Origin of the sequence: Microbispora sp. CSR-4, from assembly GCF_008033685.1 — a bacterium.
Lineage (GTDB): Bacteria > Actinomycetota > Actinomycetes > Streptosporangiales > Streptosporangiaceae > Microbispora.
Genome location: NZ_VJVX01000014.1, coordinates 57,672 through 112,906, shown reverse-complemented (window position 1 = coordinate 112,906; position 55,235 = coordinate 57,672). Strand labels below are relative to the sequence as shown.

At 72.0% G+C, this 55,235-nt stretch carries 54 protein-coding genes (2 of these 54 cut by a window edge); 29 read left to right on the top strand and 25 right to left on the bottom strand.

Annotated elements, in window-relative coordinates:
• The 3 genes from FLV34_RS13575 to FLV34_RS13565 form a co-directional block, all read left to right on the top strand.
• Positions 1-625, top strand: the 3' portion of a protein-coding gene (locus FLV34_RS13575) for an FAD-dependent monooxygenase (protein ID WP_142645662.1). 602 nt of this gene lie to the left of the window's left edge; 625 of the gene's 1,227 nt are visible here — the last part of the coding sequence; its start codon lies off the left edge, out of view; its stop codon occupies positions 623-625.
• Positions 626-1,029: 404 nt separating this feature from the next.
• Positions 1,030-2,253, top strand: a complete 1,224-nt coding sequence (locus FLV34_RS13570; RefSeq protein ID WP_261985768.1) for a hypothetical protein — start codon at positions 1,030-1,032, stop codon at positions 2,251-2,253.
• Positions 2,254-2,275: 22 nt separating this feature from the next.
• Complete coding sequence (locus FLV34_RS13565) at positions 2,276-2,674, top strand: hypothetical protein (RefSeq protein ID WP_142645661.1); 399 nt, start codon at positions 2,276-2,278, stop codon at positions 2,672-2,674.
• Between the two features lie 9 nt (positions 2,675-2,683).
• Here the strand turns inward: FLV34_RS13565 and FLV34_RS13560 are convergent, their stop codons facing one another.
• Entirely contained in the window at positions 2,684-3,103 is a 420-nt protein-coding gene (locus FLV34_RS13560) for a hypothetical protein (protein ID WP_147943247.1), read from the bottom strand.
• A 143-nt stretch (positions 3,104-3,246) separates the two neighbouring features.
• On the opposite strand from FLV34_RS13560, the gene FLV34_RS13555 reads away from it, so the two are divergent.
• Genes FLV34_RS13555 through FLV34_RS13545 form a run of 3 tightly spaced genes read left to right on the top strand, consistent with a single transcriptional unit; the run spans position 3,247 to position 6,591 of the window.
• Positions 3,247-5,274 carry a GAF domain-containing sensor histidine kinase gene (locus FLV34_RS13555; RefSeq protein WP_142645659.1) on the top strand — a complete coding sequence of 676 codons (2,028 nt, stop codon included), beginning with the start codon at positions 3,247-3,249 and terminating at the stop codon, positions 5,272-5,274.
• Positions 5,271-5,909, top strand: a complete 639-nt coding sequence (locus FLV34_RS13550) for a response regulator transcription factor (protein ID WP_142645658.1) — start codon at positions 5,271-5,273, stop codon at positions 5,907-5,909. Before FLV34_RS13555 ends, FLV34_RS13550 begins: the two co-directional genes overlap by 4 nt.
• Positions 5,910-5,964: 55 nt before the next feature.
• A complete protein-coding gene (locus FLV34_RS13545) occupies positions 5,965-6,591 on the top strand; it encodes an FMN-binding negative transcriptional regulator (protein WP_142645657.1) in 627 nt (208 codons plus the stop codon).
• Positions 6,592-6,635: 44 nt separating this feature from the next.
• Here FLV34_RS13545 and FLV34_RS13540 read toward each other — a convergent pair whose 3' ends face one another.
• Positions 6,636-6,860: a hypothetical protein gene (locus FLV34_RS13540; protein WP_142645656.1), complete on the bottom strand. Its 225-nt coding sequence runs from the start codon at positions 6,858-6,860 to the stop codon at positions 6,636-6,638.
• 438 nt (positions 6,861-7,298) lie between these two features.
• Here FLV34_RS13540 and FLV34_RS13535 point away from each other — a divergent pair, with 438 nt between their 5' ends.
• Complete coding sequence (locus FLV34_RS13535; RefSeq protein ID WP_147943246.1) at positions 7,299-8,393, top strand: winged helix DNA-binding domain-containing protein; 1,095 nt, start codon at positions 7,299-7,301, stop codon at positions 8,391-8,393.
• Positions 8,394-8,499: 106 nt separating this feature from the next.
• Here FLV34_RS13535 and FLV34_RS13530 read toward each other — a convergent pair whose 3' ends face one another.
• Complete coding sequence (locus FLV34_RS13530) at positions 8,500-8,913, bottom strand: hypothetical protein (protein WP_147943245.1); 414 nt, start codon at positions 8,911-8,913, stop codon at positions 8,500-8,502.
• A gap of 26 nt (positions 8,914-8,939) precedes the next feature.
• Between FLV34_RS13530 and FLV34_RS13525 the strand changes: the two genes are divergently transcribed.
• Complete coding sequence (locus tag FLV34_RS13525; RefSeq protein WP_315985188.1) at positions 8,940-9,575, top strand: response regulator transcription factor; 636 nt, start codon at positions 8,940-8,942, stop codon at positions 9,573-9,575.
• 281 nt (positions 9,576-9,856) lie between these two features.
• On the opposite strand, the gene FLV34_RS13520 is transcribed toward FLV34_RS13525, so the two are convergent.
• The 3 genes from FLV34_RS13520 to FLV34_RS13510 form a co-directional block, all read right to left on the bottom strand.
• On the bottom strand, positions 9,857-10,840 hold the full coding sequence (locus FLV34_RS13520; RefSeq protein ID WP_147943243.1) for an aldo/keto reductase: 984 nt from the start codon (positions 10,838-10,840) through the stop codon (positions 9,857-9,859).
• Between the two features lie 17 nt (positions 10,841-10,857).
• Positions 10,858-11,895: an NAD-dependent epimerase/dehydratase family protein gene (locus FLV34_RS13515; RefSeq protein WP_222709495.1), complete on the bottom strand. Its 1,038-nt coding sequence runs from the start codon at positions 11,893-11,895 to the stop codon at positions 10,858-10,860.
• Positions 11,896-12,129: 234 nt separating this feature from the next.
• Entirely contained in the window at positions 12,130-12,951 is an 822-nt protein-coding gene (locus FLV34_RS13510) for an alpha/beta fold hydrolase (protein ID WP_147943241.1), read from the bottom strand.
• 79 nt (positions 12,952-13,030) lie between these two features.
• Here FLV34_RS13510 and FLV34_RS13505 point away from each other — a divergent pair, with 79 nt between their 5' ends.
• On the top strand, positions 13,031-13,492 hold the full coding sequence (locus tag FLV34_RS13505) for a MarR family winged helix-turn-helix transcriptional regulator (RefSeq protein ID WP_142645647.1): 462 nt from the start codon (positions 13,031-13,033) through the stop codon (positions 13,490-13,492).
• A gap of 122 nt (positions 13,493-13,614) precedes the next feature.
• Here FLV34_RS13505 and FLV34_RS13500 read toward each other — a convergent pair whose 3' ends face one another.
• Positions 13,615-14,913, bottom strand: coding sequence for an endo-1,4-beta-xylanase (locus FLV34_RS13500; RefSeq protein ID WP_142645646.1), 1,299 nt, complete (start codon positions 14,911-14,913; stop codon positions 13,615-13,617).
• A gap of 157 nt (positions 14,914-15,070) precedes the next feature.
• Complete coding sequence (locus FLV34_RS13495) at positions 15,071-15,703, bottom strand: maleylpyruvate isomerase family mycothiol-dependent enzyme (RefSeq protein ID WP_142645645.1); 633 nt, start codon at positions 15,701-15,703, stop codon at positions 15,071-15,073.
• A 144-nt stretch (positions 15,704-15,847) separates the two neighbouring features.
• Between FLV34_RS13495 and FLV34_RS13490 the strand changes: the two genes are divergently transcribed.
• Entirely contained in the window at positions 15,848-16,714 is an 867-nt protein-coding gene (locus FLV34_RS13490; protein WP_261985767.1) for a TetR/AcrR family transcriptional regulator, read from the top strand.
• The gene (locus FLV34_RS13485; protein WP_147943240.1) at positions 16,711-17,754 is read left to right on the top strand and encodes a hypothetical protein; all 1,044 of its coding nucleotides are present in this window, start codon (positions 16,711-16,713) and stop codon (positions 17,752-17,754) included. The genes FLV34_RS13490 and FLV34_RS13485 overlap by 4 nt, the downstream gene beginning before the upstream one ends.
• 246 nt (positions 17,755-18,000) lie before the next feature.
• On the opposite strand, the gene FLV34_RS13480 is transcribed toward FLV34_RS13485, so the two are convergent.
• Positions 18,001-19,239 carry an RNA polymerase sigma factor gene (locus tag FLV34_RS13480; protein ID WP_142645642.1) on the bottom strand — a complete coding sequence of 413 codons (1,239 nt, stop codon included), beginning with the start codon at positions 19,237-19,239 and terminating at the stop codon, positions 18,001-18,003.
• Positions 19,236-19,559, bottom strand: a complete 324-nt coding sequence (locus tag FLV34_RS13475; protein ID WP_147943239.1) for a YciI family protein — start codon at positions 19,557-19,559, stop codon at positions 19,236-19,238. Before FLV34_RS13475 ends, FLV34_RS13480 begins: the two co-directional genes overlap by 4 nt.
• A gap of 190 nt (positions 19,560-19,749) precedes the next feature.
• Here FLV34_RS13475 and FLV34_RS13470 point away from each other — a divergent pair, with 190 nt between their 5' ends.
• Positions 19,750-20,520, top strand: coding sequence for a sporulation protein (locus FLV34_RS13470; protein ID WP_260617114.1), 771 nt, complete (start codon positions 19,750-19,752; stop codon positions 20,518-20,520).
• A 49-nt stretch (positions 20,521-20,569) separates the two neighbouring features.
• Here FLV34_RS13470 and FLV34_RS13465 read toward each other — a convergent pair whose 3' ends face one another.
• Positions 20,570-21,622: a cation diffusion facilitator family transporter gene (locus FLV34_RS13465; RefSeq protein WP_240971028.1), complete on the bottom strand. Its 1,053-nt coding sequence runs from the start codon at positions 21,620-21,622 to the stop codon at positions 20,570-20,572.
• A gap of 21 nt (positions 21,623-21,643) precedes the next feature.
• Between FLV34_RS13465 and FLV34_RS42390 the strand changes: the two genes are divergently transcribed.
• From FLV34_RS42390 to FLV34_RS13455, 3 genes are all read left to right on the top strand, one after another.
• A complete protein-coding gene (locus FLV34_RS42390; RefSeq protein ID WP_261985766.1) occupies positions 21,644-21,988 on the top strand; it encodes a hypothetical protein in 345 nt (114 codons plus the stop codon).
• Between the two features lie 305 nt (positions 21,989-22,293).
• Complete coding sequence (locus FLV34_RS13460) at positions 22,294-23,670, top strand: FAD-binding oxidoreductase (RefSeq protein WP_147943237.1); 1,377 nt, start codon at positions 22,294-22,296, stop codon at positions 23,668-23,670.
• A gap of 10 nt (positions 23,671-23,680) precedes the next feature.
• Positions 23,681-24,454, top strand: coding sequence for a DUF429 domain-containing protein (locus FLV34_RS13455; RefSeq protein ID WP_147943236.1), 774 nt, complete (start codon positions 23,681-23,683; stop codon positions 24,452-24,454).
• A 58-nt stretch (positions 24,455-24,512) separates the two neighbouring features.
• Here FLV34_RS13455 and FLV34_RS13450 read toward each other — a convergent pair whose 3' ends face one another.
• Both FLV34_RS13450 and FLV34_RS13445 read right to left on the bottom strand, forming a co-directional pair.
• The gene (locus FLV34_RS13450) at positions 24,513-25,268 is read right to left on the bottom strand and encodes an SRPBCC domain-containing protein (RefSeq protein ID WP_147943235.1); all 756 of its coding nucleotides are present in this window, start codon (positions 25,266-25,268) and stop codon (positions 24,513-24,515) included.
• A complete protein-coding gene (locus FLV34_RS13445; RefSeq protein WP_185948917.1) occupies positions 25,268-25,870 on the bottom strand; it encodes a helix-turn-helix domain-containing protein in 603 nt (200 codons plus the stop codon). Before FLV34_RS13445 ends, FLV34_RS13450 begins: the two co-directional genes overlap by 1 nt.
• 130 nt (positions 25,871-26,000) lie before the next feature.
• Between FLV34_RS13445 and FLV34_RS13440 the strand changes: the two genes are divergently transcribed.
• Positions 26,001-26,516, top strand: a complete 516-nt coding sequence (locus FLV34_RS13440) for a hypothetical protein (RefSeq protein ID WP_142645635.1) — start codon at positions 26,001-26,003, stop codon at positions 26,514-26,516.
• Here FLV34_RS13440 and FLV34_RS13435 read toward each other — a convergent pair.
• From FLV34_RS13435 to FLV34_RS13420, 4 genes are all read right to left on the bottom strand, one after another.
• A complete protein-coding gene (locus FLV34_RS13435; RefSeq protein WP_142645634.1) occupies positions 26,507-27,277 on the bottom strand; it encodes a hypothetical protein in 771 nt (256 codons plus the stop codon). The two genes, FLV34_RS13440 and FLV34_RS13435, sit on opposite strands and share 10 nt — an antisense overlap.
• A 5-nt stretch (positions 27,278-27,282) precedes the next feature.
• The gene (locus FLV34_RS13430) at positions 27,283-29,418 is read right to left on the bottom strand and encodes a hypothetical protein (RefSeq protein WP_142645633.1); all 2,136 of its coding nucleotides are present in this window, start codon (positions 29,416-29,418) and stop codon (positions 27,283-27,285) included.
• Positions 29,418-30,230, bottom strand: a complete 813-nt coding sequence (locus FLV34_RS13425; RefSeq protein ID WP_142645632.1) for a hypothetical protein — start codon at positions 30,228-30,230, stop codon at positions 29,418-29,420. The genes FLV34_RS13430 and FLV34_RS13425 overlap by 1 nt, the downstream gene beginning before the upstream one ends.
• Positions 30,231-30,306: 76 nt before the next feature.
• Positions 30,307-31,017, bottom strand: a complete 711-nt coding sequence (locus tag FLV34_RS13420) for a Crp/Fnr family transcriptional regulator (RefSeq protein WP_142645631.1) — start codon at positions 31,015-31,017, stop codon at positions 30,307-30,309.
• Between the two features lie 170 nt (positions 31,018-31,187).
• Here FLV34_RS13420 and FLV34_RS13415 point away from each other — a divergent pair, with 170 nt between their 5' ends.
• The 3 genes from FLV34_RS13415 (at position 31,188) to FLV34_RS13405 (ending at position 34,450) form a co-directional block, all read left to right on the top strand.
• The gene (locus tag FLV34_RS13415) at positions 31,188-31,805 is read left to right on the top strand and encodes a hypothetical protein (RefSeq protein ID WP_142645630.1); all 618 of its coding nucleotides are present in this window, start codon (positions 31,188-31,190) and stop codon (positions 31,803-31,805) included.
• Between the two features lie 22 nt (positions 31,806-31,827).
• Positions 31,828-32,112 carry a hypothetical protein gene (locus tag FLV34_RS13410; RefSeq protein WP_147943234.1) on the top strand — a complete coding sequence of 95 codons (285 nt, stop codon included), beginning with the start codon at positions 31,828-31,830 and terminating at the stop codon, positions 32,110-32,112.
• 157 nt (positions 32,113-32,269) lie between these two features.
• Positions 32,270-34,450 carry a S8 family serine peptidase gene (locus FLV34_RS13405; RefSeq protein ID WP_147943233.1) on the top strand — a complete coding sequence of 727 codons (2,181 nt, stop codon included), beginning with the start codon at positions 32,270-32,272 and terminating at the stop codon, positions 34,448-34,450.
• A gap of 262 nt (positions 34,451-34,712) precedes the next feature.
• Here FLV34_RS13405 and FLV34_RS13400 read toward each other — a convergent pair whose 3' ends face one another.
• Positions 34,713-34,982 carry a DUF1876 domain-containing protein gene (locus FLV34_RS13400; protein WP_142645627.1) on the bottom strand — a complete coding sequence of 90 codons (270 nt, stop codon included), beginning with the start codon at positions 34,980-34,982 and terminating at the stop codon, positions 34,713-34,715.
• Positions 34,983-35,139: 157 nt separating this feature from the next.
• Here FLV34_RS13400 and FLV34_RS13395 point away from each other — a divergent pair, with 157 nt between their 5' ends.
• Positions 35,140-36,000, top strand: coding sequence for a universal stress protein (locus FLV34_RS13395; RefSeq protein WP_142645626.1), 861 nt, complete (start codon positions 35,140-35,142; stop codon positions 35,998-36,000).
• Positions 36,001-36,333: 333 nt separating this feature from the next.
• On the opposite strand, the gene FLV34_RS13390 is transcribed toward FLV34_RS13395, so the two are convergent.
• Positions 36,334-36,765 carry an Hsp20/alpha crystallin family protein gene (locus FLV34_RS13390; protein WP_142645625.1) on the bottom strand — a complete coding sequence of 144 codons (432 nt, stop codon included), beginning with the start codon at positions 36,763-36,765 and terminating at the stop codon, positions 36,334-36,336.
• A gap of 101 nt (positions 36,766-36,866) precedes the next feature.
• On the opposite strand from FLV34_RS13390, the gene FLV34_RS13385 reads away from it, so the two are divergent.
• On the top strand, positions 36,867-37,550 hold the full coding sequence (locus FLV34_RS13385) for a bifunctional 2-polyprenyl-6-hydroxyphenol methylase/3-demethylubiquinol 3-O-methyltransferase UbiG (RefSeq protein WP_142645624.1): 684 nt from the start codon (positions 36,867-36,869) through the stop codon (positions 37,548-37,550).
• A 40-nt stretch (positions 37,551-37,590) separates the two neighbouring features.
• Positions 37,591-37,989, top strand: coding sequence for a cupin domain-containing protein (locus tag FLV34_RS13380; protein ID WP_142645623.1), 399 nt, complete (start codon positions 37,591-37,593; stop codon positions 37,987-37,989).
• Here FLV34_RS13380 and FLV34_RS13375 read toward each other — a convergent pair whose 3' ends face one another.
• Together FLV34_RS13375 and FLV34_RS13370 are read right to left on the bottom strand one after the other, a co-directional pair.
• Entirely contained in the window at positions 37,990-38,532 is a 543-nt protein-coding gene (locus FLV34_RS13375) for a hypothetical protein (RefSeq protein WP_222709494.1), read from the bottom strand. It lies immediately after the preceding gene.
• Positions 38,533-38,850: 318 nt separating this feature from the next.
• Positions 38,851-39,141, bottom strand: a complete 291-nt coding sequence (locus FLV34_RS13370) for a hypothetical protein (RefSeq protein WP_142645621.1) — start codon at positions 39,139-39,141, stop codon at positions 38,851-38,853.
• A gap of 153 nt (positions 39,142-39,294) precedes the next feature.
• On the opposite strand from FLV34_RS13370, the gene ppgK reads away from it, so the two are divergent.
• The 3 genes from ppgK (at position 39,295) to hrpA (ending at position 44,880) form a co-directional block, all read left to right on the top strand.
• On the top strand, positions 39,295-40,053 hold the full coding sequence (ppgK, locus tag FLV34_RS13365; protein ID WP_147943232.1) for a polyphosphate--glucose phosphotransferase: 759 nt from the start codon (positions 39,295-39,297) through the stop codon (positions 40,051-40,053).
• Positions 40,054-40,254: 201 nt separating this feature from the next.
• Entirely contained in the window at positions 40,255-40,758 is a 504-nt protein-coding gene (locus tag FLV34_RS43260) for a winged helix-turn-helix domain-containing protein (RefSeq protein WP_142645619.1), read from the top strand.
• A 72-nt stretch (positions 40,759-40,830) separates the two neighbouring features.
• Positions 40,831-44,880: an ATP-dependent RNA helicase HrpA gene (hrpA, locus tag FLV34_RS13355; protein ID WP_147943231.1), complete on the top strand. Its 4,050-nt coding sequence runs from the start codon at positions 40,831-40,833 to the stop codon at positions 44,878-44,880.
• A 165-nt stretch (positions 44,881-45,045) separates the two neighbouring features.
• On the opposite strand, the gene FLV34_RS13350 is transcribed toward hrpA, so the two are convergent.
• The gene (locus tag FLV34_RS13350) at positions 45,046-46,575 is read right to left on the bottom strand and encodes a gamma-glutamyltransferase family protein (protein ID WP_147943230.1); all 1,530 of its coding nucleotides are present in this window, start codon (positions 46,573-46,575) and stop codon (positions 45,046-45,048) included.
• A gap of 64 nt (positions 46,576-46,639) precedes the next feature.
• Here FLV34_RS13350 and FLV34_RS13345 point away from each other — a divergent pair, with 64 nt between their 5' ends.
• The 3 genes from FLV34_RS13345 (at position 46,640) to FLV34_RS13335 (ending at position 50,548) form a co-directional block, all read left to right on the top strand.
• Entirely contained in the window at positions 46,640-47,293 is a 654-nt protein-coding gene (locus tag FLV34_RS13345) for an HAD family hydrolase (RefSeq protein ID WP_147943229.1), read from the top strand.
• Positions 47,294-47,423: 130 nt separating this feature from the next.
• Positions 47,424-47,834 (top strand): hypothetical protein, encoded by a 411-nt coding sequence (locus tag FLV34_RS13340; protein ID WP_147943228.1) that lies wholly within the window; start codon positions 47,424-47,426, stop codon positions 47,832-47,834.
• Complete coding sequence (locus FLV34_RS13335) at positions 47,831-50,548, top strand: AAA family ATPase (protein ID WP_147943227.1); 2,718 nt, start codon at positions 47,831-47,833, stop codon at positions 50,546-50,548. The genes FLV34_RS13340 and FLV34_RS13335 overlap by 4 nt, the downstream gene beginning before the upstream one ends.
• A gap of 306 nt (positions 50,549-50,854) precedes the next feature.
• Here FLV34_RS13335 and FLV34_RS13330 read toward each other — a convergent pair whose 3' ends face one another.
• Positions 50,855-51,427, bottom strand: coding sequence for a hemerythrin domain-containing protein (locus FLV34_RS13330; protein WP_142645615.1), 573 nt, complete (start codon positions 51,425-51,427; stop codon positions 50,855-50,857).
• A 131-nt stretch (positions 51,428-51,558) separates the two neighbouring features.
• Here FLV34_RS13330 and FLV34_RS13325 point away from each other — a divergent pair, with 131 nt between their 5' ends.
• Positions 51,559-52,620 (top strand): LacI family DNA-binding transcriptional regulator, encoded by a 1,062-nt coding sequence (locus FLV34_RS13325; protein WP_142645614.1) that lies wholly within the window; start codon positions 51,559-51,561, stop codon positions 52,618-52,620.
• Here FLV34_RS13325 and FLV34_RS13320 read toward each other — a convergent pair.
• Both FLV34_RS13320 and FLV34_RS13315 read right to left on the bottom strand, forming a co-directional pair.
• Complete coding sequence (locus FLV34_RS13320) at positions 52,604-54,121, bottom strand: serine/threonine-protein kinase (RefSeq protein WP_261985765.1); 1,518 nt, start codon at positions 54,119-54,121, stop codon at positions 52,604-52,606. The genes FLV34_RS13325 and FLV34_RS13320 overlap by 17 nt on opposite strands.
• A 35-nt stretch (positions 54,122-54,156) precedes the next feature.
• Positions 54,157-55,235: the 3' portion of an SGNH/GDSL hydrolase family protein gene (locus FLV34_RS13315; RefSeq protein WP_147943225.1), read on the bottom strand. Its footprint extends 235 nt past the window's final position; the window shows 1,079 of its 1,314 coding nt (coding positions 236-1,314); its start codon lies off the right edge, out of view; it ends in the stop codon at positions 54,157-54,159.

Below are 55,235 nucleotides of genomic sequence, written 5' to 3'. Positions count from 1 at the left end.
CCTCCTCGGTCTCAAGAACGAGGTCGCGATGTGGAACGACCCGGGCAGGGCCGCGGCCTTCTACGCGACCGGTGACGAGGTGAACGCCCTCCTGACCTTCGCCTATCCCGAGACGCCGTTCCACGCCTTCGGCAACCTGCAGGCCCAGCGCGATCTGATCAGCGAGATCTTCGCCGGTGTCGGCTGGGTGGTGCCGGACATGCTGGCCGCGCTGCGGGAGGCGGACGACCTGTTCTTCGACGCGGTCGCCCAGATCCGCGCGCCCCGCTGGTCCAGTGGCCGTGTCGCGCTGGTCGGCGACTCCGCGTTCGCGCCGTCGTTCCTCACCGGGCAGGGCACCAGCCTCGCCCTCGTCGGCGCCTACATGCTCGCGGCCTCCCTCGCGCATGGGGACTACGTGGAGGGCTTCGCCGCCTACGAGCGCGACACCCGTGGTTTCGTCACCGCGAACCAGGACCTGGTCGGTGAGGGCCGCATCACCCTCATGCCGACCACCGCCGAGGACCTGAGGCGGCGCGACGAGAGGCTGCGCAATCTCAGCGAGATGCCGCCCTCGGAGGGGAATCCGGTCCATTCGGCGCTCGTCCTGCCCGAACCCCCGGTCGTGGAACGGCCGTCGCGGTAGGCCATCGCTCCCGCCTCCTCAGCCGCGCCGTCTCCTCCGCCGGGCTGTCTCCTCAGCCGCGCCGTCTCCTCCGCCGGGCTGTCTCCCAGCCGGGATGCCGTTCAGCGGGCGCTCGCTTCACCGGGCGCTGCAACTTTCATCCGGGGCGCCGGTCGCTCCGGCTCGTCACGGGTGAAACCCGAGGTCATCGCGGCTCGCGCGGACGGCTCCGGAGCCCGCTCTGGCGCGGCGCCGCGCGTGATTGACATCATTGCCGATCATGGGCGCGACCGCCCGCCGCGTACGGCCCAGAGGGAGTGACAGCGGTCCGGGAGGCGGGCCCGCTTCGGGGCGGTAAGGCACCGTGCTCCGAAGCGGTGGGGCACCGCGCGGCGATGACCGGCGGGCGCGAGAGGAGACGGCACGTGACGGCTTTCGTCCAGGAAGCTGAGCACGACCCCGAACGCGGGGAGCGACCCGGGCCGGACGAGGAGGCTCCGGGGCAGACGGGTCTCCCCGGTGGCGAGACCGCCGCCGAACCGCTGTGGCGCAGCGCCACCGTCCGCGACGCCCTGCTGCTGTGGGTGGGCACCAGGGCGGGCATGCTCCTCGTGGCGCTCTACGGCGTGCTGATCGTCTCCGGTCAGAACCACGCCCCGCTGCTGGAGCGGTGGAAGTTCTGGGACGTCGACCTGTTCCGGAAGATCGCGCAGTTCGGCTACGACGGCGACCCCAACCTGGAGCCCGACCCGGGGCTGCCGGCGTTCTTCCCCGGCCTGCCGCTGGCGCTGCGGCTGGTGCACCTGGTGGTGGACGACTGGACGCTGGCCGGGCTGATCATCTCCTTCGTCGCCGGTGCGGTGGCCGTCGTGGCGCTGGCCAGGCTCGCCGACCTGGAGGGGCCCGCGGGTGCGGGGCGCTGGGCCGTACTGGCGCTGCTGCTGTGTCCCCCCGCCGTCTTCCTGTTCGCAGGCTATTCCGAGGCGCTCTTCCTCGCCTTCGCGCTGCCCGCCTGGCTGGCGGCCCGCCGCCGCGCCTGGCCGCTGGCCTGTGCCCTGGCCGCCGGGGCGTCCTGCGTACGGATCACCGGCCTGTTCCTGGCCGTCGCGCTGATCGTCGAGTTCGTGGTGAGCCGCATCAGGAGGGACGGCTGGGCGGGCTGGTGGCGGGGGGCCTGGCTGGCGCTGCCGTTCGCGCCGATCCTCGCGTACGCCGCCTACCAGTACTCCCGTACGGGGGACTGGCTGGCCTGGAACAACGCGCAGCTGACCGGGTGGGGACGCAAACCCGTCTGGCCCTGGGAGGCGTTCCGCACCACGTGGGACTCGACCGGCGGTGACGAGGGGTTCGGGCCGATGTTCCGGCTGGAGATCGCGGCGGCCATCGTGGGGGTGCTGCTGCTCGTCTGGCTGCTGGTCACCCGCCGCTGGGCCGAGTTCGTCTACGTCGGGCTGCAGCTGGGCGCGCTGGTGACCTCCACGTTCTACATGTCGATCCCCAGGTCGGCGCTGCTGTGGTGGCCGTTGTGGGTGCTGATCGGCAGGGCGGGCGCCCGACAGCGATCCGTGATCATCGTGTACGCCGCGGTGATCGGGCCGCTCATGGTGCCGATGCTGATGTCCTTCCTCAACAGCTCCTGGACCGGCTGAGCCGCCACCCCGCCCTGTCATTGTGGGCTCGACGCACGCCTTCGGCGGGCTGACGGAGACGATGGAGGCGCTCGCCCGGTTCGTACGGCCCGGCGGCCTCGCACTCGTGGGGGAGGGCTACTGGGAACGCCCTCCCGCTCCCGAGGTCGCCGAGGCGATCGGCGAATATCCGGACCTCGCGGGCACGGTGGAGCGCGCCGAGTCCAAGGGATGGCTGACCGTATACGCCCACGTGAGCGACCTGGCGGAATGGGACGAGTACGAGTGGTCGTGGACCGGCACGCTGGCGCGCTGGGCCGCGGACAACCCGGGGCCCGATGGTGAGCAGGCCCTCGCCGTGATGCGGGAGCATCGCGACATGTGGCTCGGCGGCTATCGAGGGAGCCTCGGTTTCGTCACCCTGCTCCTGCGGCGCATCTGACGCCGGGCGTCAGCGGCGCGGCAGCCGTACGAGGTGGAACGCCGCGAGGACCCCGACTCCGAGGTGGGCCGTGACGAGGGCGATCTGGAAGACCCGCTGACCGGTCGTGAGGTCGGCGGCGTAGCCGCCGTCGTAGAAGCCGGACACGAAGGCGAGCATTCCGGCGAGGGCGAGGAGGGCCGAGGCGGGAACGGCGATGCCGCGGCGACGCCGGGTCGCGCCGGCGACGAGCAGGACCTGCGCGATCATCATCGGGATCGGCGCCGACAGCCGGGCCTGTGGCCCGAGGGCGTCGAGCAGGGTCGGGCTGAGGCCCGCGGACAGGGAGATGACCGCGCCGGCGACGTCCATGGCGAGCAGCACGCCCACCCCTGCGACGAGCGCGGTCGAGAGAGCGGCGGGTTTGACGGTGGGGGTGGTGGCGGACATGACCTTCCCTCGAAGAGCGCCGTGGATGAGTGCGGTTCAAGGATCCGGCGGGCGACGTCCTGCCGGCATGAGCCGCCGGTCCCGCGTGGGACGGGACATCTCGTCCCGTGACGACGGGACTCACGGATGGCAACATGCCCCTCATGACGGACAGATCGGTCCGGCGCGCCGCAATGGCGGCGGGCACGCTGCTCGTCCTGGTCATCGGGACGCTGGTCGTCGAGCCCAGGCTGCGGCAGCTCGGTGTGACGGGGATCGTCGAACGGTTCGACGCCTTCCGCGCGGTCGCGGCGCTGTCGTTCGGCGTGCCCGGCCTGTTCGTGGTGGCGCAGCGGCCGGGCAGCCGGGTCGGCTGGGTGATGGTGGCCGTCGGGACGTCCCAGGGGCTCGGGCTCGCCCTGGGGGCGTACGGCCTGCTCGGCATCAACGTCGGTTTCAACGGCGGTGACGGCGACAGCGGCCTGCCGGGGGACGACTGGGCGATGTGGGTGTCCAACTCGCTGTGGGTCCCCGCCTACCTCCTCGTCCCGACGATCTTCCTGCTGATCTTCCCGGACGGCCGCCTGCCGTCCCGCCGCTGGTGGCCCGCGCTCGCCGCGGCGTACGCCGGTATCGGGGTGAACACGCTCGACTGGATGCTCCGTCCGGTGACCTACGAGCAGGTCCCCGGGCTGTTCCCCCAGGGGTACGCCGGTGTGCTGGCCGGGCTCACCGGGGTGCCGGACGCCCTCATGGCGGTGGGCATGGTGTGCACGATCGGCGCGGTGCTCGCCGCGGTCGCCTCACTCGTCTGTCGTTACCGGTCGGCGGGCGAGGAGGTGCGACGCCGCCTCCAATGGGTGCTGGCCGCCGCGCTGCTGACGGTGACCCTGCTCGGCGTCGCTCTGGTCGTGCCGTGGGGGCCGGTCATCGTGACGCTCGCCGCCGTTCCGCTGCCGGTGGCGGTGTCGGTCGCGGTCGTCGCGCACCGCCTGTGGGACCTCGATCTCCTGCTGTCGCGCGCGCTCGCGTTCGGCGCCGTCACCGTGCTCCTGCTCGGCGCGTACGCCCTGGTCGCGGCCACGCTCGGAAACGCGATCGGCGCCGGGGCGTCCGCGTTGATCGTGGCGCTCGCGGTACACCCTCTCTATCTGCGGGCGTCCGCCGCCGCGAACCGCCTCGTGTACGGCGATCGTGAGGACCCGGCGCGTGCGCTGCGCCGGCTCGGCGTGCGGCTCTCGGACGCGGGCGCGCCCGGTGACCTGCTGGAACGGGTGGCCGCGGAGGTCGGGCGGGTCCTGCGTATCCACTACGTGGCCGTCGAGGAGCCGGACGGAATCGTGGCCTCCTGGGGTCGCTTCGGCGGCCCCGACGCGGCGGAGAGCCGCCCTGGTGAGTCCGACACGACCGAGCGTGTTCCGCTTCTCTACCAGGGCGAGCGGGTCGGCACGCTGGTGCTGGGCGAACGGCTGCGCCCCAAGGACCGTGCGCTGCTGGCGCAGCTCGCGCCGCACGTCGCGGTGGCCGTACGGGCGCATCGCCTCGGGGCCGATCTCGAACGCTCGCATGGGCGCCTGCTGGCGGCCCGGCAGGAGGAGCGCGACCGGTTGCTCTACGAGCTCCACGACGGGCTCGGCCCGACCCTGGCGGCCCTCGCGCTGCAGGTGGACCGCGGCCGGCGCCTGGTCGACACCGATCCCGAGGGGGCCAAGCAGGTGATGGAGGAGCTGTCGGGCCGAATCCGCGGCACGGTCGAGAACGTCCGTGCGATCGTCAACGACCTGCGCCCGCCGCCCCTGGACACCCTGGGGCTCACGGGCGCGCTGGCCGAGCTCGGCCGGGGCTTCGCGGGTGACCTCCAGGTCGAGGTGGAGGCCCCGCCCGACCTGCCCGCTCTTCCGCCGCCGGTCGAGCTGGCCGCCTACCGGATCGCGGCCGAGGCCATGACGAACGCCGTACGGCACGCGATGGCGTCCCGGTGCACGGTGAGCCTGCGGGCGGGCGACGCGCCGGGCGTCCTGGAGCTGCGGGTCGACGACGACGGCGTTGGAGTGGGGGCTCCCGTCCGCCACGGGTTCGGCCTCGCCTCCATGCGGCGCCGGTCGGAGGAGCTCAACGGCACCTTCGAGCTGCTCGACCAGGCCGGGGCGGGCACGCACCTGGTCGTACGGCTTCCACTGGCGGTCCGATGATCCGCGTCATGGTGGTGGAGGACCACCCGGTGTTCGCCGAAGGGCTGGTCGCGCTCTTCCGCGACCTGCCCGAGGTGGAGGTCGCGGGAGTGGCGAGCACCGGCGAGGCGGCCGTCGAGCTGGTGGACCAGGTCGCTCCCGATGTCGTCCTGATGGACCTGCACCTGCCGGGTATGAGCGGGATCGAGGCGACCTCCCGCATCACCGCCCGGCATCCCGGCGTGGCCGTGCTGGCCCTGACCATGCTTTCCGACGACGCGTCGATCCTCGCCGCCGTACGGGCCGGCGCCCGCGGCTACCTGCTCAAGGAAGCGACGCCCGCGGACATCGTGCGCTCGCTGGAAGCGGTGGCTTCGGGCCAGGTCGTGTTCGGCGCGGCGACCGGAAACCGGGTGCTGGCCGCTCTCACCGCGCCGGCCGTGCGGCCCCGGCCGGTGCCCGAGCTGACGGAACGCGAACTGGAGGTCCTCGACCTCGTCGCCGCCGGTCTCACCAACCACGCCATCGCGCGGCGCCTCTATTTGAGTGAGAAGACTGTGCGCAACCACGTGTCGAACATCTTCGCCAAGCTCGGCGTCTCCGACCGCGCCGCGGCGGTGGCGCGCGCCAGGGACGCCGGCCTCGGCGAGCGGTAGTAGGGCCGGGGACCTGGCCCCTGAGGTGTGCCGCGGCCGTGCGTACAGTGAAGGGGTGTTGATCCACCCCTGGGACGCCGGCACGGACGAGGAGGCGCTGGCCTTCGTCCGCGCGAACGAGTTCGGCCATCTCATCGCGTCCGGACGTGACCGCGACGTGCCTGTGGTCGTGCCGACGCAGTTCCTCCTCGCCGACGCGTCCACGATCCTGCTGCACCTCGCCCGGCCGAACCCCATCTGGCCGGCGATCGAGGAGAACCCCGCCGTGGTCATGGCCGTGGCCGGTGACTGGGCGTACGTCGAGGGAGCGTGGAAGGCGCTGCCCGACGCCGGTGAGGACCCCCGGCTCGGCGTCCCCACGACCTACTACGCGGCCGTCCAGCTGGTCTGCCACGCGGAGATCGTCGACGACCCGGACGGCAAGCTCGGCATCCTGCGTGCCCAGCTCGCCCACCTGGACCACGACCTCGCCGATCCCGCCGAGCATCACCGGCGCCTGCCGGGCATCCGCGGGCTCCGGCTGACCGTCCAGAAGATCAACGGCAAGTTCAAGTTCGGCGGGAACGTGGACGAGGCCCACCGCAGGTACGTCGCGGAACGCCTCGCGGAGCGGGGCGGCCCCGGCGACCGCGCCGCCCGCGACCACCTCCTGCGCCGCCTCGGCCGCGAACACCACCCCTGAGCCGCCGCAACCGGCCCTCGATGGGGAGTCTCAGGCGTCTCCGATCAGGGCGAAGGCGAACGCGAGACGGCGATCCGGCCATCCTCGCGGATCCTGACGTGGGCGCCGCCCTCCGACGTCATCACGATCTCCTCGCCGGACCGCCATTCGAGCGAGCGGGGGCCCCGGGCGCGGTCGGACAGCTCGGGGCCGGAAAGCATGTTGTCGAGGGCGCCGTGCAGCAACCGTTCGGCCGCCCGGCCGGCGACGTCCTTGAGGCTGCCGCTCACCGTCCACCTCCTGCGCGGGCGCGACGTAGCAGAGCAGGCGCTGCTGTGCGGCGTCCTCGAAGAGGGTCGGCTCCGGAGCGGCGGGCAGTCCTGTGAGCTGCCTTGAGGCGACGTACGCGCACGGGGCGAAGACCCTGTCGGACTTCCCTCCGCGGGGCACCCGTATCGCACGGGCTCCCCGAGTGGCCGTTCTGCGCTTGGGCGTCACCGGGCGTTCCACCGCGCTCACGACGAACTCCCAGACGTCCGTCCAGGCGACGGGTTCCACCGGCGGCTCGGCCGCTTTCCCGGCGGTTCTGCGGAACACCACGACTGCCTCCCGATCCCTCCGTCCGTTCGGGGAGCGACAACTCCAGCCCCGAGATCGCGGAGGCGGAGAACCCGCGTGATCGTCCACGAGGTGGGCGACTTGTCGTACCCGGGGTGTAGAAGTGTGGCGTGGCTGCTGAGACGACCTGGGCGCAGGTGCTCGCCTGGAGGCTGAGACGGCAGTTCGTCGAGCCCGCGGGCGGCGCGGACGCGGTGGCGATCGCCCGGCGGCTGTGCGGGGTGCAGGCGCAGGTCGCCTCGTCGGCGGCGCTGGCCGTGGCCGTACGGCACGCGAGCCCGCGTCCGGGAGAGATCGAGGACGCCCTGTGGCGGGACCGCACGCTGGTCAAGACCTGGACGATGCGCGGCACGCTCCATATCCTCCCCGCCGACGAATTCCCCGCCTACCGCGCCGCCCTCGGGGCGCTCCGGTTCTGGGAGAGAGCCTCCTGGCAGCGTGGCCACGGGGTGTCCGCGCGGGAGATCGCGGCTCTCCTGGACGCCGTTCCGCAGGCGTTGTCCGGCCGGTCGCTGACCCGCGAGGAACTGGTCGAGGCGGTCATCGAGGTGACCGGGGACGCCCATCTGCGCGAGGCCCTCACGTCCGGCTGGGGCGCGCTGCTCAAGCCGCTCAGCTTCCTGGGCGAGCTGTGTCACGGCCCGCCGCACGACCGCAGGGTCACCTTCACCAGCCCGGCCGACTGGCTACCGGGCGGCCGGGAGGAGGCGCTCTCGCCGGAGGAAGGGGGAGTGCGGGTGCTCCGCGCGTTCCTCGGCGCCCACGGCCCGGCCACACCCCAAATGTTCGACGCGTGGCTGTTCCGCGGCCTCACGCCCAAGGCCGTGCTGCGGGGCTGGTTCGGGGAGCTGGAGGGCGAGCTCGCCCAGGTCGAGGTGGAGGGCATGCCCGCCGTGCTGCCGGCGGAGCTGCTCGACGACCTGCTGGCCTGCCCGCCGTCCGAGGGCGTGCATCTGCTACCCGGCTTCGACCAGTTCATCCTGGGCGCGCCGCGCGACCTGGAGCCGCTCCTGCCGAAGTCCGTACGGCCCAAGGTGAGCCGGGCTGCGGGGTGGATCTCGCCTGTGGTGATCCACCGGGGCCGGGTGGCGGGCGTGTGGGAGGCCAAGGAGGGGCGGCCGGTAGTCGAGCTCTTCGAACCGGTGCCGGAGCATCCTCTGGCCGCGGAGACCGACCGCGTCGCGATGCTTCTCGACGGGCTGTAGCCACGGGCGGGGCGCGGCAGGTCAGGCACCTGACCGCGGAGGCCGATCGCCATGCTCCTCGTCGGGCTGCAGCCCACGGCCGGACCGTAGCCGGGGCCGCGGCAGGTCAGGCCACCTCCTTGCGGAGCACGCGGACCACGCCGGCGGCCATGGGCAGGGCGATCCAGAAGACGGCCGACGTGGCGAGCCGGGCTCCCTCGCCCCAGGTCATGTCGCCACTCGCGAGAGGGGCGGCGGTGGTGTTGAGGTCGAGCCACTCGGCGAGGGCGGCACCGGCCGAGCCGAGCCTGCCGACGACGGCCCACAGGACCGGCGTGGACAGGCTGATCACGATCGCGGCGGGCGCGTTGAGGAGCAGCGTGCCGAGGGCGAGGCCCTGCGCGGCGACGAGCACGTTCACGCCGGTCCAGCCGAGCAGCCAGAGCGGCTGGACGTCCCAGTCGGCGGGGCCGCCGCCTACCCGGGCCACGACGGCCGTGACCGGAACCGCGACCAGCATGGCGAGCAGCGAGAGCGCCACCGCCGCGACCAGCGGTGACCCGGCTGGTGATAGTCGATGACGACGCGATGGTGCGGACCGGGCTGCGCCTGATCCTCGGCGGCGAACCCGACCTCGACATCGTCGGGGAGGCCGAGGACGGGCTGCGCGCGATGGACGTGATCCGCGACCTGCGTCCCGACGTGGTGCTGCTGGACGTCCGGATGCCCAACCAGGACGGGCTGACGACCACCGAGCTGCGGCGGGCCAGGCCCGGCCCGCCGCGGATCCTCGTGCTCGCGACGTTCGACGCCGACGACATGGTGCTGCGGGCCCTGCGGCTCGGGGCCGACGGCTTCCTGCTGAAGGACACCCCGCCGCCCCGGATGATCGAGGCGGTCCGCGCCGTGGCGAAGGGCGATCCGGTGCTGTCGCCGAGCGTCGCCCGGCAGGTGATCGCCGCGGCGACCGGCGGATCCGGGCCGTTCCTCCCGACGGCGAGAGAGGAGCTGAGCCGGCTCACCGAGCGCGAGCTCGAAGTCGCGGTCGAGGTGGCCCACGGCAGGTCGAACGCCGAGATCGCCGCACGTCTCTACATGAGCGTCGCCACGGTGAAGGCGAACATCACCCGGATCTTCGCCAAGCTCGGCACCGACAACCGCGTCCAGGTGGCCATGAAGGTGCGCGACGCCGGTCTCCTGTGACCACACCTCCTCGCCCCAAGGCCGGTCCCCGGGTGGCCCGTCTCCGTGGGGCCCGTCTCCGTGGGGCCCGGCCCGTCTCCGTGGGGCCCGTCTCCGTGGGGCCCGGCCCGTCTCCGTGGGGCCCGTCCCCGGGTGGCCCGTCTCCGTGCGGCCTGTCGCCGCGTAGTCCGGAGCGGTCGCGCCCACCGGCCCCCCTGCGGCGGGCCGTGACGGCCGCGACGGCGCTGGGTGCCGGCCGGGCGCGCGGCCGACACGGCGGCGACGGGGAAGCCGGGCCGGGGTCAGTCGAGCCAGGCGGGGGGAGAGGGCAGGTGCCGGTCGAGATCGTTCCACAGGCCGGGCGGGATCGGGGTGGTGGCGAGGCGCAGCGTCTCCTCCATCCGCTCGGGTTCCGAGAGGCCGACGATGGTGGACGCCACCCTGGGGTCGCGCAGCGAGAACTGCAGCGCGGCGGCGGCGAGCGGCACGCCGTGCTCGTCGCACGTCCGTTGCATGGCGCGGACCGACTCCCGGACGGCCTCGGCGGTCTCCCGATAGCAGTAGCGGGGCTGGGCGTCGGGCCCCTTGACCAGCATCCCGCCGCCGTACGGCGCGCCGTTGACGAAGGCGACCCCGTGTTCGAAGGCGTCGTCGAGCAGCGGATCGGCCTCGCGGTTCACCAGCGTCCAGCGGTTGTGGCTGATCACGGCGTCGAACACGCCGGTCGCGACGAAGTCGCGCAACAGTCCGATCGGGCCTGCCGCGATGCCGATGTGGTCGGCGACGCCGGCGTCGCGCAGCGCCACCAGCGCCTCCACCGCCCCGCCGGGGCTCATGGCCTCCTCGAACGTGATGTGGTATTCGGGGTCGTGCAGATAGAGCAGCGGCACGTTGTCGACGCCGAGCCGTTCGAGGCTCTCCTCGGCCGAACGGCGGACGCGCTCGCCGGAGAAGTCACCGGTGTCGGGGTCCGCGTCGACCTTGGTGGCCAGGACGAACCCGTCGGGGACGCCGCCGCGGTCGCGGACCACGGCGCCGATGCGCCGTTCCGCGCTGCCGTTGCCGTAGTTGTTCGAGGTGTCGAGGAAGTTGAACGGCCCGTCGAACACGGCTTCCACCGTGGCCCGCGCACGCTGCTCGCCGACCTCGTATCCGTACAGTCCCGGCATGTTCGCCAGAGGGCTGGTGCCGACGCAGATCGGCGTCACCGCCAGGCCGGTGCGCCCGAACGGCCGGCGCACCGACGGGTCGGGGACCGTCAGGCCGTCGAGCGAGTCGAGGGGCATCAGAGGGTGTCCTTCCGTCACGAGCCGTCGCCCTGACCGGGCGCCAGCCGGGCCACGGCCGCCGAGGCGAGCCGGTGTCCTTCCGCCAGCCGGGCCAGCACCGCGTCGGTCGCGGCGTCGGGCCGGGTCTCCTCCGCGTGGGCGGACCGCCAGGCGTGCAGCCGCCGCGCCCCCTCCGGCCAGGTGACGACCGGCCGGAACGACGGGACGAACCGCCTGATCTTCGTGGTGTCGAACACGGCGGTGTGCTGGAGGTCGCCCACGATCAGGTCGGACCAGAACCATTCGGGCGCGATCCGCGGCAGGAACTCGGCGGGCAGGTGGAGCAGCCGGGCCGGCGTAGCGACCGTCCGCCCGATGACCTCGTAGATCTCGTTCCAGGTCAGCGCCTCGTCGGAGGTGATGTGGAAGTCCTCACCGATCGCCTGCCAGGCGCCGATCAGACCGACGAGGCCGACGGCGAAGTCGTCGGCGTGCGTGAGGGTCCACAGGTTGGTGCCGTCGCCGGGCACCACGATCTCGTCGCCGCGGGCGACCCGGTCCCACGCCGTCCAGTCGCCGGGCAGCGGCGGGTGCGCGTCGTCGTAGGTGTGCGAGGGGCGGACGATCGTCACGGGGAAGTCGCGCTCGTCGTAGGCGCGGCGCAGGACGTCCTCGGCCGCGATCTTGTCGCGGGCGTACGCGAGGTAGGGGTTGCGCCGGGTGGTCGACTCGGTGATCGGCGCCCGCCGCACCGGCTTGTGGTAGATGGACGCGCTGCTGATGTAGACGTACTGGGCGGTATGGCCGTCGAGCAGGTCCACCATCGCCGCCGCGTCCCCGGCCGTGAAGCCGAGGAAGTCAACGACGCAGTCGTACGCGCTCCCGGCCAGCATGCGGCGCAACGCGTCGTGGTCCCGCACGTCGGCGGTGAGCGAGGTGACGCCCTCGGGCAGGGGACGGCGCCGGGCGGTCTGGCCCCGGTTTAGCACGTGGACGTCAAGGCCCCGGCGCACCGACTCGGCCACACAGGCCGAGCTGATCGTTCCGGTGCCACCGATGTAGAGGACCTTCACGCGGACTCCGAGTCGTGTGGCAGTGGCGGGCCGTGCCGCACCCGGGGTGCCGGCCGGCCCGGAAACTTTCGGGAAAATTGTGAAAATTGTCGATTTCCGGGAGCAACTTAGAGCGCGGCGTCATCCAACGTCAAGAGCGTGCGCCACCGGGCAGCCCAGGGCCGGTCCACTTGCCTTTGACGTCCGTACGGAGCCGTCTCGCCACCATTGTGGAGGGACGGCACCTTCCGCCGTTCAACCGGGCAGCAGCTCGCGGATGCGCGCGGCGTACGCACGGGGGTGTGTGGTGTTGCCGTTGTGCCCGCCGGGAAATTCCTTCGCCTCGACCCCGAGGAGCGCGGCGAGCTCCCGCGCGCACCGGTAGTCGAAGACGTGCCGGGGCGTGGTGCGGCCGAAGGCCGGGATGACGCGGACCGGCGTGTCCCTGAGCGCGGCGACGTCCAGCGTGTCGCGGGCGATCGCGGTGAAGTCGTTGCGGATGAAGAAGTCGAAGCCGGCCCGCCGCCGGTCGTCCAGCGCAAGCGGGGTCAGCCCGGGCTCGGTGTCCTGGGCGACGGGGTCGATGCCCAGCACCTCGGCGATCTTTACGACCGTGTCGGCGAGCCCGCGCTCACGGTAGAGGTCCTGCAGCTCCTCCAGCTCGCGTACGTGACGGACGCGTTCGGTGGCGACGGGGAGGAGCGAGGGGACCACCGGCTCGTGCGCGATCAGGGTGGCGAGCCGTTCGGGATGCTCGACGGCCAGGTGCAGCCCGATGGCCGCGCCGAAGCTGCAGCCGAGCATGTGCACCGGCCGGTCGGTCACGGCGGAGAGCAGGCGGTGGACGTCGTCCACGTGGTCGGCCATGGTCGCGCCGCGGCCGGGGTCGTCGAGGCTGCTGCGCGACAGGCCGCGCCGGTCGTAGGTGATGACGCTGTGGTCTCCGGCGAGGTGGCGGACCAGGTCGGCGGCGCGGCCCGCGTCGCCCTCCCCGCTCTGCGAGATGAGGAGCATGGGCCCGGCGCCGTGCACTTCGTAGTAGATGGCGGCGCCGTTCGTGCGGAGCATGCCGTTCATGGGGTCGTCCTCTCGGATCGGATGATCCGGACAATATTCCATCAAATTTGATGCATCAAGTTTGATGTATTGTGGAGCGGTGAACGGAGTCGACCTCTTCCTGCTCGGCAGGACCCTGATGAAGATCGGCGAAGAGGCCATGCCGGTCGGGGACGTCACCCCGTCGAAGGCCGCGCAGGCCGCCAGTGTCCGGACCGTGCTGGTGGTCGTCGCGGACCTGCGCGCCCACCCGGAGACCTCCGTGGGGGAGATCGCGGCCCGCACGGGTCTGCCGCAGAGTGCGGTGTCGGGAGCCGTCACCCGGCTGAAGGAGGCCGGGGCGGTCGTGACGGCCCCCGATCCGGCCGACCGCCGCCGGGTCCTGATCAAGCGGGCGCCCGGGCAGCCGGCGCGCGTGGAGGCGGTGCGGGCGGCCGGGATCGAGGGGCCCCTCGCCGCGGCGCTGGGCACCGACGACCCGGCGCAGGTCGCCGAGGTCGTCGCGGCGCTCGAATTCCTCGCCGGCCGCCTCGCGCCGGGAACGGCCGCCCGCCGTCCCTGACCCCGGAGACCGGGCGGCTTCCACAACGCCCGCCGTCCCTGACGCCGATGGACCGCTTCCGGGCAGGTCACCCGCCCGCCCCGAGAGCGGGCCTTCCGGGGCAGGGCTCAGAGGGACACGGCTCAGAGGGACACGGAGACGTTGGCGTCTCCGGGCTCGTCCAGCGTGAACGTGACCGTCCGGCCGCCGGCCGTGATCTCGTACTCGCCGAGGAAGCCGTCGAACCGGACCCGGCCGTCCGCGTCGGTGACCATCGTCGTCGGAGACAGCCACCACTCGCCCTTGATGAGCGAGCGCAGCGCGTCGTACGACGGCTTGGGGGTGCCGTCGGCGCGGACGAAGCCGCCCGGCGCGCCGAGCCAGCCGCCGTCCGACAGGCCCCAGTAGGTCATGGCCTCCACGGCCGGGTGGGACAGCAGGGTCTTGTAGTGACGCACGACCTCGTCGGCCTGGCGGGCCTCGCCCTCGGGCGTGGTCGGCCACTCGGGGATCTGGTAGTCGTTCAGGTCCACGATCTCCTCCGGCATGATGTGGCCGGAGACGATCGTCGTCTCGGTGAAGTGGATGGGCAGGCCATACCGCGCGAAGCGGTCGATCGTCGCGAGCGTCTTCTCCTCGCCCCAGTAGCCCTGGTGCATGTGGCTCTGCAGGCCGAGTACGTCGATCTTGATGCCCGCCTCGAGTACGCCCTCGATCAGGCACTCGTACGCCGCGGACATGTCGAAGTCGTTGAGCAGCAGCGTGGCGTGGGGATTGGCCTCGCGGGCCGCGTCGAAGACCATGCGGACCATCGGGATCCGGCCGATCTCCCGGCAGATCCGGGTGATGCCGTTGTCGTACTTGTCGAAGATCGGCATGATGACGACCTCGTTGATGACGTCCCACATGTCGATGACGCCGGCGAAGTCGGTCATTTCGCGCCGGATCCGCTCCACCTGGGCCTTGGCGATCTCGGCGTTCGACAGGTCCATCAGCCAGCCGGCGGTCTCGGTGTGCCAGGCGAGCGGGTGGCCCTTGACGACGACGCCGCGGTCGGCGAACCACCGCGCAGTGGTGAGCAGCCGCTCGGTGTTCGGCCGGCCCCGGACCGGCTCGAAATGTCCCCAGTAGAAGGGCAGCGTGGCGAAGTTGAACAGGTCGAACCACAGGTCGGCGACCTGCTGGGATCCGGCCGCCGGAGCCTCGCCGAGCGACGGCCGCCCGCCGGTGTCCGTGGTGGTCTCGCCGTTGGCCAGGGGAATGAAGTCGAACCCGATGCAGCCGAACAGGAACTTGTGCCGGCGCTGCGCGACGACCACCTCCTGGCCGGCGAGGGGCGCGCCGTTCGCGCTCACGGTGAGAGTGGCACCCGCGGTGCGGTGCTTCCTGATCAGCGGGTCGGGGGCGACGGCTCCGGAGACGGAAGCGGGGTGGGACGACATCGAGCGGCCTCCAGCGATCTCAAGGCGGAGAAGTCCCCTCCGGGAGCCTCTTCGCCCCGGCCGGAGAGGTCTGTGATCCCGAGCACGTTAGCGCTCTTGCCGCTCGAAAGTGCACAGACCGCTCCATCCGATGCGATCAACGGCCGGAGTGGCGCGTTCAGTGGACGAAGTGGGTGAAGCGGGCGGCGGGCTCGCCGCGCAGCCGTCCCTCGGGCAGTCGGCGCCCGCACAGGACCAGCACCAGGTCCTGGGCCGCGCCGGACAACGGGGTGCCCGTTCCGAGCGACCAGTCGACGTCGTCGGCGCGCAGCTCCACGCCGTCCAGGTCGACGCCGAAATATCTGCGGCTCCGCGGGGACAGCGCGTTGTCGAGCAGGACGCGCAGGCGGTCGCCCGGCACCCGCCGGTCGATCCCGAGCGCCACGGTGACGTCCATGCCGTGGATGACGTCGTGCGACAGCGCGCCCGCGTAGCCGCCGCCCGGAGGCCGCCAGGGGTGCTCGGCGTTGTCCCGCAGGCAGGCGGTCAGCTCGCGCGGGCCGAGAGCCGCCGCATCCTGGCGGGCGAGGCGGTCGGCCAGCCGGTCGAAGTTGCCGCGGGCCCTGACGAGACCGGCCACCACGCTCAGCCCGGAGTGCCGGTAGGGCATCGTCATGTGGGCCACCACCTCACGCACCCGCCACCCCGCGCACAGCGAGGGCGCGTCCCAGGACTGCTGCGGCAGCTCGCTCAGCAGGTCGGCCAGTTCGCGGCGTTCGGCCGCGATCTGCCGCCGGATCTCGGTGTCCATTCGTTCGTCGCCTTCCGGTCGTGTCCGTCCGTACGCCCACCCGACGAACGGGCGCGCACCGGATGGACACCTGCCTGCCGTACGCGCATTGATTGCGTGGCACGCATCTTGTGCGTGTCACGCAATCCCTCGTAAGGTCGCCGCGTGAACGACGACGGCATGGACCTTCGGGCCCGCAACAAGCAGGCCACCCGGGAGGCGATCGGCCGGGCCGCGCTGCGCCTGGCCATCGAGCGGGGTCCCCACGGGCTCGCTCTCGTGCGGGTTCACGACATCGCCACGGCGGCGGGCGTGTCGCCCCGCACCTACAACAACTACTTCTCCAGCAGGGAGGAGGCGATCTGCGCCTTCCAGGCCGACCAGTCAAGGCGTGCCGGGCAGGCGCTGCGCGCGCGGCCCGCCGAGGAGCCGCTGGACCAGGCGGTCACCGCGGCCGTGATCGATCTCTACACCGACCCCGAGCCCGACAAGGCGGGCCTTCGGATGATCATGATGACGCCCGAGCTGGAAGGTGAGGCGCTCAAGGCTTTCAGCATGGCGGAGGGGCCGCTCGCCGAGGCGATCGCGGCGCGCACCGGCACCGATCTCGCGCGCGACGTGTATCCCGCCGTCATGGCCGCCGCGGTCACCGGCGCCGTACGCGTGGCCGGACGGCACTGGCTCGAACCGGGGAACACCGAGCCCTTCGCCGCCGTCCTGCGCCGCACCCTGTCCTGCGTCTTCTCCGCCACGCCGCCCGCGCCGTCCCAACCCTCCGCGCCGTCCCAACCCTCCGCGCCGCCCGAACCCTCCGCGCCGTCCCAACCCTCCGCGCCGCCCGAACCCTCCGCGCCGCCCGAACCCTCCGCGCCGCCCGAACCCTCCGCGCCGCCCGAACCCTCCGCGCCGCCCGAACCCTCCGCGCCGCCCGAACCCTCCGCGCCGCCCGAACCCTCCGCGCCGCCCGAACCCTCCGCGCCGCCCAGGGCCCGCGCGGTCTCTGAACGTCCGGAAAGGAACAACGGAAGATGAACGGCAAGGGCATCAACTTCGACACCGGCTTCGCGGACGCGGCCGCCCGCGCCGCCGGGCGCAGCACCCGGGAGCCGTTCGACCTCGACGTGGTCGAACGGGAGATGCGCGTCATCCGTGAGGATCTGCACTGCACCGCCGTACGGATCACGGGCGGCGACCCCGGACGGCTCAAGGCGGCGGCCACCCGCGCCGCCGCCGCCGGCCTGGACGTCTGGCTGTGCCCGTTCGCCTGCGACATCACCACCGCCGAGCTGCTCGCCGTGATCGCCGACTGCGCCGAGCACGCCGAGCGGCTGCGCCGCGAGGGCGCCGAGGTCGTGCTGGCCACCGGCTCGGAGGTGAGCCTGTTCACCGACGGGTTCCTGCCCGGCGCCACGTTCGCGGACCGGATGCCCCTGCTGGCCCGGCCGGAGACCCTGCACGAGGCGCTCCCCCTGCTGCCCGGCCGCGTCAACGCCTTCCTCCGTGAGGCGGTCGCGGTCGCCCGCGAGCGGTTCGGCGGCCGGATCGGCTACTGCTCGATTCCTCTCGAACAGGTGGACTGGACGCCCTTCGACGTCATCGCCACCGACGCCGGCTATCGGTCGGCCGCCACCGCGGCCCACTATCGGGACAACATCCGCGCCCTGGTCGCACAGGGAAAGGCGCAGGGCAAGCCGGTGGCGATCACCGAGTTCGGCTGTGTCACCCACCGTGGCGCGGCCGACCTGAGCGAGCGCGGCGACTCGATCGTCGAGTGGGGCAAGGACGGGGCGCCGGCCGGTCTGACCGGCGACCATGTCCGCGACGAGCACGAGCAGGCGGCCTATCTCCGCGAGGTGCTGGGAATCCTCGACGACGAGGGAGTGTACGCCGCCTTCTGGTACACCTTCGCCCGGTATGACCTGCCCCACCGGGACGATCCCCGCACGGACTTCGACATGGCCAGTTGCGGCGTGGTGAAGGTGCTGGAGGACCGCCAGGGCACGGCCTACCCCGGCATGCCCTGGGAACCGAAGGCCGCGTTCGCGGCCCTGGCGGACTGCTACCGAGCCTGACACCTGAGCCTGAGACCTGAGCCTGACACCCGGGTCCGGCACCCGGGCCTGGCGCACGGGCCTGGCACCCGGACCTGACATCCGGGCCTGGCACCTGGGCCTGGCACCTGGGCCTGGCACCTGGGCCTGGCGCACGGGCCTGGCACCTGGGCCTGGCGCACGGGCCTGGCACCTGGGCCTGGCGCACGGGCCTGACGCCCGGGCCGTCCAGCCGACGCCGTCAGCCGGCGGCTTCAACCGGCGCGCTCAGCCGAGGGCGGCGAGGCGGCGGGCGAGGTAGCGGCGCTCGGCCTCGGTGGTGGCCAGACCGGCCGCCTCCCGGTAGGCGTCGGCGGCCTCGGCCGTACGGCCCAGGCGGCGCAGCAGGTCGGCGCGGGCGGCGGGCAGCAGGTGATAGCCGGCCAGGGCGCCCGTTTCCCGCAGGGCGTCGACCAGCGCCAGGCCCGCGGCCGGGCCGTACGCCATGCCGACCGCGACGGCGCGGTTCAGCTCCACAACGGGCGAGGGGACCAACCGGGCGAGCCGCTCGTACAGGACGGCGATCTGCGCCCAGTCGGTGTCCTCCGGGCGGGCCGCCGTGGCGTGGCAGGCGGCGATGGCGGCCTGCACCTGGTAGGGGCCGGGCCGCCCCCGTCGCAGCGTGCCGTCCAGCAGGGACACGCCCTCGGCGATCTGGGCGGTGTCCCACCGGCCGCGGTCCTGGTCCTCCAGCACCACCAGGTCGCCGGCCTCGTCGAGGCGGGCGGCGCGGCGCGCGTGGTGCAGCAGCATCAGCGCGAGCAGGCCCGCCGCCTCCGGCTCGTCCGGCATCAGCCGCACCAGCACCCGGGCCAGCCGGATCGCCTCGTCCGCGAGGTCGTGCCGTACGAGGTCGGCGCCGGCCGTCGCCGAGTAGCCCTCGTTGAACAGCAGATAGAGCACGGCGAGCACCGCCGGGAGGCGCTCGGGCAGCAGGTGGGCGGGCGGCACCCGGTAGGGGATGCCCGCATGCCTGATCTTCTGCTTGGCCCGGGCCAGCCGCTTGGCCATCGCCTGCTCCCCCACCAGGAACGCACGCGCGATCTCGGCCGTGCCGAGCCCGGCCAGGGTGCGCAGGGTCAGCGCCACCCTGGCCTCCAGCGCGAGCGCCGGATGGCAGCAGGTGAAGATCAGCCGCAACCGGTCGTCCGGCACGTCCGGCTCGTCGTCGCCGAAGGCGTCGTCACCCGTCCTGAGCACGCCCGCGACCTCCCGTAGCTTGGCCGCGCCGGTGGCCTCGCGGCGTAGCAGGTCAACCGCCCGGTTGCGCGCGGCGGTGGTCAGCCACGCCCCGGGCCTGCGCGGCACGCCGTCGCGCCGCCAGGTGCGCAGGGCCAGCGCGAAGGCGTCCTGCGCGCACTCCTCGGCCAGGTCCCAGTCGCCGGTCCAGCGGATGAGGGTGGCCACGACCTGCCCCCACTCCTCCCGGAAGGCCCGGTCGACGGCGGCCTCGATCGGCGGCGTCACAGGTCGAGGAGCGGCCGGATCTCGATCGCGCCGTACGCCGCGGCGGGATGGGCGGCGGCGATCTCGATGGCCTCGTCCAGGTCGGCGCACTCGATCAGGCAGAATCCGCCGAGCTGCTCCTTGGTCTCGGCGAACGGCCCGTCCGACAGCAGCACCTCGCCCTCGCGCACCCGCAGCGTGGTGGCGTCGCTCGGCGGGCGCAGCCCGGCGCCCCCCCGGAGCACGCCGCGCTCGGCCATCTTCCCCGACCCCCCGCCGCACCCGTCGTCGGCGTGCTCCGCCGCCGACTCGTCGCCGCAGATCAGCAGCACGTATTTCATGCGTCCTCCTCGGGGCCGGTATCCCATCATGTCCCCACGACGAACCGACGAACGGCGACGGCCGGAACGGACACCCGAGGGCGGACGTCTTCCTCGGCCTGCTCGCCTCGCGACGGCGTACGTACGGGAACCGGGCGGCCGGGACAGGTCGTTGGCAGCGGTGAACGACCCGCGACCAAGGGAGTGATCGGTGTTCCGCAAGCTGATGGCCGCGCTCGGGGCCGGCGTGGAGGTCGACACGGTGCTGCGCGACCCGCACGTGCGTCCGGGAGAGACCCTGTACGGCGAGGTCCGTTTCAGGGGCGGGTCGTCCGACCACAAGGTGGACGGGATCACCGTCGACTTCACCGCCGTCGTGGAGGTCGAGCGCGGCGACCAGGAACACCACGCGACCTACAGCTTCCTGCGGGCGCCGGTGTCCGGGCCGTTCGAGCTGCGGGCGGGGGAGGCCCGCGCGCTGCCGTTCGCGATCCCGGTGCCGTGGGAGACGCCGGTCAGCGCGGTCGGCGGGCGTCCGTTGCCGGGCATGCGGCTCGGCGTGGCCACCGAGCTGGCGCTCGCGGGCGCGCTCGACAAGGGCGACCTCGACCCGCTGTACGTCAACCCGCTGCCCGCGCAGGACCACCTGCTGGGGGCGCTCGTCCGCATGGGGTTCCACTTCAAGCGGGCCGACCTGGAGCGCGGCACCCTCCGGGGCTCGACCATGCCGTTCTACCAGGAGATCGAGTATCACGCCGGTGCGGAGTGGCGCCGCCACTTCAGCGAGCTGGAGCTGACCTTCATCGCCGGACCGCACTCGATGGACGTGGTCCTGGAAGCCGACAAGAGGGGCGGCTTCCTCACCTCAAGCCACGACGTCTACAACCGCTTCCGCGTCGGGTACGGCGACCACCCCGGCAGGGTGGAGCAGGCGCTGCGCGACGGCCTCACCGCGATGGCCCGGCGCCGCGGCTGGTTCTGACCTCCGTACGGAAAAGCGCCCACCGAACGCCGGGCGTGTCGTGTGCGGGTCAGCCGGCGGGGTGCCGGACGACACCGGCCGGGGAATGGTCGTGCCGGTGACCGTCGAGGCCGGCCGAGGGCTGGTCGTGCCGGTGGCCCCCGAGGCCGGCCGGAGGACGGTCGCGCCGGTGGCCGTCGCCGCCAACGTGGGGTCGATCGTGGCGATGGCCGTCGAGGACGGCGTGGTGGTCCACGCCGTCGTGAGGCAGCGGATCGGCGTGCACGATCGCGGCCGTCAGCCGGGGGACGGCGTGGATCAGGTTGTGCTCGGCCTCGGCCGCGACCCGGTGCGCCTCCACCACCGTGGCGGCCGGATCGACGACGACCTCGCACTCGGCCCTGAGCCGGTGACCGATCCAGCGCAGCCGCACCTGGCCCAGGCCGAGCACGCCGGGCGTGCCCCGCAGGGTCGCCTCGGCGAGGTCCACGAGAGCGGGGTCGACGGCGTCCATCAGCCGCCGGTACACCTCACGCGCCGCCTGCCGCAGCACCATCAGGATCGCGACCGTGATGAGCAGGCCGACGGCGGGGTCGGCCCAGGTCCAGCCGAGGGCCGCTCCTCCGGCTCCGGCGAGGACGGCCAGTGAGGTGAAGCCGTCGGTGCGGGCGTGCAGCCCGTCGGCGACGAGGGCGGCCGAGCCGATCTCACGCCCGACCCGGATGCGGTGGCGGGCGACCAGCTCGTTCCCGGCGAAGCCCACGAGCGCCGCCGCCGCGACGGCCCCCAGGTGGGAGACCTCTCGCGGCTCCAGGAGCCGTCCGATCGCGGCGTACGCGGCGGCGATCGAGGAGGCGGCGATCGTCACGACGATGACGACGCCCGCCAGGTCCTCGGCCCGCCCGTAGCCGTAGGTGTAGCGGCGGGTGGGCGGACGGCGGCCGAGCAGGAACGCGATCCCGAGCGGCACGGCGGTCAGGGCGTCGGCCGCGTTGTGCAGGGTGTCGCCCAGCAGCGCCACCGACCCCGACAGCGCCACCACGGCCGCCTGGACCACCGTGGTCGCGCCGAGACCGGCCAGCGACACCCACAGCGCCCGCATCCCCCGGGCGGACGACTCCATCACCGAATCGATCTTGTCCGCGTGCTCGTGCGAGTGGGGGCGCAACAGGTGCGCCACCCGCGCACGAAGCGCCGCCGCACCGCGTCCATGCCCATGCCCATGCCCATGGCCGTGCCCGTGCTCGTGTCCATGCCCATGCCCATGGCCGTGTCCGTGCTCGTGCTCGTGTCCGTGCTCGTGCTCGTGTCCGTGGCCATGTCCATGCCCGGGGGTGACTTGTCGCCGGCTCATGGCACCCACGATGGCGCGAAAAACCCGTCGCAGCATCTCGACAAGAGCTGGGGCGGCGCAGTTGCGAACACCCCGCACCTGCCGAGCCTCCGGAACTCCTTCACGGTGCTCCGCGTCACGCTGCCGGGCCGGTGATGCCGGCTCCCGCCGGCCGGTGTGCGGCCGCACCTCGCGCAGCAGCAGTGTTCCCCGCGACGTTCCCCGCGACGTTCCCCGCGACGTTCCCGGCTACGTTCCCGGCGACGCGGCGCACCCCTCCGGCGCTTGTCCGACGGCGGCGGCATCGCCCCAGCATGGGGGTGTCGTCACGAGAATCTCCTTCTGTCTCTAGGCTCTCACCGGCACGTCGCCGAACCCCCGGCCCGGCAGGTGCAAGAGAACACCAAGACGCGGCTGCGACAACTGTCACTGTCACAGCAAGCGACATCAGAAGGACGGACATGCACAGCACCATCGAAGACGCGCTGCGGGGACAGGTCGCCGGCCGGGTCCTGGTCGCGGGACAGGACGGGTTCGAGGAGGAGGCCGCCGGGTTCAACCTCGCCGTGCGCCACCGGCCCGCCGTGATCGTCGCGGCGCGGGACGCCGGCGACGTGGCAGCGGCCGTACGGCTCGCCGCCGCGCACGGGCTGCCCGTGGCCGTGCAGGCGACCGGCCACGGCGCCGTGCAGGCGGCCGACGGCGCGGTCCTGATCAGCACCCGCGCGATGCGGGAGGGCGTGGTGGACCCCTCCGCCCGCACCGCCACGATCGCGGCCGGCTGCACGTGGGGCGAGGTCATCGCCGCCGCCGCGCCGTACGGCCTGGCCCCGGTGTGCGGCTCGGCGACCGGCGTCGGCGTGGTCGGCTTCACGCTCGGCGGCGGCATCGGGCCGATCGCCCGCACTTTCGGGTTCGCGGCCGACCACGTGCGGGAGCTCACCGTCGTCACCGGTGACGGTGTGGTGCGCACCGCCGACGCGGTCCGCGAGCCCGACCTGTTCTGGGCGCTGCGCGGCGGCAAGGCCGGGTTCGGCGTCGTCACCTCGATCACCGTGGACCTGCTGCCGCTCACCGGCCTGTACGGCGGCGGCCTGTTCTACGCGGCCGAGGACGCCGGGCGGGTCCTGCACGCCTACCGCGGCTGGGCCGGCACGCTGCCGGAGACCACCGGCACGTCGGTCGCGCTGCTGCGCCTGCCCCCGCTGCCCGAGCTGCCGCCGCAGCTCAGCGGCAGGTTCGTCGTCCACCTGCGGGTCGCCCACGTGGGGGAGGGACAGGAGGCCGAGGCGCTGCTGGCCCCCATGCGGGCCGTGGCCGAGCCGGTGCTCGACGCCGTCGGGCCCCTGCCGTACACGGCGATCGACTCCATCCACCAGGACCCGACGCAGCCCATGCCGGTCGTGGAGCGGGGCGCGCTGCTGCGCGAGCTGACGGCCGAGACCGTGGACGCGCTGCTCGCGGCCGCCGGCCCGGCCGCGCAGGTTCCGCTCGCCGTGGTCGAGCTGCGCCAGCTCGGCGGCGCGCTCGCCCGTCAGCCCGCGGAGCCCAACGCCGTGGGCGGGCGCGACGCCGCCTTCACGCTGCTGGCCGTCGGCGCGCCGGTGCCGGAGCTGATGGACACGGCCGTCCCCGCGGCCGTACGGGCCGTGATCGAGGCCCTCGCGCCCTGGTCGACCGGCGGCGCACAGATCAACTTCCAGGGCGGCGCGCTGGCTCCCGAGCAGATCTCGCGGGCCTGGCCGGAGGAGACGCTGCGGCGGCTGGCGAAGCTGCGCGAGGTCTACGACCCGGCGAACCTGTTCCGCTTCGGCCACGTCGTCCCCCGGCAGGGCTGAGCATGGTCGTGTGAAGAATGCTCGTGTGCTCGGCGTCGACGCGTGCAGGGCGGGCTGGATCGGGGTGATCCCGCCCGCCGGGGGCGGCGGTGCGGCGCGTGCCTGCTTCGCGCCGCGCATCGCGGACCTGGTCGCCCAGGCCGACGTGGACGGCGAGGTCGCCGTCGTGGCGGTGGACATGCCGATCGGCCTGCCCGACGGTCTCCCCGGCGGACCCGGCGGACCCGGCGGACCCGGCGGACCCGGCGGCCCTGGCCCTGGGAGCCGGGGCCGGGGCCGCCGCCGGGCGGACGTGCTGGCGCGGGCGGAGCTCGGCCCCCGGTGGCGGTCGGTGTTCATGACCCCGGCGCGTGCCGCGATCGAGGCGGACGACTACGCCACGGCCGTGGCCGTCAACCGTCGGCTGACCGGCGAGGGCGTCTCCCGCCAGGCGTACGGGCTCAGGGAGAAGCTGCTGGAGGTCGAGCGCTGGGTGCGGGAGACGGGCAGGCGCGTCGTGGAGATCCACCCCGAGCTGAGCTTCGCCCGGCTCGCCGGGGCGCCCCTGCCGCACCCGAAGACGACGTGGGCGGGCGCCGAACGGCGATGCGAACTGCTGGCATCGGCGGGCGTCGTGCTCGCGGGCGACCTCGGCCCGGCCGGGGCGGCGGCTGGAGTGGACGATGTGCTCGACGCGGGCGCCGCCGCCTGGACGGCCCTGCGGGTGGCGTCCGGGGAGGCGCGGCCGCTGCCCGATCCTCCCGAGGTCTTCTCCGACGGCATCCCCTGCGCCATCTGGGCCTGAGCACGGAGCCGTACGCCGCGCGCCCCAGAGGCGCGGCGTACGGCCGGGCTCACGAGGGTCAGGGGAAGAGCCGGGAAAGCCAGGACCGCCAGGCGGCCTCGACCTGCTCCTGGTCGGCGTCCTCGGCGAAGACATGGTGTCCGAGGACCACCACGTTCCCCCGCTTCGGGCCGGAGTGGATGAACCGGTAGAGCCCGTCGGCGGTCCGCACGCCGAGGAAGCCCGGGAAGCCGGTGTAGTCGACCACCCCGTCCTCCGGCGGCAGCCCGTCCACCGCGAGCCGTACGGGGTCGCCCAGCCGGACCGTGGCAGGCAGGCCCAGCGCGTCCTTGATCGCCGTCCAGGCCGGCTCGCTCTCGGCCGCCTGGGGGCGTGCGGCGGACACGACCGTGACCGGGCGCCCGCGGAAGTAGGTGAGGTATTGGACCAGCTTGTGCAGGTACATGTCCCAGCCGACGCCCATCGCCTCGAACTCGGTCTCCCAGTCGTCGCCGAGGAAGCCGTGCTGCACCAGGCGCAGGACCGTGCTGCCGTGCTCGCGCCCCTCGATGAGATATTCCATCGCCGTGAACGTGCCGTCGGGGTTCTCGTCACTGCGGAACGCGAACCGCTTGCCGGGCTCGTACGAGGTCACGGTGGTGCTCTCGCTGTTGCCGAACATGGTGAACCGGCCGCGGCCGCCCTCGACGGGCTCGATCTCGGTGCGTCCCATGAACCAGGAGTCCACCCCCGGACCGGTGGCGATCGCCTCCCAGACCTGGTCGGGGGTCGCGTCCAGCTCGATTTCCTTGTGCAGCTCGAACTCGTGCGGCACTAGCGCTCCTCGGTGTCGGCCGTCCGGGGGACGGCGGGATGGACGGCGACGACCAGACGGTGCTCGCGCCCGCCTTCGGCCGAGTCGTCGTGATACTTGGTCACGAGCGCGGCCACGGCGGCCGACAGCTCCTCGGCGAACGCGGCGCGGTCGGCGGCGGAGGCGAAGCGCACCCTGCCGTCGATGGCGAACGTCGCGAGCTTCTTGCGTGCCTGGGACGCTCCCACGATCAGCGTGCCCACGTCGCGTACGAGCTGGGCGGCGAGCGCCAGCAGCCACCGCGCCGACAGCCGGTCGGGTGAGCGCGACGGGTCGGGCGCGACCGACGCGAGCGCGGCGGGGGAGATCACGAACGACGCCGCCGTCGCCCGCATGACCCGTTCGTTGACGTTGCCCTTGCGGCGCTCCTCGACCAGCTCGACGAGGCCGTGCCGCTCCAGGGTCTTGAGGTGGTAGTTCACCTTCTGCCTCGGCAGCCCCACCTTGGCCGCCAGCATCGTCGCCGAGTTGGGTTCCGTAAGCTCGGCGAGCAACCGCGCCCGCATCGGATCGAGCGACGCCTCCGCCGCGGCCGGGTCCTCGATCACCGCCACGTCTTTCATGCCCAAAGCATCGCTCCCGACAAACTAATTTGTCAAGGCAAACAGAGATGTCGGTGTTGAACCCGCACTCATGCGGTCCTACGTAGCCGGATCGGCGATTCACTCGAAGACGACGATCAGGAGGGTTCGTATGGGCAGGCGCAAGGACGAATTGACCCCCGTCGAGGCGTTGACGGTGGCGCTCACCACGGTCGGCACCTTTCAGGGATACGTGCAGCATGCCGACGCCAAGGTCGCCACCGTCACCACCGTGCATCTCGGGGCGGCGGCGGTGGCGGCGACGCAGATGGGGGCGCTGGCCGGCCTGCGCGCGCCGGGAGCGCCCATCGCCCTGGGAGTGGTCGCCGTTGTGCTGGTCACGCTCTACGTCGCAGGCTTCCTCGTCGCCGGCTATCACCTCGTGCAGGGCTTACGTCCTCGCCTGGACGGGCCTGCCGGGCCCAACAGGTTCGGCCTGGCCGGTCCGGGAAGCGGACCGTCGCGGGTGAGCGCCCCACAGCAGGAACGGGAGGCGTGGCTCCTCGCAGGCACGCTGGCCGAACTGAGCCGTGAGAAGCACCGCAGGGTGGGACGAGCGCTGCCGTGGACGGCCCTCATGCTCGTCGCCACCCTGCTGTGGCTCGCCCTGGGAGCCCTCTATGGCTGACCGAAGCCGCTCGGCAGCAGCGGATCGGGGTCGAGGGGTGGAACCGCCAATCCCAGCGCGGTCATCGCACCCCGCAGCGCAGTCTCGCTGCCGAGCAGCAAGTCCAGGAGGTTGCCCCTCTCATGGAGGGTCATCAGCTTGTCGAGCTTCTGGATGAAGTGAGCGGCCGTGTCCTCGCTCTTGTCCAGCATCTCCGCGATGATCTCGGCCTTGGCCTGCGGTTGTTCGGCCAGGCGCATGGCATATCTGGTCAGCTCGCTCGTGCGGGCCCCGGTGAGGAACCGTTCCCAGGCGGCCCGGACCTCTTCGGCCGTCTCCGCCCGACGTTTCGCCTCCGCGACATCGCAGTCGATCTCGTAGAGACGGCGTGCCCGTGCCTGTTGCAGGGCACGCAACTCCTCGCAGGGCCGCACCTCCGCCTGCGCCGTCCATCGCAGGAGCACCCGCCTGTTATGTACCGGAAGCCCTCGGAGAAGAACGTTCAGCGCGTCGTTCACCTCGTGCTCGGCGCTCTCCGGGTGGTACGGCGAGTGCCGCCGTGTGATCGCCCGCGTCTCGGCCCGTACGCGTCCCTGGACATGGTCGCGCTCGGCGGCGTCAGGACCTTCCGGCCGGCGCCTGCCGCTCGCGGACCAGGACAGCGTGACCGTAACGTCGAAGTCGAAGACGTCCCCTCGCGTCGGGGCGGTGAACGAGAACTCGCTCACGTTCTCCGCCGTGTCGAGGCCCCTGGCGGGCATGTGGTATCGGATGAGCCACATGACGTTCAACTCCCTTCGATGAGCGCCGCGACCCGGGCGGCGACTTCGGCGTCGACTTTTCCAATCCGGCTCCAGAGCCGGAGATGGAAGGACAGGGACATCCGCAGCTCCCCGGGCGGCCGGGTAAGCACCTCGGAGAGGACGCGCCGGACTCCGGCGTCCGCCTCCCACCTGCCGAGCCAGTCGCTCAGCAGGTCCCACGCCTCCGGTGTGAGCGCTGCGTCTTCTCCGCGGGTGACGCCGTGGAGAAGGATGTGGCGCCACAGCGCCACGAGATCGTCTGCCGCGCCGGGATCCGCAGCCAGGTCGATGACCCGGATCGCGTCGGGGGACGCGAGCAGTCGCACGAACGCGAGGGCGGCGGCTCGGCCCGGCCACTTCGACTCGGGATCGGCCGACCATTCCACGAGGGCGGAGATGATCCTCCGGGTGTTCTCCGGGACCTCGGCGTTCTCGGTGTCCTGATGGATCTGGGAGACGGCGCGGGCGACGCTCTCGGCGAGAACGTAGCCCGACGTCTTCGCGATGTCGCGGAGAACGCGCAGGGCCTCCTCGACATGGCGTGCTCCCAGCCACGAACCGCAGGCGCGGATCACCACGGATTGGGCTCTTCGGCCGTTGCGGGCCCAGCGGCCCAGGCACTCGAGAACCCTCGGCTCCACCTGCGGGTCGCGGGCCGCCGAGACGAGCGCCCAGGCGGCCAGTTCGCGTCGCTCGAACTCTTTGCTGTCCCGCCACTCCTCGAGGAAGCGGTCACAGATGGCGTGGAAGTCGTAGGTGGCCAGAAGCCCGATGGCCTCGGCCGCCTTCATCCGCGTGCCGAACTCTTCGTTCTCCGTCAGCTGGTGCAGCCACGCCAGCAGTGGCTCGTGGATCGTGGGCTGCTCCTCCCAGACGACCCGCAGGATCGAACCGGCCATCGGGGGCTCGTCGAACTCGACGACCTGCCCGTCGCCGCCCTGCCCCGTCTCCTTGACCCTGATACCCGTGTCCTCGGTCCAGTCGCTGAGCCACTCCCACATGTGGTGCCGTCGCGGCTGCTCGACGGTCGTCTGCCGAGCCAGTTCCTCCTCGATGAGAGTCGCCAGCCTCAGGGTCTGCGTGGCGACGACGGCCGCCGCTGATCCGCTGAGAACAGAGCCGGCGATCAGGAAGCTGCGCGCCCTCCGGGGCGTCTCCCTGGCGAGCAGAGTCCTCGCTCTGAGGCGTCTCTGTTCGGGCAGCGCCTCCAGGATCTCGCCGACGGACCGGCCGCGCAGGAGGCCGGTCGCCACCTGCAGGGCCAGAGCGCGCGCCTCGCGAGGACGCCGGTAGCGCGCCAGCTTCTCCCGGACGAGTTCGTCGGCCGCCGTCTTGTCGGCCCGCTCCTGGGGGTGGGCCTCGCCGCCCTCGCACAGCTCGTGGACCAGCCAGTTGGCGAACACGTTGTCCAGCGGAGGCGGCTCGTGTCGCACGGTCCAGTCGTGCTCGGGGAACCCGGGGCCGGCCAGAACGACGATGCGGGCCCCGGCCCGCTCGGCGACTCTGCACAGGTGTCCGAGCACCTGGTCGGCATGGCCGCTCCAGGTGGCGTCGTCACCCCCTGTCACGATGTACCCCGTCGCGTCGCGTAGGTCGGCGGCGACGAGGCGTAAAGGGTCCCGCCCGAGATGAAGCCAGGCGAGACGCCCGTCGTCACCGGTCCACCGGGCCAGGGCGGCCAGAGCGGCAGTGGGCTGCCCGCTGTGCGGTTCTCCGCGCAGGAGCAGCACATGCTCGTCGTGAAGACGCCGAGACAGCATGCCGGAGGACTCGGTCGGCGCATGGCAGCGACGGACGATGCCGACAGTACGGGCGGGAACCCCGACCGTACGCACCGCCTTGTCGTCCTGGGACCAGCCGATGAAGTACTGGTCCCGCCCTGCGGCGTTGACCGTGCCGCCGTCGGAAGCTCGGTGGGAGGCTCCCGCGATGTCGTCGCCGCCGATAACGGTGTCGGCGTAGAGGGCGTCCAGATTCTGCGCGGAGATCCTGCTTTGCTTCCTCTGATCGCTGAGCTCCTCGCGCAGGTCACGCTGGGTGCTCTGCTCCGCGACTCTGCCGGGCTTGTGCTCCTTTCCGCCGGGCTCCGGTTCGCGAGTGGGGGCTTCGGGCTCAGCCATCATCGCCCCTCGTGCCAGGGGTGGGTGTGCTGATCTCCGCCGACGACGTTGACGGTGCCGCCGCCGCTCGCACGGTGCGAGGAACCGCCGATCTGGTCGCCGTAGACGATCGCGGAGGCACGCGGCAGATCTCTGCCGTGGTCCTCGGCAGCCTCAGCATGGCCCGTATCGGGCGTCTCCGGGCCCTCGGGATCGAGAAGGTCCAGGGCGCCGAGCCCGCCGACATCGTGACCGGGCACGTGCAGGTACGCGGTGCAGGAGTGCTCCTTCACCTTCACCTGGACGGGCCGGTAGGCACCCGGCTCGCCCAGCCCCTGGCTGATGTAGTCGTCGTATACGCGGTCGGAGACGATGAGCGCCAGGTCGGCGGCCGGGCAGGCGTCGAGGGCCCGCCGCACCGGGGCGGAGTCGAGGAGCCGGGCTTGTTGTACGGCGTGGCCGCCGGCGACCCCGTTGGCGGCGCCCAGATGAACGGGACCGAAGTGGACGGCCATGCGCAGGCGCATGCGGGTCCAGAACTGCCCGGCGTGGCGCCGGTTGTACAGGCCGAGCTGCCCGTCCAGCTCGCGGACGAACCCGCCGACCAGAACACCGAGGTGCGCGTGGGGCGGGAGCCAGGAGAACTCGCCGTCCCCTTGAGGCTGACGCTCGGCCCACGCCGACCTGTCGAGACCGGCCTCGGCCGCGGCGGCGTCGAGCACCCGGACGAGGGCTTCCTGGAGGTGGAGTTGCTGCTGGTCGTTGCGCCCGCTGTACTTCTCGATGTCCACCGCGATCATCGCGTGCGAGGTGGGCATGGGAGGGTGACTCATCGTGCCTCCTGACTGGGGTGTCGGCCGGACCACGATGACTCCGGCGGGCTTCACCGAGCCCGCATTGATGCGGCTTTCAACCGGGAGATTGGAGCCGCAGGTCGGCGAAGTCGGTCAGGGCGTCGAGGTCCCTGATGACCACGCCCCGGTGCCGTTGCCGCACGAGGCCGCGGGCGGTCAGGTCGTGTATCGCCTTCTGCACCGTGCGTTCCTTGATACCGATGAGCTCGCCCAGTTCGGCCTGGGTGACCGGCACTCCGATGTCGATGCCTTCACGGTGGGGCCGCCCGTGCCGTACGGCGAGATCGACCAGGATCCGGGCCAGGCAGACGTCGGCCTCGTATCCCGCGAAGTCGAGACGCCGGCGGTTCGCGAACCGCAAACGGTCGATCGCGACCTTGCTGAGGACGGCGGCGACTTCGGGGGAGCGGGAGAGATGAGCGGTGAAGATGGAACCCTTCAGCACACAGACGAGGGATCGCTTACAGGTGGTCACCGTGGCCGCTCGCGGGTGGTCCGTCAGTGCGGCCATCTCGCCCACGACGTCGCCGTCCGCCCGGATCGACAGGAGCGTCCTGGAGCCGTTCTCCGCGAGCGCCGTGACCTTCACCAGCGCGTCGACCAGCAGGTAGACCGAATGTCCTGGGTCGCCCTCCCGGATCAGGACGTGCCGGTTCGGATACGTCAGCAGGGAGCCGAGACGGAGGAGTTCCTCACGTGCTCGGGCCGGAAGCAGGCCGAGGAACGATCCACGTAACCAGGTGCGCCGCTCAGCGCTCTGTGTCATACCGCCACCTCCAAGCCGGAGTATGACCGGCGCGGTTCGTCACGTCACCGAGCCCGAGTGCCAAATCGGCCTTATCTACTCATTACGCCTATAACGTTGTGCGACGGATCTGTCACGCGATGTAATCACATCGGCGATGGGTCGGACCTACTGGCTCCGAAGGAGTGAATATGACGTTCACAGCTATGAACCCCACGACCATGGCGACCACGCTGGGGTACGGCGCTCAGCACCAGATCTCGCCCCTGCAGCAGCTCGGCCAGCAGATCCCGGGCATGCAGCACCAGCTGTCGCCGCTCGCGATGCTTCAGCAGCAGGAGGAGCAGATCCTCCCGCAGGAGCACCTCGTGAGCCCGGTGACCTTCTGGACCAAGGTCGCGCGGTGCAGCGTGCGTTACGGCGCTCCCGCGGCCCGCCAGATGCTGGAGGGTGTGCTCTACCAGCACCAGATCCGCGAGCAGATCCAGCAGCAGGTTCAGCAGCAGGTGCTCCCGCCGCAGGTTCTGCAGGCCCTCCAGGCCATCCAGGCCCAGGCCCAGCAGCTCCCGCAGGTTTACGGCCAGCCGTACGCCGCCCAGGCGTACGCGCAGCACCCCGGCCAGCAGGCCCTGCAGCTCGGCATTCAGCCCGTCATGCCCCAGCACCTCCAGGCGGCGTACGGGCAGCAGGTGCCGCTGACCATGCAGCCGCTGTCGCAGGTCTACGGCCAGGGCTACGGCCAGGGTTACGGCCAGCTGCACCAGCAGGCCGCTCAGCAGGTCCCGGTGCCGGCCGGTGCCGCACTCTGATCGGAGGAACACCGTGGAGTCGATGGGTCCCGGGATGGGTCCGGTGACGCCCCCGGCCGTGGGAGTCGCGATGGGGCATCCGGCGCCGGTCGCGCCGCTTCAGGCGCACTGCGCCATGACGCTCCAGCGGCTGTACGGCTGGCTGCAGGCGTCACTCCCGCAGGCGCCCCAGGTCGCGGGGATCGTCCCGCTGCTGGTGCAGGCGGTACAGCTGTACCGGGCCGGGAGGTACGACGCGTGCCTGGCGCAGATCCAGTTCGCGCTCGGCGCCGTCGCCCCCGGACGGCCCATGGTTCCACTGCTGTGACGTGATCACCTCGGTGGCCCGGACCGGTCGGCGGCCGGTCCGGGCCCCCGCCGTCCCGAGACCGGCGAAATGTGATGACAGAGCCTGAACTGCCGTTCGTGCCCCCACGGGGCGCGGCCGGCCACACCAGCCTGAGCTGGGGAGAGTCGAGACGTTTGTGACCAGTAACGACAAGCCCAAGGACGGAAGCGAGGAGCCGCGCCCGGCGTCCCCGCGGGGGCGGCAGGCGTCCCGTCAGGCGCCGCAGCCGGTGGAGCCCCGGCCACGGCGCTACATGGTGGCCGCGCTGCCCCAGCCGCATCCGGCGGCGCCGGGAGCGGCCGTGCCGGCTCTCGACGGCGACACGGTGCGCAGGCTTCTGGAGGACGACCCCGAGGTGCGCGTGTTGCGCCGCCTGCGGGGAACGGCGGGGAACCCGGGGGCTCAGGCTCCCGGGTTCCCCGCTGTGGTCGTGGCGGAGATGACCGCGGAGCACGTCGAGGCACTGCGGCGGCAGTATCCGCAGCTCTACTTCGAACGCGACCGGCTCCTCACCTACAGCGACGTGCCCCAGCCGCCGCGCAGGCGGCGGTCCGCCCCGGCGGTGGTGCCGCCGGGCGTGGAGAGCACGTTCACCTTCCTGGTCAGGGACGCGGACGGCACGCCGCTGCCCGGCGCGAGCATCCTGGTGACCGGGCACGGCTGGCCCGCCCAGACGTCCACGGGGGCCGACGGCCGCGCGGTGATCACGGTGGTCGGGGAGACTCCGGAGTCGATCAACGGGGTGACGGTCCGGCCGCGCTCCGGCTACTGGAGCGTCCACATCGACCGCCCGGCGCTGTCCACGACCCGGGACAACCTGATCGAGCCGGTACGCCTGTCGGAGACCTTCGCCGGGTTCCCCGGCAGGCAGGTCTTCGGCTGGGGCCAGCAGGCGATGAACCTCGACCGCCTGCCGCCCACGCTGCGCGGCGCGGGGGTCAGGATCGCGATCATCGACTCCGGGGCCGACGTACGGCACCCCGACCTGCGCGACCGCGTCCACGCCGGTGTCGACCTCGTCGGCGGCGAGCCGGACGGCTGGTCCGTCGACGCCGCCTACCACGGCTCCCACTGCGCGGCCGTCGTCTCGGGGGCCGACGACGGCCGCGGTGTCGTCGGCTTCGCCGTCGAGGCCGAGGTGCACGTCTGCAAGATCTTCCCGGGCGGGCGGTTCAGCGACCTGATCGAGGCGCTCGACTACTGCGTCGAGCAGCGGATCGACGTCGTCAACCTGAGCCTGGCGAGCAGGCATCACTCGCCGCTCGTCGCCGCGAAGATCGACCAGGCGCGCGAGGCGGGGGTGGCGTGCGTGGTGGCCGCCGGCAACGACGGCGGGCCGGTCGGCTTCCCGGGCATCCTGCCGGGCGTGCTGACCGTCGCGGCCGTCGGCAAGGCGGACGCGTTCCCACCCGGCACCGCCCACGAGGCCGAGATCCGCGGGCCGGTGACCGGCGACGGCTTCTTCTCGCCGCGCTTCACCTGTCATGGTCCCGAGATCGACGTGTGCGCCCCGGGTGTGGCCGTCCTGTCGGCCGTACCGCCGGACGGGTACGCCGCGCTGGACGGCACCTCCATGGCCGCGCCGCACGTCGCCGGCCTCGCGGCCCTGGTGCTCGCCCACCACGGCGACTTCCGCGGCCCCTTCAGCGGACGGGACGCACGGCGGGTCGACCACCTCTTCCACATCATCAAGTCGAGTTGCGTGCCGCTGAACCTCGGCGACCTCCACCGCACCGGCGCGGGGATGCCGAACGCGCTGCGCGCCCTCGCCCCGGCCCTCGTGCAGATCACTCCGGAGCCGATCGAGGCCGGCACGCTGCTCGGTCAGCTCACCGCCGAGATGACCGGCGCGGGACTGCTCGTGCCGGCGGCCGGGGGACCGGACGGCGAAGCCGGGCACACGGGCCAGGACGGCCAGGCGGGCCCGGGGGCGCAGCCCGGCATGGCCCCGCAGGCCGCGTACGGCGTGGGCGCCTCGCCCAACGGGCCGGTGCCCGGCGGTCTCGTCACCGGGGGCCGGCGCGGGCGCACCACGTCGACCGGCGGCACCTCGTCGTCAACGGGCCGGGGCGGCACGGGAAGCCGGGGCAAGCGCGGGGGGACGGCCGCCGACCGCCCGTACGCCATCGGACCCGGCGGGGGCCGGACGCCTGGCCGCGCGGCGGGCGACGTCCCGGGGCCTCCCCGTACGGCCAACGGCACGCCGGCCGGCGGGACCGGCCCGGCCGGAGGCGAGCAGGCCGCCATGGCCTGGCTGAGGGAGGAGATGCGGGCCGCTGGGCTCCTCGGCGACGACCCGGCCGACCCCGCGGAATGACACACCGAGATGTAAGACGCCGTGCACTGTGACGCCATGTGATGTGACGCCATGTGATGTGACGCCATGTGATGTGACGCCGTGCGGTTTGGCGCCGTGTGATGCGACGCCGTGCACTGTGACGGCGTGGAACGAGGGCATGGGGCGTGGACTCCCGGGGGACTCCGGCGGAGCCCCCGGGTGCCGGCTCTCCGCTACAGGTCCGCTCTCCGGCGGCGTCCTCCGGCAGGCACAGGCCGCCGCCGGAGAGCGGGCCACGGTCTCAGTACGACTCGTAGGCGGGACCGGCGAGCTGCGCCACGTCCTCCGCGCCGTCCCCGATGAGCTTCGCCCCCAGGTCGGCGAGGGCCCGTCCGGCCGCCAGCTCGTCACCGATCTCGGGCACGGGCCGGTCGGCCGGGTTGCGGCGAGCTCGGCCGACGCTCTCATGGCGTCGTCCCGCGGGCGTGTAGAGCACGGCGGTCGCGGTGGTGACGTCGTCGTTGTCGTCCTCGTTGACGAAGATTTCGACGGTCCAGCGTTTCGATTCCATGTCGGACCACCTCCAGGACTCCAGCATCCCTCTCGGCCGAGTGGCTCCGGCAGCGGCCCCGGGCTGAGGACCTACGACCCTGGAGGGCCATGGCCGCCGGTGGTCACATGGAGAAGGGCTCCAGGCCGGAAGGCCGGTGAGGAAGGAAGGAGCGCCCATGTCCGGCCCGATCATCGTCGGCACCGACGGTTCGCCCGCCGCGACGGCCGCCGTGCGGTGGGCCGCGGACGACGCCGCCCGCCGCGGCTGCCCGCTGCGCTTCGTCTCGGTCGTGGACCACTGGGCCTACGGCATCCCGAAGTTCCCCACCTCGGGCGGCGACCCGCTCACCGCGCACGCCGAGCGGGCGCTGGCCGCCGCCGAGGCCGTGGCCCGCGAACGGCAGCCGGACGTCAAGGTCAGTACGGAGATCATCGAGGGCATCCCCTCCCGCGTCCTGCGGGACAAGGCCAAGGAGGCCGTCGAGATCGTGCTCGGCAGCCGGGGACTGGGCGGCTTCGCCGGCATCGTCCTCGGGTCGGTCAGCACCAACGTCGCCGGGCACGCCCCCTGCCCGGTCGTCGTCGTACGGCCAGGCTGGAGCGGCGAGCGAGGGGAGATCGCGGTGGGCGTGGACGACTCGCCCGAATGCGAGCCCGCCCTGGCGTACGCCTTCGAGCAGGCCAGGGCACAGGGCACCACGCTGCGGGCCGTGCACGCCTGGCACCTGCCCGCCCATCCGCTCGCGCCCGAGATCACCTATGACGTGGAAGAGGTGCGCGAGGCACATCAGCGCGTCACGCGCGAGAAGCCGGCGGACCAGCGGAAGCGGTATCCCGACGTGCCGGTGCGTGAGGAGCTCGCCTACGGGCATCCGGTCGACGCGCTCGTCCAGGCGTCACGCGCGGCGGGCCTGCTCGTGGTCGGCTCCCACGGCAGGGGCGCGGTGGGCTCGGCGATGCTCGGCTCGGTCAGCAGGGGAGTGCTGCACCACGCCGAGTGCCCCGTCGCCGTCGTACGGTCCCCGTCGGCGTCCTGAACCGTGCCCTGAACCTGCCCTGAACCTGCCCTGAACCGAACGCGCCGCCGGAGCCGGCCGGCCGTGAAACCGGACGAAGTGAGCCGGAGTGAGCCCTGAGCGGAGCGCGCCGCGCCTCAAAGCAGGCCCGTGCACGGCGAGCGGGCGAGCCCTGAGCCGTGGCAGTGCGTGCCGTGCCCGGGTGAGTGAGACGCCTGCGCCCCCCGCGACCGTGCGTGCCGCCCCTTGAAGCGAAGCACGAGAAAGCGAGCGGGCGCCGCCGGGCGAACGTCGAGCGGACGAACCCGGGCCCGCCCGCGCGACGCGGACGGGCCCGGTGTTAGCCGCCTCAGCTCAGCTCTTCTTCTTCCCCGGCATTTCGACGGGGATGCGCTTGCGCTCCTCCTTCTCTTGGGCGAGCCGCACGCTCACCTCGAGGATCCCCTTGTCATAGGTGGCCTTCACGTCGTTCTCGTCCACGTTCGGCGGCAGCATGACCGACCGGGTGAAGGATCCGTACCGGAACTCGGTGCGGTGCGCCTGCCGCTCCTCGTGGCGCCGCTCCGCGTGGATGGTCAGCATGCCGTTCGACACGCTGATCTCCACGTCCTTGTCCGGGTCGATCCCGGGCAGTTCGGCGCGCAGCACGTATCGGCCGTTCTCTACGTAGTCCTCAAGCCGCATCTGCTGTCCGGCCATCGGCCGGAGCGCGGCCAGCGGTGCCTCCAGCAGGTCGAACAGGTCGGGAACGAGACCCCTGGACTCGCGTCTCGTCGGAAGGCTCATGCCTGTCACCTCCGGTCCGGAGAACTCATCATTAACGACATACCCGGAAGAAATCGGACAAATCGCCACGATTGGACCGCCCGTGATGCAGGATGGTGATCATGCCGCCAGAACGCATCTATCAAGGCACCGGCCCCGGTCCGATCACTCCGGACGGGTGCGCCGTCGATTACTACGCGATGCTCACGCCCGACGGCGAACCCGAGATCGTCCACGCCGCGATACCGGAGGGCGCCGCGATCCTCGAACTCGGTGCGGGAGCGGGCCGGATCACCCGCGCCCTGCTCGCGCTCGGTCACGAGGTGGTCGCCGTGGACGAGTCGCCCGAGATGCTCGCGCACATCAACGGGGCGGAGACGGTTCTGTCCCGCATCCAGGACCTGTCCCTGGCCCGGATGTTCGACGTGGTCCTGCTGATGTCGTACGTGATCGACACCGCCGACGACGACCTGTGCCGGGCGTTCCTGCGGACCTGCCGCCGCCACGTCGCCCCGGACGGGTGCGTGATCCTCCAGCGCCAGCCGCCCGAGTGGTACGACACGGTGGAGCCGTCGGAGAGGCGCCGCGACGGACGGGTGATCCGCATGAGGGACGTGAGCCGGCCCGAGCCGGATCTGCTCGCCGCGACGATGGAGTATGTCGTGGGGGACCGGCGGTGGACGCACACGTACGTCAGCAGGCGCCGTACGGACGCCCGGTTCGAGGAATTACTGTGCGAGGCCGGGCTCACGATGGAGGGCTTCCTCCACGGCGACCGGCGATGGGTGCGGGCGGTGGCGGCATGACGCGACCGGCCCGTGGTGAAAGCGGTGAAAGGAGTGCGCGATGAGGTTCGTACGCGAAGGTGACATCAAGGCCGTCCGGCCGGGGCCGGAAAGGTTCACCGGCGGCGTGTGGGAGGCCCCGACGCTGGAGGAGGCGGAGCCGGACGGCCTGCGTGCCCAGCGATTCTCCTACGACCCGCAGGCCCGCTCGGGCTGGCACACCCACGACGGGGAGCAGGCGTTGTACGTGCTGTCGGGACGCGGGGTGGTGACGCGCTGGGGCGAGACGACCGGCACGCGCATCGGGCCGGGTGACTGGGTCCACGTGCAGCCGGGCGAGAAGCACTGGCACGGCGCCGTCGACGACGACACGCTGGTGCACATCGCCGTCACGGCGAGCGGCGCGACGCACTGGCACGGGCCGGTGACCGACGAGGAGTATCGCGCCGGCCTCGGCTGATCAGCCGGTGACGATGACGAGGCCGGCCCGGGAGCGCACGTCGTGGCGGGCGTAGTACCGCTCCTCCTGCTCGGCCCAGCGCCGCCAGTGGGGCGCGTACAGTTCACCGTCGCGGGCGAGCGCCCGCGCCCTGCGGATCTCCTCACCGGCCTCCAGCCACACCAGCCCGCTGAGGTACGGCTCCGCCTCGCGGGCGCCGCAGCCCACGCCCTCGATCACGACCGTGTCCGACTCGGGGAGCTCGTGCCAATCGGCGTACCGGCCCCGCGTCCAGTCGTAGCGCCGCCAGCGTGCCCGGCCCCCTCTGCCCAGGGGACGCAGCACCCACTCCAGCAGGGCGTCCACCCCGGCCTGCAGGCCGTCCCAGCCGTCGTACAGGTCGTCCATGCGGACGACCGGCGCGTCGAGCTCCGTGGCCACTGCGGCGGCCAGCGTCGACTTGCCCGCACCCGAGCGTCCCTCGACGGCCAGGACACGGGTGCCGGCCACGCGGGCGGGCCGCGTGCGCAGCCAGCGCGCGACGGCGGCGGGATCGGGGGTCACGCGCGCCGAGCCTAACGGAGCGTCGGCGTGCCGGATCCCGTCGCCTCCGCGTGCCGGCCGCCTGCTCGCAGGAGCGGTGGCGCGCGCGGCCGGACGCGCGGCTCATTCTCCGAGGCCGCTCAGAAGCCGCTCGGAAGCCGCTCGGCTGCCGCTCCAAGGTCGTGGTCGGGATGCCCAGGGCCCGAGCGGGACGCCGGGACCGGCGCGCGGTGCCCGCCGCGGCCACGACACTTCCCGGCGACGCCGGGAGCACGCGAAGCGGCCCGGAGGGACCGGCCGGTCCCTCCGGGCCGCTCGCGGAAACCCTGACCCGGCCCGCTACACGCCGGCGCGGGTGGGGCGGCGGATGTCGCTGCTCTGCTCCTGCCACTCGGGGGTCTCCCGCCCCTTCTCCTCGGTCATCTCCTCGATGCGCAGGGCGATTCCGATCGCGAAGAAGGTCGGCGCCCACTCGCCGACGAACAGCGCCCAGCGGTCGGCGCGCTCGATGCCGGCCGCCTCGAATTTGTTCGAGATGATCCAGGAGGCGATCGACATGCCGATCGACCCCATAGCGGCGCCGTACATCACGCTGGAGCGCAGTCCCATTTTGTGGAGTGTGCTGATCATGCGTGTCCCCCTTGTGGTGTTTTGCCCCGATTCGGGGCGTACCCGGCCTGACCTTCCGTAACCCGGCCGGTCCCGCGAGGCCGTGCGATACTCGCGACCGCGCATGAGGCGGCGGCGGCCGGGTAGCCGTCCGGCCGTACCAGGAGGGGAGTCATGGAAGTTCTGGGCATCGACATCGGCGGTTCCGGGATCAAGGGCGCCACGGTGGACACGGCCGCCGGTGCGCTCACCCGGGAGCGCCTGCGCATCCCCACGCCGCGGCCCGCCGTGCCGGGGGCCGTCGCCCAGGCCGTACGCGAGATCGTGACGCACTTCGACTGGTCCGGCCCGATGGGCGTCACCTTCCCCGGAGTGGTCCTCGACGGGGTCGTCAGAACGGCGGCCAACGTGGACAGGTCGTGGATCGGCGTGAGGGGCTCTGACCTGTTCGGGAAGCAGGCGGTGGTGCTCAACGACGCGGACGCCGCCGGTGTCGCCGAGATGACCTTCGGCGCGGGGCGGGGCCGGCGCGGGGTCGTGCTCGTGCTGACCTTCGGCACCGGCATCGGCAGCGCGCTCTTCGTGGACGGCGTGCTGGTGCCCAACACCGAGTTCGGCCACATCGAGATCCGTGGCAAGGAGGCCGAGCACCGCGCCTCCGACCGGGTGCGCGAGGAGAAGGACCTGAGCTGGGAGAAGTGGGCCCGGCGCGTGGAGGAGTACCTGCGGCGCATGCGCGACCTGCTGTCGCCCACCCTGATCGTCATCGGTGGCGGCGTGAGCAAGAAGGCCGCCAAGTTCCTGCCGTACATCGACCTCGGGGACACCCCGGTGGTGCCCGCCGTGCTGCGCAACGAGGCCGGGATCATCGGCGCGGCGATGGCCGCGGCGGAGGCGGCGCGCACGCCCGTGGCATCCGCGGGGCATCCCTGAGCATCCCCCGACATTCCTTGAGTGATATAAGTCCCTTATTCCTACCTGGACAGCGGGTAATGTCACTGTCATGATGGCCTCATGAACTCCTCGGGGAGGTTGACCCAGCGCCGGCACATCGACCTGCTGCGCGTCTGCGCCGCCGCCTGTTGACGACCGCGGTCACCACCGTCCGGTACGCCACGAGGCAAGGAGAGGGACATGTCCCACCAGAACGTGATCGACTTTGTGGAACGAAGGCGCGAGCAGGGCCATGAGCCCCCTGATCTCGGGCAGGGGTCCGTGCTCGGCGTGCTGCCGGTGCCGGAGACCGGCGCCGCGCTGATGATCGTGGGCTACCTGGTGCCCGCCGGAGTCGCGGCGGAGGCGCCGGAGCAGCCGGCCGCCGTCCTGCAGAGGCGGGCGGCCGCGGCCGAGGAGGACCTGGTCCTCGACCGGGCCGCGCGGGTGGCCCGGGCGGGCGGCGAGGAGATCGAGCTGACCTTCCGGGAGTTCGAGCTGCTCGACTACCTCAGCTCGGCCCCCGGCCGGGTCTACAACCGCCGCCAGCTCATGGCTGCCGTCTGGGACCGGTACGACGACGAGGGCGGCCGTACGGTCGACGTGCACATCCTTCGGCTGCGCCGCAAGCTGGGCCGGCACGCGGGCCGTATCGTGACCGTCCGCAACGTGGGGTACAAGTACCAGCCGGCGCGCCGCCACTGACACCACCCCGGAAGGGCCGCCGGAAAACCGCTGGCAGATCGGCGGGGGGCGTTGCCTATCCTTGAGCATGGAATGAACACGCTCGCCGATCTCCAGGCCCGCCTCCCCGACCTGATGCTGCGCGACCAGCGCAGGCTGCGCCGCCGTCTCGACGGCATGCGCCGGGTCCGCGACCGCGCCGCCCGCCAGTCCGTCGTCCAGGAGATCGCGGGGGACGTGGAGGCCGCGGAACTCCGCGTGGCCGCGCGCCGCGCCGCCGTCCCCGCTATCAGCTATCCACCCGAGCTGCCGGTCAGCCGGCACAAGGACGACCTGCTCACCGCGATCAGGGACCACCAGGTCGTCATCGTCGCCGGCGAGACCGGCTCGGGGAAGACCACCCAGATCCCCAAGATCTGCCTGGAGCTCGGCCGGGGGGTCCACGGGGTCATCGGCCACACCCAGCCGCGCCGCATCGCCGCCCGCACGGTCGCCGAGCGCATCGCCGAGGAGCTGTCGATCGAGCTGGGGGAGGCGGTCGGCTACAAGGTCCGCTTCACCGACCACTCCAGCGACGGGACGCTGGTCAAGCTGATGACCGACGGCATCCTGCTCGCCGAGATGCAGACCGACCCGCTGCTGCTGCAGTACGACACGCTGATCATCGACGAGGCGCACGAACGCAGCCTCAACATCGACTTCATCCTCGGCTATCTCAAGCAGCTCCTCCCCAGACGGCCCGATCTGAAGGTCGTCATCACCTCCGCGACCATCGACCCCGAGCGGTTCGCCCGGCACTTCGCCCAGCCGGGCGGGGAGCCGGCGCCCGTGATCGAGGTGTCCGGGCGCACCTATCCCGTGGAGGTCCGCTACCGCCCGGTCGACGAGGACGACGACCAGACCCAGGCCATCGTCGACGCCGTCGACGAGCTGTGCGCCGAGGGGCCGGGCGACATCCTGGTCTTCCTCAGCGGCGAGCGGGAGATCCGCGACACCGCCGACGCGCTCAAGGGCCGTCCCGAGGAGGTCCTCCCGCTTTACGCGCGGCTGTCGGCCGCCGAGCAGCACCGGGTCTTCCAGCCCCACCGGGGCAGGCGGATCGTGCTGGCCACCAACGTCGCCGAGACCTCGCTGACCGTTCCCGGCATCAAATACGTGGTCGACCCGGGCACGGCGCGGATCTCCCGCTACAGCCACCGGCTGAAGGTCCAGCGGCTGCCGATCGAGCCGATCTCCCAGGCGTCGGCCAACCAGCGCAAGGGCCGCTGTGGCCGTACGTCGGACGGCGTGTGCATCCGGCTCTACTCCGAGGAGGACTTCCTCTCCCGGCCGGAGTTCACCGATCCCGAGATCCTCCGTACGAACCTGGCGAGCGTCATCCTGCAGATGACGTCGCTGGGCCTGGGGGACATCGCGGCGTTCCCGTTCGTGGAGCCGCCGGACAGCCGTCAGGTGAGGGACGGCGTCAACCTGCTGCTCGAACTCGGCGCCCTTGAGGACAAGGGCGCCGACAGGGGCGCGGGCCAGGAGACCGACAGGGGCGACGGCCGGGAGGCGGACAAGGGCACAGGCCGGGAGACGAGGAGGGACGCAGGCCGGGATTCCGGGAAGGGCGCGGCCCGCGATTCCGGGAAGCGGGAGGCGAGGAAGGGCCCGCAGCTCACGCCGCTCGGGCGCAAGCTGGCCCAGCTCCCGGTGGCCCCCCGCCTCGCCCGGATGGTGCTGGAGGCCGACAAGAACGGCTGCGCCCGCGAGGTGATGATCATCGCGGCCGCGCTGTCGATCCAGGACCCGCGCGAGCGGCCGGCCGACAAGCAGCAGGCGGCCGACGAGAAGCACCGCCGCTTCGCCGACAAGGAATCGGACTTCCTGACCTATCTCAACCTCTGGAACTACCTGCGCGAAAAGCAGAAGGAGCTGTCGTCGAGCGCGTTCCGGCGGCTGTGCAAGGCCGAGTTCCTCAACTACCTGCGCGTACGCGAGTGGCAGGACATCGACAGCCAGCTCCGCCAGGTGGCCAGGACGCTGAACGTCGTGCCCAACAGCGTTCCCGCCGATCCCCAGCGGATCCACCAGTCGCTGCTGGCCGGCCTGCTGTCGCACATCGGGGTCAAGGACGTCGTCGAGAAGCGCAGGCAGGAGGGCCGCAGGCCGATCACGGAGTACATCGGTGCCCGCAACGCGCGCTTCGCGATTTTCCCCGGCTCGGCCCTGGCCAAGGCGCAGCCGCAGTGGGTGATGTCGGCCGAGCTGGTGGAGACCTCCCGGCTGTGGGCCCGGGTCAACGCCAAGATCGAGCCCGGCTGGATCGAGCCCCTCGCGCAGCACCTGGTCAAACGCACCTACAGCGAGCCGCACTGGGAGAAGGACCAGGCCGCCGTCGTCGCGCTGGAGAAGGTCACGCTGTACGGCGTGCCGATCGTGACCGAGCGGAAGGTCAACTACGGCCGCATCGACCCCGAGCTGAGCCGGGAGCTGTTCATCCGGCACGCGCTGGTCGACGGCGACTGGCGCACCCACCACAAGTTCTTCCACGAGAACCGCAAGCTGCTCGAAGAGGTCGAGCGGCTGGAGGAGAAGGCCCGCCGCCGCGACATCCTCGTGGACGACGAGACGCTGTTCGACTTCTACGACCAGCGGATCCCCGCAGATGTGGTCTCGGGCAGGCACTTCGACAGCTGGTGGAAGAAGGTGTCGCGGGAGACGCCCGACCTGCTGACGTTCTCGCCGGAGATGCTGGTCAACGACAGCGCCGGGGTCAGCGCCAGGGACTACCCCGACGCCTGGCGGCAGAACGGCCAGCGGATGCGGCTGACCTATCGCTTCGAGCCCGGCGCGGTGGAGACGGGCGAGGCCGACGGCGTGACCGTCCACATCCCGCTCGCGGTGCTCAACCAGGTCGACCCGACCGGCTTCGACTGGCAGATCCCCGGCCTGCGCGAGGACCTCGTCACCGCGCTCATCCGGTCGCTGCCGAAGAACCTGCGCCGCAACTTCGTGCCCGCCCCCAACTACGCCAAGGCCGTGCTGGAACGCGTACGGCCCGGGGGCGAGCCGATCCTGGAGGCGCTGGAGCGCGAGCTGCGGGCGCTGACCGGGGTGGAGGTGCCGCGCGACGCGTGGGCCCTCGACCAGCTCCCCGCCCACCTGCGGATCACCTACCGGGTGATCGACGACCGCAAGCGCACGGTGGACGAGGACAAGGACCTGGAGGCGCTCAAGCGGCGGCTCGCGCCGAAGCTGCGCGCCACGCTGTCGAAGGCCGCCGACGACCTCGAACGCGACGGCCTGCACGGCTGGACGATCGGCACGCTGCCGCAGGTGTTCGAGCAGGGCAGGCTGCGGGCCTACCCGGCCCTGGTGGACGAGGGCACGAGCGTCGCGGTCCGGATGTTCGAGACCGTGCGCGAGCGCGACCGGGCCATGTGGGCGGGCACCAGGAGGCTGCTGCTGCTCAACGTGGTCAGCCCGGCCAAGTCCATCCTGCGCACCCTGACCACCGCGCAGAAGCTCGCGCTCAGCCGCAGCCCGCACGGCGGGGCCGCCGCCCTGTTCGACGACTGCACGGCGTGCGCCGCCGACAAGCTCATGGCCCAGGCGGGCGGGCCCGTCTGGGACGAGGCCGGGTTCGAGCGGCTGCGCGACCACGTGCGCGCCTCGCTGTTCGAGACGACCGAGGAGGTCGTCTCCCGGGTGGAGCGCGTGCTGGCGGTCTGGCACGCCGCGCAGAACCGGCTCGGCGCGCTGGGCGGCGGGGCGGCCGACCTCAAGGCCGACATCGCCGACCAGCTCGACGGGCTGGTGCACGACGGGTTCGTCACCGAGACGGGATACGACCGGCTGCCCGACGTGCACCGCTATCTGCGGGCGGTCGAGCGCCGGCTCGACAAGCTCCCCGACGACCCCCGCCGCGACCGCGAGTGGATGCACCGCGTGCACGACATCGAGGACGAGTATCGCGACCTGCTCGACCGGCTGAAGCCCGAGGAGCGGGACGCCGCGGCCGTACGGGACATCCGGTGGATGATCGAGGAGCTGCGGGTGAGCTTCTTCGCCCAGCAGCTCGGCACTCCCACGCCGGTCTCGGAGAAGCGCATCCGCAAGGCCATGCAGCAGGTCGAGTCCGCCGCCCGGGTCGGCTGACCCGGGCGCCGGGCCCCCTGCCGCCGGAACTCGGCGGCAGAGGTGCTCAGCGGCAGGGGCCCCGGCGAAGCGACTGAGCGAGACGACTCAGCGACACCGCTCGCCGACACCGCTCGCCGACACCGCTCGCCGACACGGTGCGGCGACACGGTGCGGCGATACCGCTCAGCGGCCGAGTGCGGCGCCGATCAGCGCGCGGGGGTCGGCCGCCCCGGCGAGCACGCCCGACGGGAGCCGGTCGATCATGTGGGCGTGGCCGAAGCCGGAGCCCCACTCCACCGGCTCGACCGTGTGCCCGCGCTCGCGCAGGCCGTCGGCCCACGGCGCGCCCTCCTCGACCTCCACGACGGGGGCGGACCGCCAGGTGTCGAAGCCGGTGCCGCTGCCGAGCGCCCAGCGGGGGGCGCCGATCGCCTCGCCGGGCGTCTGGTCGTGGGCGAGCAGCCGGGTGACGAGCTGCAGCAGGATCTGCGGCTGCGCGTCGCCGCCCATCGTGCCGATGACCGTGCGCAGCGCCCCGTCCGGCCGGGTGATCAGCGCCGGGCACAGCGTGTGGGGCGGCCGCCGGCCCGGGCCGTACTCCGCGGGGTGGCCGGGCGTGAGCGAGAAGCCGATGCCGCGGTTGTGCAGGTTGATCCCGGTGTTGGGCTCGAAGAGCAGGCTGCCGAAGCCCGAGGCGTTCGACTGGATGAGCGAGACGCCCATGCCGTCGCCGTCGACTACGCACAGGTACGTCGTGTCGCCCGGCCCGGCGGGAGCGTCGGGCACGGGGGAGCGCCGCTCGGTGTCGATCATCGCGCGGCGCGCGGCGGCCGTGCCGAGCGGCGCGACGGCGGCCTCGTGCAGGACGTCCAGGCGGTCGTGCCCGGCCGCCCTGGCCGCCTCCACCAGCAGATGGGCCCAGCGCGGGTCGGCCGGGTCGGCGGGCCGATCCAGTTCGGCGAGGATCTCCAGGGCAAGCAGGAGCAGGTAGCCCTGGGAGTTCGGCGGAACGGTCCAGACCCGGTGCCCGAACGCCTCGACGCTCAGCGGCTCCACCCAGTCGGCGTTCGGCCGGGCCAGGTCCTCCTCGGTGTATTCACCGCGGCCCAGCTCCAGCAGGCCCTTGCCGAACTCGCCCTGGTAGAACGCCGCGCGGCCGCCCTCGGCGAGCGCGGTGAGCGCCCTGGCGACGCCGGGCCTGCGGATCACGTCCCCGGCGCGGCGGACGGCCGCGAAGTCCCGGGCTCCGGCCAGCGAGCCGATGAACTCCCCGCCCGGGGCGAGCAGCGGCGAGGCGGGGAAGCCCTCCGTCGCGAGGCGGATCGCGGGGGCCAGCAGGTCGCCGAGCGGCAGGCGGGCCCACCGCTCGTGCAGCGCCAGCCACCCGTCGGCGCAGCCGGGCACCGGCACCGAGCGGATGTCGTACAGGTGGGGCATCCGGTCGAGGCCCTCGGCGCGCAGCCGGTCGGGATCGGCGCCCGAGCCCGCCCGGCCCGAGGCGTTGAGCGCGCTCACGGCGCCGTCGTGGACGAGGGCGAACAGGTCGCCGCCGAGACCGCACATATGGGGGGCGGTGACCGCCAGTACGGCGTTGGCGGCGATGGCCGCATCCACCGCGTTCCCGCCCTTGTCCAGCATGGCGACCCCCGCCGCCGAGGCCAGATGATCGACTGTGCACACCATGCCGTTCAGGGCATACCGAGTCTCGCTCACGTTGGGCGATGTTACGGCACACCGTAGAGTTGCGGCCGTAACAGGACGAAAGGGAGAGGCGGTTATGGTCCGGGCGCTCGTGTTCGACGTGGGAGAGACGCTCATCGACGAGACCCGGATCTGGTCCCGGTGGGCCGACCGGCTGGGCGTGCCGCGCCTGACCTTCATGGGGGTTCTCGGCGGCATGGCCGCGCTCGACCGCAGCCACCGGGAGGCGTTCGAGCTGATCAGGCCGGGGATCGACCTCGACGCCGAGATCGAGGCGTGGCGGCGCGAGGACCCCGACGGGCTGCGCGAGAACTTCGACGCCGAGGACCTCTACCCGGACGTGCGGCACGCCCTGGCGGCCCTGCGAGAGGCAGGCTACGACCTGATCGTCGCGGGCAACCAGCCGCCCCAGGCGTACGACGCGCTGGTCGCGATGGACCTGCCGGTGGACGCGATCCACACCTCGGCGGGATGGGGGGTGGAGAAGCCCGACCCCGGGTTCTTCGCCAAGGTCGCGGCCGTCTGCGGGCATGAGCCGGGGGAGATCCTCTACGTCGGCGACCGTCTCGACAACGACGTTCTGCCGGCCGCGCGTGCCGGGATGCGTACGGCCCTGCTGCGCCGGGGACCCTGGGGCTACCTGCACTCCGAGCGCCCGGACGCCGCCCGGGCCGACCTCGTTGCCGACGGCCTCACCGATCTCGTCCGCCTGGTCCCCACCCTCACCTGACCTCCGAAGCTGCCAGGGTATTCGGGCATGGAGCGGTCCGGCCGATGCTGTCCCAAGGAGGGGGCGGCCGCCGCTGCGGATACTCCGAAAGATCTCCCGATGATGCTCTGTTGTATTACGATCACTTTCCGTGCCCGTTGATGTCGGCAGAAATCAGCTACGCGCGAGCTTCTCCCTCCAGAGAGGTGCCGCGCTGGAGATGCCGGAAAGCTCGCCGGCGGCCCTTCTCACTTTTTACGGCGCGGAGTGCGGTATGAAAGCGGCCCTCCTGGGCCGTCTTCATTTGCGATCGACTGCGCAGCTTCCCGATCACCTGCGAAATCACGATCTGCACCGGCTGGCTAAGGAACTGAAGCTTCCTTCCTCCCTGTGCAAGCGGATGCAGCCCTGCGCGAGTCAGCACTCAGACGGGCAGGTGGCGTTCGCCGAGCTGCACCAGGCGTGGAGGTACGGCCGCTCTCTGCAGCGGGATCACGAGAAAGAAGCCCTGGCCGTGTTGCGGGAGCTGCTGGACTGGTGTCGGCAAGAATTGGGGGCATGATCGTGCCGGACGAGATATCGGTCCCCGAGCGTCTTTACACCTGGGTTGATGTCGACGCGCATCTTGCCGATCTCGCCGTACGCAACCAGTGGCCGGGCTGGCTTCACGAGTGCGATGCGTTCTGGGATGGGGTCGAGCTAACTGTCGACCCGAGCGCTTCGCGTGACGAGGCTCTGTCATGGCTGGAGGAGAAGTTCGGCGTCGGGTCGATCGCGCGAGATGAGGACGTCGTCGCGATACGGCTTGATGACGTTCCCGGGCGCTTGTCCACCAGGATGCTTCCAATCGAGGTCCGGCACCAACGGCCCGATCTGCCGAGACGAGAGCCGCGCTGGCGCGAGCGTCGCATCGTCCGTTCCCTCGGTCAGCCGCTACCTCCCCCGGAGGGTCCATTTCCCGGCAACGTGCGGATCGCGGCTCTGCACTCGTTCAAGGGGGGCGTAGGGCGCACATTGCACGGAGTCGCTCTTGCCGAGGCCATATCCCAGCGTGGCGAGCGCGTTCTCCTGGTCGACGCTGACCTGGAAGCGCCCGGGATCACTTGGATGTTCACGGCCCACGGCAGACGGGTGGATTTCGCCTATGAGGATTTCCTGTCGCTGCTGCATTCGTCAGAGGACGGGCGGCCCGACGACGCGGTGACCCTCGGAGCGGCCTACCTGCCGAACCAGACGATCGGCAGAGTGATCGCCATGCCGACCAGGCGCACGCTGCAGGACATTGCGCCGCCACGTATCCAGCCCACCGATCTGCTGACCCCCGAACGATCGATCTACTACCTCACGGAGTCCCTGGCTCAACTGGCTGATCACCTCGGCGCGCGGGCCGTTCTGATCGACCTGCGAGCCGGCGGGAGCGAGTTGTCGGCCCCGGTGCTCCTGGATCCCCGCGTGCAGAGGATCTTCGTCACGACGGTCAGCGATCAATCACTGATCGGCACTGCCCGCATCATTCAGGAACTCGGCAGGAGGGCGCCCACACGTCCGGAGGATCCGGCGAGCGCGGCGGTCATTACCCAGTTTCACCCGCAAGGTCACGCCGAACTCGCTATCGAAGCCGCGGCGATGCTGCGTGACGTGATTGCCAAGACGCTTGAGCCGAGCCCGCAAGGGGGTGAGGATCGGGTCGTCGACGGGGACGTCACGCTTGAGCCGATACTCAGTGTGTTCCAGGATCGTCTCCTGGCGCTGCCCTCGTCGTGGGAGTCTGTCGTCGAACTGGTACACCGTCAGCGACTCACTAAGACGCTGGCGCCGCTCGCGGACGAACTGAGTCGGCCGGAAGAGACGGCATACACACCGCGACCGGGTTCGTCTGTTTCGCCCTCCGGCATGAATGAGCTGGCTGAACTCCGGGGACGCCTTGGAGACTTCGCCCGACGGCTCGCGTATGCGGAGACCGCCGATGACACCGAGTTTCTGACGACGGAGTCGCTCCGGAACCTGCTTACCTCGCACCGGACCGAGCCTCCCCTGTGCGTGGTGGCGGGCGCCAAAGGTTCCGGCAAGACGTTCACCCAGATTCAGATGTGCTTGCGTCGCACCTGGCGTGATTACGCGGTCGATGTGGGCGTGCCGGATGTCGCGCTACAGGCACTACTAGCCCCGGTCTTCATCTCCAAGAACCTCAAGGATCATCAACGGATAAGCGCGATCCAGCGCGACGCCTGCGTCTCCTCGGAGGCGGAGCCGGCGAGCCAGCTGGAACTACGGGATCGCATCGACCAGGCGCTGCGGGCGCAACTTTCCGATTCCGAATGGCGTCGGGTCTGGCTCACCTGCATGGCTCGAGCGGTCGGCATCGACGCCGAGACTTCCGACGTCGAGCAGAAGCTAGCCGACTTCGCGCGCGATGGCTCGAGGATTTTCCTCATCGACGGTCTCGAAGACCTGTTGCAGGACTTCGCGCGAAGTGAGGCTCAGCGGCAGGCGCTTCGGGTTCTCATGGTGGACTGTCTGGACTGGCTGCGCAGTCTGCGAGGGCGCCCACTCGGCTTGGTGATCTTCGTCCGGAGGGATCTCATCCAGGCGGCCGTTCGCCAGAACTACAACCAATTCCTCGCCCGATACAGCGAGTATGAGCTCAAATGGAACCCCGCCGAGGCGCTGCGACTCGCCCTGTGGATCGCCCAGCGCTCCGGAAGTCTTCCGGGTCTGTCATCCGAGGACGTGGCAAAGGCGACGGACAAGGATCTGAGCCGCCAGCTCACTCCTGTCTGGGGCGAGAAGATGGGTTCGGCTCGCTCTCGTGAGGCGAGGTCGGATGGATGGTTCCTCGCCGCGCTGTCCGATTTCAACGGGCAGATCCAGGCACGCGACATAGTCATCTTCATCGCGGAGTCCGCGGACCTCTCGATGGACGACAGCCGCTGGTCGGATCGGCTGCTGACGCCCTCCGCTATGAGGAACGCGCTGGTCAAATGCAGCAGGCAGAAGATCGAGGCGATCGGGGCGGAGAGTCCGCAGGTTGGAGAGCTTCTCAAGCGGCTGGACGGCCTGAGCGCGGAGAAGAAGAAGATCCCCTTCAGCCCCGAAATCGTCGGCCTCTCGGGTGAGGATCTCGATCTCCTGGTCGCCAACGGAGTCGTTTTCCGTGAGGAAGACCAGTACTGGATTCCCGAGATCTTCCGTCACGGCCTGTCGTTCAAGGCCGCCGGCCGCCCCAAGATCCTGGCCATCGCGAACCTCGTCCGGCAGCGCAACAATCTCGACTGACGCGGGGTCCCCGAGCCCAGCTAATCAAGGGCGCAGGCGGCGGGCGAGGAGTTCGCGCAGGGCGCCGGTCTCCTCGCCAAGGCGGTTGAGGCAGGCGAGGAACTCCTCCGGCTTGCCTTCGGGCACACCGGCTCGGGCGGGGCGCTCGCCTTCGCCGACCCGGACGCGGGGATCGCCCTGGCCTACACGCCGAGCGGTCTCGTCGTCAGCGCGGCCGGCCCCGACCCGAGGTGGGAACCCATGATCGCGGCGCTGTACGCCTGCCTGTGACGGCCGGCCGGGGAACCGGCGGCGCCGCGACCCGGTTCAGCTCTGCGCCTGCTTCTGCTGCTTGACGGCGGAGACCAGCTCGTCCTTGGTCATCCCCGACGCGGCGTCGACGCCCAGCTCCTTGGCCTGGTGCAGCAGCTCGTCCTTCGTCCGCGAGCGCGGCTTGATCGGCGCGGCGAGCACCTCGGCCTTCCGCTTGCTGAACGCCTTGCCGAGCCGCACCCGCTCCTCGAAGGGGACGGCCTTCTCCAGCACCGGGAGGATGTCGTGCTCCTCTTCCTCGACGTGGTGCGTCACCGCCTCGATCAGCTCGTGCAGCAGTGTCTCGAACTCGGGGCTCTCCGGGGCGGTCTCCAGGAGCCGGGAGATCATCTCCTCGGCCTCGTGGTGCTCCTCGGCTCCGTGGTGGACCTCCTCCTTCTCGTCGGGCCGCCGCCTGGCGAGCACGGGGTAGACCTCGTCCTCCTCGCCCTCGCTGTGGGCGATGAACTTCGCCGCCAGCTCCGCGAGGAGAGCCGGCCGGTTCTCCGGCATCTTCCGGAGCCGTTCGAACAGCGACTCCACGTCGCGGTGATCTTCCTTGATCAGGCTGATGACGTCGGTTGCCATGGGTTTCCTCCTGTGCGTGGACGCGCTCGCACTACCCGAGGTCACCGCGCTCACACCGGAGATGCCGAGATGAGCGTTTCGCAGCCGTTCGTACGCGGATGACGGCGGACCGTGTCCCGTAGACTCGGCTCATGATCGAGGGAGGCCGGTCGCGCAGGCTCCGAGGCCCTCGGCGCGGCGACCTCAGCGTCGCCGCGATCGCCGAGCTCGCCGGGGTCTCACCGCCGACGGTCTCGAAGGTGCTGCACGGCCGGACCGGCGTGGGGGAGAGCACCCGGCAGCGGGTGGAGGCGCTCCTGCGCGAGCACGGGTTCCGCAGGCAGGTGCCCGCCGGGTCGGCGTACGGCCTGGAGGTGGTGTGCAGCAACATGCTGGGCTCCATCGCCGTCGAGATCATGCGGGGCGTCGAGCAGGTCGCGGCCACCCGTCAGCTCTTCGTCGGCTTCACCGACGTACGTTCACGAGTCACGGCGGGCCTGCCCTGGGTGGAACCCCTGTTGCTGCGGCAGCCGGTGGGGGTGATCGCCGTCGTCTCCGGATTCACCACCGAGCACCGCGACCTGTTCGAGGCCGCGGGCGTCCCCCTCGTGGCGCTGGACCCCACCGGGGACGTGCATCCCACGCCGTCGGTGGGATCGACCGGCTGGAGCGGCGCGCTCGCGGCCACCCGGCACCTGCTCGACCTGGGGCACCGGCGGATCGGCGTGATCACCGGGCCGGCCGACTTCCTGGCCTCGCGGGCGCGCCTCGACGGCGTCCGCGCCGCCCTGGACACCGCGGGCGTCCCGTTCGACAAACGGCTCATGCGTGACGGGCCGTTCCTGTACGAGTACGGCCGGGACCTCGGGGCGGAGCTGCTGGCCCTGCCCGACCCTCCGACGGCCATCGTGTGCGGCAACGACCTGCAGGCGTTCGGCGTCTACGAGGCCGCCCGGCTCGCCGGTCTGCGCATCCCCGACGACCTCAGCGTCGTCGGGTTCGACGACATCGAGCACTGCGCCTGGGTGGCGCCGCCGTTGACGACGGTACGCCAGCCGTTCTTCGAGATCGGCGCCACCGCCGCGCGGATGGTGCTGGCGCTGGCCGACGGGGAACGGCCGTCCGAGACGCTCGTCGAGCTCGGCACCACCCTCGTGGTGCGCGACAGCACGGCCCCGCCCCGCCGGAACGCCAGGATCAGGAGTCCTTGGTGAGGGTCCCCTCGTAGGCGAACAGGCCGAGGTCGTCGGTGTGGCGATAGGCGAGGGCGTTCCCCCGCCGGGTGAGCACGACGTCGCCGGGGACGCACTTCGGGACGTCCTCCAGCCGGAACGTGAGCGCCGAGCCGGACGCCCCCGTCAGCCGCAGCGTGCCGTCGCAGGAGTTCGCCGGCTCCTTCCATCTGCCGGACGGCTCGCCGGCCTTCAGCTCGATCTCTATGTCGTACTCGCTCGTGAGGAGACCGGCGGTGGGTGCGGTGTGCCCCCGCCACTTTCCCTCGAACGCCTGGGGGATGCCCGCGGGTGCGGATGCGGTCGCCGGGTCCGCCCCGCCGCCGTATCCGCCCGCGTCTGTCGTCGTGGCACCGGTCGGCGCCGGGCTCGCCGCCTCCGTGCTCTGGACGTACGAGGGCGCGGTCGGCAGGGGCGTGGGGGACGGCCCGCCGGACATCGCGGCCAGGCGCGGCACCAGCAGCGCGGCGGTGATCCCGAGAGCCACCACGGCGGCGCCGGCCCCGGCCAGGACCCGCAGGCGCGACCCGCCCCGGCCGCCCCCGGGCATGGTGTCCGCCGCTCCGCCTCCGGGGGCGGTATGCGCTCCGGCCGGGCTCGCCGACGGCGAGGTCGCCGAAGTCGGATCGTACGGCTGCGCGGGCCCGCCGGGAGAGACGTTCGCCGCCGCCCCCGTACGCCCCGGGAGGGTCGGGGTGCCGACCAGTTCGAGCAGCAGGTCGCGGGCGGTGGGGCGGACGGCGGGATCCTTGGCGAGGCAGCGTTCGACCAGCGCCCGCAGGGGCGGGGGCACCGGCGTCAGATCGGGGAAGGTCGTCATGATCCGGTGCAGCACGGCGGCGACGTTCCCGGCGCCGAACGCCGCCCTGCCGGAGGCGGCGAAGACGATCGTCGCGCCCCACGCGAACACGTCGGAGGCGGGAGAGGCCGGATGCCCCGCGATCTGCTCGGGCGCCAGGTAGGCCGGGGTGCCCACCGGGCCCGCGGTCATCGTCTCGCTCTCGTCGTGGCGGGCGATGCCGAAGTCGACCACGCGGGGGCCGTCCGGCCCCAGCAGCACGTTGGCCGGCTTGAAGTCGCGGTGCACGATGCCCGCGCCGTGGATCGCCGCCAGCGCGGTCGCCGTCCCCACCGCGAGCCGTTCCAGCTCGCCCCCGCGCAGCGGGCCCGACGCCGCCACCCGCTGCTGCAGCGAGGGGCCGTCGACGAACTCGCTCACGACGTACGGCTCGCGCCCGTCCACCATCGCGGTGATCACCCTGGCGGTGCAGAAGGGGGCGACGCCGCGCAGGACGTCGAGCTCGCGCGCCAGCCGTGCCCGGACGACGGGGTCGAGCCCGGTCTTGAGCACCTTGACCGCGACCGGGGCGCCGTCCGGGGCGTGTCCCAGATAGACGACGCCTTGGCCGCCCTCGCCGAGACGGCCGCTGATACGGAACCCGCCGAGCGTGCGCGGGTCGTCTGGCTCAAGGGGGGCGACCATGGTCACACGGTAGCGACCCCGTGGCCGTTCCGGGATCAGAGCATGCGGAGGTTCACCGCGTCGGCGAGCGCGAGCCGCCCGGCGTCACTGAGGTGCAGGTGGTCACCCGAGTCGTACGGGACGGCGAGCTGCTCGGGGAAGTCGGGGTCGCGTACGGCCCGGTCGAAGTCGAGCACGCCGTCGAACATCTTGCTCGTGCGGATCCACGTGTTCAGCCGCTGCCGGAGCTCCTCGCGCTCCGGGGTCCAGGTGCCGAAACCGTAGAACGGGGTGAGCGTCGCGACCAGCACCTTGACCTTGCGGGCGTGCGCCGCCTGGACCAGCCGCTTGTATCCGTAAACGAGCGGCTTGATCGAGGTGTACTCGCCCCGGGAGATGTCGTTGATCCCCTCGTAGATCACCACCGTGCGCACCCCGGGCTGGCTGAGCGCGTCGCGGTAGAACCGGCTGACCCCGCTCGGGCCGACGTTGGAGTGCAGCAGCCGGTTTCCGGCGATGCCGGCGTTGAGCACGCCCAGCCGCCGCGACTGCGACTGGCGGGCCAGCCGCTGCCGCAGATAGTCGGTCCAGCGGCGGTTGGCGTCGACGGCCTGGCCGGTGCCGTCGGTGATCGAGTCGCCGAACGCGACCACCGAGCCGATCGTGGTCGCGCCCGCCTCGACCGCGATCCGGTCGAGGAAGTACCACTGCGTGCTCGTGTAGGTGAAGCCCTCGCCGCCCTCCTCCGCCGCGAAGTCCCCCGGCTCGGACAGGTAGGTGGTGCTGTAGGCGCGTTCGTGCCCGGTCACGCCCCTGACCGTGCCGGGCAGGTGGAGGCTGACGACCAGGGCCGATCCGCCGGCGACCCGGCCCGGGATCGGATCGCTCCAGACGGCCTGGCCCGGCGGCACCTTGACCGAGGTGCGCTTGCGGAAGGTCACCGGCCGGTTGGTGCCCGCGATGATCTCGGCGCCGTACGCCTGGACGCCCACGTGGACGTCGGCGAACGTCACCGGCGCCGCCCCGAAGAGGTTGGACAGACGCAGGCGCATGCCGGTGCCGCCGACGCTGGCGCGCACGACCATGCGTATGGTCTGCCCGCCGAGGGCCGCGCTGATCCGGTCGGTCGCGGTGG

What these genes read in the sequence shown, in the direction of transcription:
- FLV34_RS13560 (WP_147943247.1), bottom strand. Translation starts at nt 3,103, where the DNA reads ATGTCCGCCACCACCCCCACCGTCAAACCCGCCGCTCTCTCGACCGCG.
- FLV34_RS13555 (WP_142645659.1), top strand. Translation starts at nt 3,247, where the DNA reads ATGACGGACAGATCGGTCCGGCGCGCCGCAATGGCGGCGGGCACGCTG.
- FLV34_RS13550 (WP_142645658.1), top strand. Translation starts at nt 5,271, where the DNA reads ATGATCCGCGTCATGGTGGTGGAGGACCACCCGGTGTTCGCCGAAGGG.
- FLV34_RS13520 (WP_147943243.1), bottom strand. Translation starts at nt 10,840, where the DNA reads ATGCCCCTCGACTCGCTCGACGGCCTGACGGTCCCCGACCCGTCGGTG.
- FLV34_RS13510 (WP_147943241.1), bottom strand. Translation starts at nt 12,951, where the DNA reads ATGAACGGCATGCTCCGCACGAACGGCGCCGCCATCTACTACGAAGTG.
- FLV34_RS13500 (WP_142645646.1), bottom strand. Translation starts at nt 14,913, where the DNA reads ATGTCGTCCCACCCCGCTTCCGTCTCCGGAGCCGTCGCCCCCGACCCG.
- FLV34_RS13495 (WP_142645645.1), bottom strand. Translation starts at nt 15,703, where the DNA reads ATGGACACCGAGATCCGGCGGCAGATCGCGGCCGAACGCCGCGAACTG.
- FLV34_RS13485 (WP_147943240.1), top strand. Translation starts at nt 16,711, where the DNA reads ATGAACGGCAAGGGCATCAACTTCGACACCGGCTTCGCGGACGCGGCC.
- FLV34_RS13475 (WP_147943239.1), bottom strand. Translation starts at nt 19,559, where the DNA reads ATGAAATACGTGCTGCTGATCTGCGGCGACGAGTCGGCGGCGGAGCAC.
- FLV34_RS13465 (WP_240971028.1), bottom strand. Translation starts at nt 21,622, where the DNA reads ATGGAGTCGTCCGCCCGGGGGATGCGGGCGCTGTGGGTGTCGCTGGCC.
- FLV34_RS13460 (WP_147943237.1), top strand. Translation starts at nt 22,294, where the DNA reads ATGCACAGCACCATCGAAGACGCGCTGCGGGGACAGGTCGCCGGCCGG.
- FLV34_RS13445 (WP_185948917.1), bottom strand. Translation starts at nt 25,870, where the DNA reads ATGAAAGACGTGGCGGTGATCGAGGACCCGGCCGCGGCGGAGGCGTCG.
- FLV34_RS13440 (WP_142645635.1), top strand. Translation starts at nt 26,001, where the DNA reads ATGGGCAGGCGCAAGGACGAATTGACCCCCGTCGAGGCGTTGACGGTG.
- FLV34_RS13435 (WP_142645634.1), bottom strand. Translation starts at nt 27,277, where the DNA reads ATGTGGCTCATCCGATACCACATGCCCGCCAGGGGCCTCGACACGGCG.
- FLV34_RS13430 (WP_142645633.1), bottom strand. Translation starts at nt 29,418, where the DNA reads ATGGCTGAGCCCGAAGCCCCCACTCGCGAACCGGAGCCCGGCGGAAAG.
- FLV34_RS13425 (WP_142645632.1), bottom strand. Translation starts at nt 30,230, where the DNA reads ATGAGTCACCCTCCCATGCCCACCTCGCACGCGATGATCGCGGTGGAC.
- FLV34_RS13420 (WP_142645631.1), bottom strand. Translation starts at nt 31,017, where the DNA reads ATGACACAGAGCGCTGAGCGGCGCACCTGGTTACGTGGATCGTTCCTC.
- FLV34_RS13415 (WP_142645630.1), top strand. Translation starts at nt 31,188, where the DNA reads ATGACGTTCACAGCTATGAACCCCACGACCATGGCGACCACGCTGGGG.
- FLV34_RS13410 (WP_147943234.1), top strand. Translation starts at nt 31,828, where the DNA reads ATGGGTCCCGGGATGGGTCCGGTGACGCCCCCGGCCGTGGGAGTCGCG.
- FLV34_RS13400 (WP_142645627.1), bottom strand. Translation starts at nt 34,982, where the DNA reads ATGGAATCGAAACGCTGGACCGTCGAAATCTTCGTCAACGAGGACGAC.
- FLV34_RS13395 (WP_142645626.1), top strand. Translation starts at nt 35,140, where the DNA reads ATGTCCGGCCCGATCATCGTCGGCACCGACGGTTCGCCCGCCGCGACG.
- FLV34_RS13390 (WP_142645625.1), bottom strand. Translation starts at nt 36,765, where the DNA reads ATGAGCCTTCCGACGAGACGCGAGTCCAGGGGTCTCGTTCCCGACCTG.
- FLV34_RS13385 (WP_142645624.1), top strand. Translation starts at nt 36,867, where the DNA reads ATGCCGCCAGAACGCATCTATCAAGGCACCGGCCCCGGTCCGATCACT.
- FLV34_RS13380 (WP_142645623.1), top strand. Translation starts at nt 37,591, where the DNA reads ATGAGGTTCGTACGCGAAGGTGACATCAAGGCCGTCCGGCCGGGGCCG.
- FLV34_RS13370 (WP_142645621.1), bottom strand. Translation starts at nt 39,141, where the DNA reads ATGATCAGCACACTCCACAAAATGGGACTGCGCTCCAGCGTGATGTAC.
- ppgK (WP_147943232.1), top strand. Translation starts at nt 39,295, where the DNA reads ATGGAAGTTCTGGGCATCGACATCGGCGGTTCCGGGATCAAGGGCGCC.
- FLV34_RS43260 (WP_142645619.1), top strand. Translation starts at nt 40,255, where the DNA reads ATGTCCCACCAGAACGTGATCGACTTTGTGGAACGAAGGCGCGAGCAG.
- hrpA (WP_147943231.1), top strand. Translation starts at nt 40,831, where the DNA reads ATGAACACGCTCGCCGATCTCCAGGCCCGCCTCCCCGACCTGATGCTG.
- FLV34_RS13345 (WP_147943229.1), top strand. Translation starts at nt 46,640, where the DNA reads ATGGTCCGGGCGCTCGTGTTCGACGTGGGAGAGACGCTCATCGACGAG.
- FLV34_RS13335 (WP_147943227.1), top strand. Translation starts at nt 47,831, where the DNA reads ATGATCGTGCCGGACGAGATATCGGTCCCCGAGCGTCTTTACACCTGG.
- FLV34_RS13330 (WP_142645615.1), bottom strand. Translation starts at nt 51,427, where the DNA reads ATGGCAACCGACGTCATCAGCCTGATCAAGGAAGATCACCGCGACGTG.
- FLV34_RS13325 (WP_142645614.1), top strand. Translation starts at nt 51,559, where the DNA reads ATGATCGAGGGAGGCCGGTCGCGCAGGCTCCGAGGCCCTCGGCGCGGC.
- FLV34_RS13320 (WP_261985765.1), bottom strand. Translation starts at nt 54,121, where the DNA reads ATGGTCGCCCCCCTTGAGCCAGACGACCCGCGCACGCTCGGCGGGTTC.